Raw genomic sequence first — 57,041 nt, 5'->3', positions numbered from 1 at the left:
TAATCCGTCCCCAGACCCGGAGTCGCGACCACGACGGCGGCAGCCGCGGCGGCCGCCAGGACGAGAGCCCCAAGGGTTCGTGCGAGCACTGTTGAAAATCCTTCTCTCGTGATGAACCTGCTGTCCGGCCACCCGATCGGGGTGACACCGGAGCCGATCATTGCACGGTTGCCACCGCGATTACACGCGGGGCGGAATACCCCAGGTAGTCGGGCCACGTGCGACCAAGTCGAGGAATACACACTTTTGGCGGCTCGACAGCGTGCCACCCGTCACCTGGACAACTCCGTCCCCAGCGGACCGCACTCGGGTACGACCTCCGAATGCCGGAGCGTTCACCCGAGTGGCCGAAGTGATACAGCGGGTGGCATGCACGCCAACGACCCTGTCACACGTCTGAGTGAATCTCCGAATCGCGACCCACCCACCGTCCGTCCGCAATTCGGCGGAAACGGTGCCGCGAAATACGAATTGCCTACGCGTTCGTCACTCGAAGTCCGCACCGGGAGGAATTCGACGTTGGTCGAAGTCGGCCTGGTCCGCGCCCCTGGCGGTGGACGTCCGCCTCCGGTGCCCCGCCTGCCACGCCGCCGAGCGCGCGGTCGGCACGGTGCGGTCGGTGTCGAACGGGTCCAGGCGGGCGGCCAGGTTCGCAGCCCGGGGGTCGCCGGCGTCGGCGAAGATCTTCCACGCCTGCTCCCAGCCCTCCTGGGCCGCCGCGTGCGCCTTCGCCCGCCACCGCAGGTCGCCCAGCAGCGCCAGCGCCTCCGCCTTGCCCAACGAGTCGCCGACCCGGTCGTAGAGCCGGACGGCCTGCCGCGCGCTGTGCGTCGCGACCTCCACGTCCCCCCGGTCCCGCTTGATCAGCGCCAGCACGACGCACGCCCGCGCCCGCACGGCCTGGTCACCGCTGCGCCGGTGCAGCTCGACCGCCTGCCGCACGTACCGCTCGGCGGTGCGCAGCTCACCCTGGTCGCGGTACAGCTCGCCCAGCTCCCCCAGGGTGTCGGCCTGGCCCGGGACGTTGTTCAGCCGCACCCGCAACGCCAACGCCCGCTCGAAGTACTTCGCCGAGTCGACCCGGTTGCGCTGCGCCATCGCCACCACGCCGAGGCGGTGCCAGGTGGCCGCCTCCAGCTCGGCCAAGCCGGGCGCGCCCGCGATCCGCAGGACCTGCCGGTAGAGCTGCACGCCCCGGTCGACCCGGCCCTCCGCGACCTCGACCTGGGCCAGGTTGTGCAGCGACGCCGCCAGCCCCTGCCTGCTGTCGAGCTGCTGGGCGATGGCGTGCGCCAGGTGGAAGTACTTGCGCGCCTCGAAGAACTCCGACTGCTTGAGGAACATCAGGCCGAGGTCGTTGTAGGCCGCGCCCTCGCTGTCGAGGTCGCCCTCGACCTGGGCCGACCCGATCGCCAGCGCCAGCGCCGACCGCGCCTCGTCGTACGCGCCGCACAGCCGGAACAGGTCGCCGACGACGTGCGCCAGCCTGCTCACGTGGCCGTGCAGGCCGCGCCGGGCGGCGAGGTCCACGACCGCGCCGAGGTTCGCGCGCTCGGCGGAGATCCACTCCCGCGCCTCGCGGTCGTGGTCGAACTGGAGCGGGGTCACGCCGTCGACCGGCGTCGGCACCGGGACGCCCGGCCGGAACGGGAAGGCGACCGAGTCCGCCTCCTTCGCGGTGTGCAGGAAGAAGTCGACCAGGCGCAGTTCCGCGGCGTGGCGCTGCGCCGCGGGCTCGTCGGCGGCGGCGCACTCCTCGGCGTAGTTGCGCAGCAGGTCGTGGAACCGGTAGCGGCGCAGCGACCCCGGCTGTTCCAGCAGGTGCGCGGCGACCAGCAGCTCCAGGCAGTCCAGCGCCTCGGACCGGGACACGTGCAGGATCGCGGTGGCCGCGTCGATGCTGATGTCGGGTCCGGGGTGCAGGCCGAGCAGCCGGAACGTGCGGCGGTCGTCGTGCCGCAGGGCGCGGTAGGACCAGGAGAAGACCGTCTTGAGGCTGCTGTCGCCGCTGTCGCCGTGGTTGCCGAGGTCGAGCAGCCGCCCTTCCTCGCGCAACTGCTCGGTGAACTCCGCGAGCGGCGCGCCGGGGCTGGCCGCGATCCGGTGGGCCACGATGTCGATCGCGAGCGGCAGGCCGTGGCACAGCGCCACCAGGTCCCGCACGGCCGGCGCCTGGGCGGTGCCCCGGTCGCCGATCCGCGCGTGCAGCATGCGGGCCGCGTCCGCGGCGTCCATCGAGGACACCGGGAAGGCCCGGTGCCCCAGGCCGGGCAGGCGGTGGCGGCTGGTGAGCACCACGGTGCAGGACCTGAGCAACGGGAGCAGCGGCTCCACTTGGGACAGTCCGCGAACGTTGTCCAGCAGCACGAGCACCCGCCGGTCGGCGAGGCTGGACAGCAGCCGCCGGGCCCGCCGCTCGACCGTGGTCAGGTGGTCCACGTCGACGCCCAGCGCCTCCAGGAAGTTGTCCACGGCGGTGCCGGGGTCCAGGGCCGCGCCGGCCGAGAAGCCCTTGAGGTCGCAGTAGAGCACGCCGTCCGGGAACTGCTCGGCGACGCGGTGCGCCCAGTGCACGGCCAGCGCGGTCTTGCCGACCCCGGCCGCGCCGTCGAGCAGCACCGTGCCGGGCCTCGGGTCGCGCTTCGCGCAGCCGGTCACGACGTCGATCTTGGTCAGCAGCGCCTCGCGCCCGATGAAGTCCTCCACGTCGTGCGGCAACTGCCTGGGGGGCGTCCCGCCGCCGGCCCACCGGCGGGTCTCCGGGGTCGCCGGCCGCGCGAGGCCGTCGAAGAACTCCTTGAGCGTGGCCGCCGCCGCGTCCTCGAACTCGTCCTGGAGCCGACGGCGCATCGCGAAGTAGTAGGCGGTCATCTCGGTGCGCAGGTGCAGGCCGTGCATGGCTTCCAGCCGGCGCAGCACCAGCGGCAGGTGGGCGGCGTCCTCCGGCGGCAGGCCGTCCACCAGGGCCAGCACGGCGCGGAAGTCCCGCACCGCCAGCAGGCTCTCGCACAGCGCGTTCTGCAACGGGATCCACAGGTTCTCGTGGGCGTTGCGCCGCCACGCCTCGGCGGGCTCGCCGGGCAGGTCCGCGAGCGGCAGGTCCGACCAGTGCTCGACGGCCTCGCGCAGGAGCGCGACCGCCTGCTCGGGGTCGCGGGCGAGCCGGGCGCGGTCGAGCAGGTCGGTGGCCGCGAAGTAGTCGATCACGGCGCGGTCCGCGACGATCCGGTAGGCGCCCCGGCGCTGTTCGAGGGTCGCCTCCACCCGCATCGCCTTGAGTCCGTCCCGGATCCTCTTGGCGTAGTTGTAGAAGGTCTGCGCGAGGTTCTTGGGCAGCTTGTCGTCGGCGGTCCACATCCAGTCCACCAGGTTGGTCGTGGTGAACCAGTCGCCCGGTCTGGTGAGCAGCGCGCCGAGCATCGCCCGTGTTTTGGGCGCGGCCCAGTCCCGGCGCAGCCGCCGGTCTATTCGTATGCGGGTTTGTCCCAAGATCGCGAAAAGACAGGTCACCGCGCCACCCCTCGCCGAGGTACCACCAGTGTTGTGCTGCGGCCCGCACTCCGGGAGCGGCGCACGAATAACGTTATAGCCTCCGGCAGATCGCTGACAGGCGTTTGGCAGATCTCCCTCGGAATAAACTCCGCAAACTTGCGGAATCCATCGCCCGCACCGGCCCCGAACTGCCCTTACCGGCTATTGGCAGACCATTGACAGCATCCCGGCAGCCGCCCGCCCCAGGCTTTCCCCATCAACTCGAATCACGAATGGGGAGGTTCGTGTGACAGCTGTTGGCTGGACAAATGGGCCGATCGGACTACGGGCCGCGGCCCGGGTCACCAGAACCGATTGTCGAATGGTCCTCGCAGTCGTGCCGCACGTCGTGGCGGGCACCCGGCTCGCCGATCTGCTGCCGCTGGTGGAGGCCGACCACCGCATCCAGGTGCTGTTCACCGTGCAGGGCGCGGAGCACGGGACCGCCGAGTACGTGCACGGGCTCGGCGGGCACGTGATCCCGTGGGAGCAGGCGATCAGGCACCGGTTCGACCTGGTGCTGGCGGCCAGTTTCCGGGGCCTGGACCAGCTCGACGGCCCGGTGGCGGTGGTGCCGCACGGCGTGGGCGCGCTGAAGTCGAGGGCGCGCTCGCGCAAGGCGGGCGGGATTGTCGGGCACGGGCTGGGCCGGGAGCACCTGGTGCGCGACGGCCGGGTGGTGCCCTCGGCCGTCGTGCTGTCCCACCGCGACGAACTCGACGTGCTCGCCGAGTCCTGCCCGGAGGCGCTGCCGGCGGCCGTGGTGGGCGGGGACGTCTGCCTCGACCGGATGCTGGCGAGCGTGCCGTACCGGGAGCACTACCGGCGGGCGCTGGGCGTGCGGCCGGACCAGCGGCTGGTCGTGGTGAGTTCGACGTGGTCGCCGCACTCGGTGTTCGGCGCGCACCCCGACCTCTACCGGCGGCTGCTCGACACCGGCCACCCGGTGGTCGCCGTGCTGCACCCCAACATCTGGAGCGTGCACGGCGCGCGCCAGGTCCGGGCCTGGCTGCCGGACGGCGTGGTGGTGCTGCCGCCCGAGGACGGCTGGCGGGCCGCGATGGTGGCCGCCGACGTCGTGGTGGGCGATTTCGGCTCCACCACGCAGTACGCCGCCGCGCTCGGGCGGCGGCTGCTGCTGGTGCCGATCCCGGACGGCCTGCTGCGCGCGGGCAGTCCCGCCGACCTGGTGTACCGGGGCGCGCCGGTGCTCGACCCCGCTCGGCCGCGACTGGACGACGCGGTCGCGGTGCCCGGCCTGGTCGACGTGATCAGCTCGTGCCCCGGCACGTCCGGCGCGGCCACCCGGCGCGCGCTGTACCGGCTGCTGGACCTGCCCGAGCCCGCGCGGGCGACGCCCGTGTCACCGGTGGCGGTGCCCCGTGCGCGGGGGTGAGTGGCGTCGGGCGGCACCGGGCGTGTGGCGGGTGGTCGGCGGGCCGTGGGACGGGTTCCTGCTGGCGGACGGCCGGGTGGCGGCACGGCGGTGGGCGGCGGTGGCCGACGTGCTGGTCTACCCGGGCAGCCGGGCCCGGACCCGGTCGGGCACCGGCGCGCCGAGGCGGGTGTAGGCGTCGGCCGCCGCGCGGACCCGGTCCCGCGCGCCGGCCCGGTCGCCGCGCCGCTCGGCGAGGTCGGCCAGGTCCAGCAGGACGTCAGCGAGGTAGCCGGGCGACCCGCTCGCGGTCATGACGGGCAGCGCGGCTTCGAGCAGCCGCGCTGCCTCGTCCAGGCGTCCCAACGCGATCAACGGGCGGGCCAGCACGCCGCGCGCCCTGGCCAGTTCGACGGTCTGGCCGAGTTCGGCGAGCAGCGCCACCGCGGCGGCGAGTTCGGTCACGGCCTCGCCGTGCCGGCCCAGGTCGGTCAGCGCCCCGCCGATCCGCTTGTGCGCCATCGCGATGCCCCGACGCCGGTCCAGGGCGATCTCCACCTCCAGCGAGCTCCGGAAGTACGGCAGCGCCGCCGCCGGGTCGCCCTGCTCGCGCGCGATCCGGCCGAGTTGGCGCAACGCGGTGGAGACCGAGCCGGCGTCGTCCGCCGCCTCGCCCAGCCGCAGGGCGTGCACGGCCTGCCGGTGCGCGTCGGCCGGGCGCTCCCGGTCGAGGTACCGGATCGCCAGTTGCAGGCACAGCCGCGCCTGCGCCACCGGGTGGCCGACCAGCCGCGCGGACTCCGCGCCGACCTCGAAGGCGAGCACGCCGTCCGCGCTGTGCCGGCGGAAGGTGAAGTAGCCGGTGAGCGATTCCGCGAGCTGCCACGCCAGGTCGTGCAGGCCCTGGTCGGCCGCCTCGCGCAGCGCGGTCACCAGGTTGCCCCGCTCGGCCTCCAGCCAGTCCAGCGCGTCCGCGACGCGGTCGAACGCGGGCCGGGCCGCCGCGAAGCGCGGACCGACCCGGGGCCGGTCGGGCACCACCGCCAGGTCCGCGCCGACCGCCCGGTCCAGGTACCACTCCACGACCCGGCGCAACGCGGCGTCGCGCTCGTCGGCCGAGTGCCAGTCCGCCTGCCGGCGGGCGTGCAGGCGCAGCAGGTCGTGGAACCGGAACCGCTCGTCGCCGACCTCGGTCAGCAGGTTCTTCTCCACCAGCTCGTCCAGCACCGGCTCCACCTCGGGCGGGTCCTCGCCGGCCGCCGCGGCGGCGGCCCCGACCCCGAAGGACGCGCCGGGGTGCACCGAGCACAGCCGGTACACCCTGGCGTGCCGGGGCGGGAGGTCCACGTAGGACAGGTCGAACACCGCCTCGACCGAGACGCCGTCGTCCAAGGTCAGCGTGCCGAGCGTCTCCGCGCGCAACGAGCCGACCTCCTTCGACAGCGTCCGCCGGGGGTGGGTGGACAGCCGCGCCCCGACCACGGACAGCGCGATGGGCAGGCCGCCGCACAGCCGGGCGAGTTCGCGGGCGGCGTCCGGTTCCGAGGCGACCCGGTGGCCGACCGCGAGTTCCAGCAGTTCCAGGGACGACTCGACGTCCAGGGACTCGACCTCCACGAACCGCGCGCCGTCGACGGCCAGGCCGCCGAGCCGCCACCGGCTGGTGACCACGACCGCGCTGCGCGGCGAGGTCGGCAGCAGCGGGCGCACCTGGGCCGCCGAGACCGCGTTGTCCAGCAGCAGCGACACCTCGCGGTCGGCGGTGAGCGTGCGGAACAGCGCCTGCCGCCGGTGCAGGTCGGGCGGGACCTCCCCGGCCGGCACGGCGAGCGCGAGCAGGAACCACTCCAGCACCTCGTCCGGGGTCACCGGGCCGTCCGGCGCGTGCGCGCCGAGGTCGACGTAGAGCTGGCCGTCCGGGAAGCGCGACCGGGCACCGTGCAGCCAGCGCAGCGCCAGCGACGTCTTGCCCACCCCGCCGGGGCCGCTGACGACGGCCACCAGCGGGTCGTCGGCGTCCAGCCAGCCGTCGAGAGCGGCGAGTTCGCGGTCCCGGCTGGTGAACAGCCTCGGCGGCGGCGGGAGCTGGTAGGGGACGACGGGTTCGGTGCGGCCCGCGTGGAAGTGCACCTCCCCCACGTTGCCCGCCTGCACCACCGGTCCCCGGGCCGTGCCGGACACGACGTTGTCCCCGCCTCGCTTCACGCGCCCCTCCCCGTCCCACTCGGCGTGATTCGAGTGTCACAGAAGGAGACCCGAATCCAACCGCCGCGCGGGTACCGACCCGAACGAAGTCAGGGGGTGCGGCATGGTCACGAAAAGGTAACGGGCAGGTCGCGGACCGGGATCGGTACGTATGCCACGGTGTCCGCCGCCCACGGCGGTCGGGGTTCGAAGCTCACGCGCGTACCTACGACGAGGTGACACATCCATGACGCGAAACCAGGGGCGCCACCGGTTCTCCCGGCGCACCAAGCTCACGGCCGGGCTCGCCGGACTGGCGCTGGCAACCGGCCTGGCGGTCGCGATCTCCACCACCGGCGACCAGGGCACGGCCCAGGCGGACGGGGCCGACAAGGCGCTGTTCGTCGACATCACCAAGCAGGGCCGCAACGTCAAGGCGCCCAGGCCGGAGCGGGACGCGACGACCGGCACGTTCAGCGTGGACTGCGGTCGCAACGAGAACGGTCACTTCAACCCGGACAACTTCATCGCGCAGCCCGGCGTCCGCAACGGCGCGCAACACCTGCACGACTACGTCGGCAACGTGACCACCGACGCCGACTCGACCAACGAGAGCCTCCTCGACGGTGACACCACCTGCAAGAACGGCGACAAGTCCACCTACTTCTGGCCGGTGATCCGGATCGACACCGAGGACGAGGGCGGGCAGCCCGGACAGCCCGCGAACGCCCAGGTGGAGTGCCCGGACGTGAAGCGCAAGCTGCGCGAGGTCCCGCGCCAGGCCAGGGCCGAGGTCGACCGCAACCTCAAGGCGCTCAAGGACCAGGTCGCCGAGGCGAACGCCAAGCTCAAGTCGATCAACGTCGACGACCCGGACGCGGTCAACAACCAGGTGCTCAAACCGCTGCGGGACAAGCGTTCCGCCACCATCAACCGGATCGCCGACGCCATCGACCGGGTCGCGCAGCGGCCACGCGGGCTGCAACGGCTCGCCCCCTGCACGGTCAAGGACGGCGACGCCAAGGACGTGCGGGTGGCCGACGAGCAGAAGGAGGCCGAGCCGGACGCGCCGGAGAAGGGCGACGGCAAGAGTTCCAGCGACGAGAACGAGCTGCCCGGCAACGAGGGCGACATCCAGCGGCCCGAGACCGTGGACATCTCCTTCCGGGGCAGCCCGGTCGGCAAGGTCACCGCGATGCCGCAGTTCCTGCGCGTGCTCTACGGCGACGCCAAGGTCTCCACCAACGGCACCAAGAACGCCCGGAACTCCTGGACCTGCACCGGTTTCGAGGACAAGGTGCTGATGAACAAGTACCCGATCTGCCCGCAGGGCAGCAAGGTCAAGCGCGTCCACGACTTCGCCAGCTGCTGGGACGGCAAGAACACCGACAGCGCCAACCACCGCGACCACGTCGTCTACCCCGACCAGAACGGCCGCTGCCCCAAGGGTTTCCGGGCCGTGCCGCAGCTGCGGATCAGCCTGACCTACAACGTCGCGCGCGAGGTCCAGGTGAACGGGCAGTACGCGGTCGACGCGTTCCCGGAGGAGAAGCACAACCCGTTCTCCGACCACGACGACTTCGCGAACGTGATGTCCGACGAGATCATGCAGCGCGTGGTGGACTGCATCAACAGCGGCAGGAAGTGCCGGGAGTGACGGTGCTGCGGGCCCACCACCGGACCGGTGTCGACGAGATCCGGGCGACCGAGGACGTGCACCGGCTGCTCGACCTGCTCGCGGTGATCGGGGACGCGACCCTCGTGCACGCCGACCACCCGGACGGCCGGCTGTGGGTCGGGGTGCGCGGCGACCGGGGCGCGATGCTGTTCACCGACGTGCTCACCGGCTCGTGGGCCAGCCTCGGCGAAGGCCCGCGCCGGTGCCCCCGGTACGCCGGCGTGCGGCTGCCCACCCACTGCGAGGTCCCGCCCGCCGACCTGGCGGTGGCCATCGGCGAGTTCCGGCGGACCGGGCAGCGCCCGACGCTCGTGCCGTGGCAGCGCCGGCCCGCCGCCGGGCCCGTGCCCGACGGGCGCGTCCCCGTCGGGCACGGCGTGCGCGCGGTCCGCGTCCGCGCGGCGGTGCCGGGCGGTCTCGCGCGGGCGCGGTGACCCCGGTGGTCCCCCGGCCCCTCGGCGGGGTCAGGGGATCACCACACCGGCTTCCCGCAACGACTCCTCGACCCGCAGCCGCTCGATCTCGCGGTCGACGCCCTCCGGGACGACGTCCAGGCGGTGCGCCACCCCGACCGCCGCGCACGCCTGCGCCAGCAGGACGTCGTACGCCTGCCGCACCCCTGCGCGGCGGGCGTGCGGCGTGCCCGGCGCGAGGTGCGCCGGCGCGGCCCGCACCCGTCTCAGGTCGGCGGCCAGCCGTTCGATCGGAGGTCCTTGCGGCACAACCGGTTCGCGGCGCAGCAGGCCGACCACCCGGGGGATGCGCAGCGCAGCCCAGCAGAGCGCGGACGGCGCGAGCGCGACGGCCGCGAACAGCGCGAGGTCGACCAGCGGCACGGAGGCCACGGTCCCGGTATCACCCCGCCTGCAAGGCCAGGTACAGGTCGACGCGGGCGGTGAAGTCCGCCAGGTCGACGCCCAGCAGGTCCTCCACCCGGCCCATCCGGTAGCGCAGCGTGTTGACGTGCACGTGCAGCCGGGCGGCACCGGCGGTCCAGGAGCCGGAGCAGTCCAGGAACACCCGCAGCGTGCCGACCAGGTCGGTGCCGTGCTCGGCGTCGTAGTCCAGCACCGCCCCGAGCACGCGCCGCCGCAACGACCCGCGCAGCTCCTCCGGCACCCCGGCGAGCAGCAGCTGGTGCAGCGCGATCTCCTCCCCCGCCACCACGCGGGTGCGCCCGACCCGCCGCTCGCCCAGCCGGCGCGCGTGCGCGGCCTCCTCGGCCGCGCCGCGCAGGCCCGCCGCGACGACCGGGGACGAGATGCCCACCAGCACCCGCGTGCTGCCCAGGCCCGGTTCGACGGTCCGCAGCGCGGTCCGCACCGGTTCGGCCCAGCTCTCCGTCGAGGGCGCGACCGCGTACACCTCGCCGTCGACCACGCCGACCAGCGCGTGCGGCGCGACCGGGGCCAGCACCTCGGCGACCAGCGCGGCCAGCGCGTCGACCCGGCCGTCCGACGCGGACGCGACGAGCACCCGCAGCGCGGCGCCGGCGTCCCAGCCGACGGCGGCGGTCCGGGCGGTCAGGTCGCCGGACCCGCTGAGCACCTCGCGCAGCAGCGGTCCGGCCGCGCGGTTCTCGATCCGCCTGCCCTGCACCACCCGCGCCCGTTCGACGCCGACCAGGCTGGCCAGCTCGGCGGCGACCTCGTCGTGCGCCCGGTCGCCGTCGACGGCCAGGATCCACGTCGCCGGCCGGGACCCGCCGCGCTCGGCCACCGGCAGCAGGGTCGTGCGGCGGGCCACCTTGGGCAGCCGATCGGCCTGGAGGAACTCGCGGACCAGCGCGGCGGCGTCGGGCGGCTCGGGCCCGGCGACGACGTGGCCGGTGGTGGCCAGCACCCGGCAGGCCGCGCCCAGCTCGGCCGCGCCGGCGGCGAGGAGTTCGTCCAGCCCGCCGCCGTCGGCGATCACGGTCAGCAGCCGGCGGTGCCGGCCGAGCTGCGCGCCCGCGTCGCCGACTCGCTCGGCGGCCAGCTCCAGCACGACCCGCTCGGTGATGAGCGCGAACGACAGGTCGACCGGCACCTCCAGCAACGGGATCCGGTGCTCGCGGCACGCCCGCACCAGCGCGTCCGGCAGCTTGCCGACGACCGGCGCGCTGGCCGCCAGCCCGGCCGCGCCGCCCTCCGCGAGCGCCGCCGCGAACGTCTCGCAGTCGGCCGCGGTGCGGTACCAGAGCAGCCCCGACACGACCAGCTCACCGCCCGACAGGTACCGCGCCGGGTTGGGCAGCTCGGTGCCGTAGAGCCTGGTCACGGGCCGGTCCAGCCACTGCTCGCCGACGGCGAGGCGCAGCCGCAACTCGGGCATCCGCAACAGGCTGCGGACCAGCAGCACGCGTGCCTCCCCACGTCGTCCGGGCGATCAACCTTCGTCCGATCGTGTTTGTAGGAAAGCACAAATCCACTCGCCGTAGGAGCCTGGGATTCATGCGCCGCCGCCGTAGCCGAGCGGCCGACCCGATCTGTGTACTGGCTCACACACCGAGGGAGGACGAGTGACCATCAGCACCCACGTGCTCGACGCGGCCCGCGGCCGGCCCGCCACCGGGCTGCGGGTCCGCCTGGAACACGACGGCGCGACCGTCGCGGAGGGCGTCACCGGGCCGGACGGCCGGATCGCCGGTTGGCCGTCGGCCGCCGCCGGGGTCTACCGGCTGGTGTTCGACACCGGGGAGGTGGCCCCGTTCTTCCCGGAGGTGGTGCTGACCTTCCGGGTCGCCGAGCCCGGCGAGCACCACCACGTGCCGCTGCTGCTGTCCCCGTTCGCGTACTCCACCTACCGAGGTAGCTGATGGACTTCCTTCGACCCGACACCCTCGCCGAGGCGCTGGCGCTCAAGGCCGAGCGGCCGGCGGCCGTGCCGATCGCGGGCGGCACGGACGTGATGGTGGAGCTGAACTTCGACCACCGCCGCCCCGACGCGCTGCTGGACCTCACCCGGATCGGCGAGCTGCGCGAGTGGTCGGTGTCCGACGGCGTGGTGCGCGTCGGCTCCGGGGTGCCCTACGCCCGGCTCATCGCCGAACTCGGCGACCGCCTGCCGGGGCTGGCGATGGCCTCGCGCACGGTCGGCTCGCCGCAGATCCGCAACCGGGGCACGGTCGGCGGCAACCTCGGCGCGGCCTCCCCCGCCGGCGACACCCACCCGGTGCTGCTGACCTCCGACGCCGTGGTCGAGGCGGTGTCCGCGCGCGGCACGCGGATGATCCCGGCCACCGACTTCTACCTGGGCGTGAAGCGCAACGCGCTGGCCCCCGACGAGCTGATCGCGGCCGTCCACCTGCCCGAGACCGGTGCCCCGCAGCAGTTCTCCAAGGTGGGCACGCGCAACGCGATGGTGATCGCGGTGTGCTCCTTCGCGGTCGCCCTGCACCCCGGCGAGGGCCGGGTCCGGGCGGCCGTGGGCAGTGCCGCGCCGACCCCGCGCCGGGCCGCCGAGGCCGAGGAGTTCCTCTCCGGCGAGCTGACCTCGACCAACCAGTGGGAATCGCCGAAACCGCTGCTCGATTCGGTCAAGCAGCGGTTCGGGGAGCTGGCGGCGCGGGCCGCGAGCCCGATCGACGACGTGCGCGGGTCGGCCGCGTACCGCAAGCACGCCCTGGCCGTGCTGGCCCGCCGCACGCTGGGCTGGGCGTGGCAGGACTACACCGGGAAGGTCGCCTGAAGCCATGCGCGTGAACGTGACGGTCAACGGGGAGCAGCGCCGGGCGGACGACGTCTGGGAGGGCGAGAGCCTGCTGTTCGTGCTGCGCGAGCGGCTCGGCCTGCCCGGCTCCAAGAACGCCTGCGAGCAGGGCGAGTGCGGCTCCTGCACGGTCTACCTCGACGGCGTGCCGGTGTGCTCCTGCCTGGTCGCGGCCGGTCAGGCGCAGGACCGCGAGGTGCGCACGGTCGAGGGTCTCGCGCAGGGCGCGGAGCTGGACCCGGTGCAGGAGGCGTTCGTCGAGGCGGGCGCGGTGCAGTGCGGGTTCTGCACGCCCGGCCTGGTGGTCGCGGCGCACGACCTCGTCGAGCGGGTGCCGAGGCCCTCCGACCCGGAGATCCGGGAGGCGCTGGCCGGGAACCTGTGCCGCTGCACCGGTTACGAGAAGATCCTGGACGCGGTGCGGCTCGCCGCGCGGAAGGCGCAGCGGTGACCCCCACCGTGCTGGACGGCGTCGCGGTGTCCGCGATGGACTCCGCCGGCACCGAGTTCGCCTTCGGGCACGTGGTGTTCGAGCACGGCCGGATCACCGCCGTCGGCCCCGGCCAGGCCCCGCGCCCGACCGGTCCGCACACCTGGGTCGACGGCACCGGCTGCCTGGTCACCCCCGGCCTGGTGAACACCCACCACCACCTCTACCAGTGGGCCACCCGGGGCCTCGCCCAGGACGCGGGCCTGTTCGAGTGGCTGACCACGCTGTACCCGGTGTGGCGCGGCCTGGACGCGGAGACCACGCACGCCGCCGCGTCGGCGGGCCTGGCGCGCCTGGCCACCACCGGCTGCACGACCGCCGCCGACCACCACTACGTGTTCCCGCGCGTCGGCGGCGACCAGTTCGAGGCGCTGGTGGGCGCGGGCCGCCGGATCGGCCTGCGGCTGCACGCCGTGCGCGGCTCGATGGACCGGGGCCGCGCGCACGGCGGGCTGCCGCCGGACAACCTGGTCGAGGACACCGAAACCGCGCTGGTCTCCACCGAGAAGGCGATCGAGGAGCACCACGACCCCGCGCCGGACTCGGTGCTGCGGGTCGCCGTCGGGCCGTGCTCGCCGTTCTCGGTCAGCCCCGAACTCATGGCGGGCGCCGCGGAACTGGCCCGCCGCAAGGGAGTCCGGCTGCACACCCACCTCGCCGAGACGCTGGACGAGCAGGAGCGGTGCCAGGCCGAGTACGGCTGCTCGCCGACCGACTACGCCGAGCGCACCGGCTGGCTCGGCCCGGACGTCTGGCTCGCGCACACCGTGCACCTGGACCGGGACGCGGTGCGCAAGCTCGGCGCGACCGGCACCGGGTCGGCGCACTGCCCCACGTCCAACGGCCGGCTGGGTACCGGCACGGCCCCGGTCCGCGACCTGCTGGACGCGGGCGCGCCGGTCGGGCTGGGTGTGGACGGCGCGGCGTCCAACGAGTCCGGCGGCCTGGTCGAGGAGCTGCGCCAGGCGCTGCTGCAGGCCCGGCAGCGCGGCGGGCCGGGTGCGATGGACGTCCGGCGCGCGCTGTGGCTGGGCACCATGGGCGGCGCGCGCTGCCTGGGCCGGGAGGCCGAGATCGGCTCGGTCGAGCCGGGCAAGCTCGCCGACCTGGCCGTGTGGCGGCTCGACGGCGTGGCGCACGCCGGGATCGACGACCCGGTGGCCGCGCTCGTGCTCGGGCCGACGCCGGAGCTGAGGCTGCTGCTGGTCGGCGGCCGGACCGTGGTGGAGGACGGCGAGCTGCGCACCGCGGCGGACGCCGAGCTGGCCCGTGACCTGCGTGCCGCGAGCACCCGATTGAAGGAGGCGGCCCGATGAGCCTGACCCCGGCCGAACTCACGTCCTCGGTGTCCGGCGGCGTCGGCACCAGCCCGCAGCGCCCGGACGGCAACCTCAAGGTGCGCGGCGAGTACGCCTACGCCTCGGACCTGTGGCACGAGGACATGATCTGGGGCGCGACCCTGCGCAGCCCGCACCCGCACGCGCGGATCCTCTCCGTCGACCTGACCGAGGCGTTGCGGGTGCCCGGCGTGTACGCGGTGCTGACCCACCAGGACGTGCCGGGGCGCAACCTGTACGGGCTGGAGCACAAGGACCAGCCGGTGCTGGCCGTGGACGTCGTGCGCTACCAGGGGGAACCGGTCGCGCTGGTCGGCGCGGACCACCCGGAGACGGCGCTGCGCGCGATGAAGCGGATCAAGGTCGAGTACGAGGTGCTGGCACCGGTCGTGGACATGGAGACCGCGCTGGAGGACACCCCGCTGCACCCCGGCGGGAACCTGGTGCGGCACGTGCCGATCCGGCGCGGCGACACCTCCGCGCCGGCCGAGGTCGTGATCACCGGCCGGTACGAGGTCGGGATGCAGGACCAGGCGTTCCTCGGGCCCGAGTCGGGGTTGGCGGTGCCCGCCGAGGACGGCGGCGTCGACCTCTACATCGCCACCCAGTGGCTGCACGTGGACCAGGGGCAGGTGGCCTCCGCGCTGGGCATGCCGGTCGAGAAGGTGCGGCTGACGCTCTCCGGCGTCGGCGGCGCGTTCGGCGGGCGCGAAGACCTGTCGATGCAGGTGCACGCGTGCCTGCTGGCGCTGCACACCGGCAAGCCGACGAAGATGGTCTACAACCGGGAAGAGTCGTTCTACGGGCACGTGCACCGGCACCCGGCGGTGCTGTACTACGAGCACGGCGCGGACCGCACCGGGAAACTGGTGTACGTCAAGGCGAAGATCTACCTCGACGGCGGCGCGTACGCCTCCAGCACGCCCGCCGTCGTCGCGAACGCGGCCACGCTCGGCGTCGGCCCGTACGAGGTGCCCAACGTCTCGGTCGACGCCTGGGGCGTGTACACGAACAACCCGCCGTGCGGTGCGATGCGCGGTTTCGGGGCGGTACAAGCGGGTTTCGCCTACGAGTCCCAAATGGACAGACTGGCCGAGGAGCTGGGCATGGACCCGGTGGACGTGCGGGTCGTGAACGCGATGGCCGAGGGTTCGGTGCTGCCCACCGGGCAGGTGGTCGACTCCGCCGCGCCGGTCGCGCAGTTGCTGAAGCTGGTGCGGGACAAGCCCCTGCCGCCCCGGTCGACCGTGCTGGACCTGCGGGACATGCCCGGTGGCGTCTCCAACACCACGCACGGCGAAGGGGTGGTGCGCGGGGTCGGCTACGCCGTGGGGATCAAGAACATCTGCTTCTCCGAGGGCTACGACGACTACTCGACGGCCCGCGTGCGGCTCCAGGTCATCAACGGCGAGCCCGCCGCGCTCGCGCACACCGCGGCGTGCGAGGTGGGCCAGGGCCTGGTGACGATCATGCAGCAGATCGTGCGCACCGAGCTGGGCGTGGAGCGGGTGACGATCCTGCCCATGGACACCAGCATCGGCAACGGCGGCTCCACGTCGGCCTCCCGCCAGACCTACGTGACCGGTGGCGCGGTGCAGGCCGCGTGCGCGGCGGTGCGGGACAAGCTCGTGGCGCTGGCGGGCGGGCGCGACCTCGCGGACCTGGCGGCGGTGCTCGGCGACGCGGTGATCGACGAGACCGTGGAGTGGCGGCACCGGGCCACCGAACCGATCGACCCGGAGACCGGGCAGGGCAACGCGCACGTCCAGTACGGGTTCGCCGCGCACCGCGCGGTGGTCGACGTGGACGTCGAGCTGGGCCTGGTCAAGGTGGTCGGGCTGGACTGCGCGCAGGACGTCGGCAAGGCGCTCAACCCGCAGGCCGTGCTGGGCCAGATCCAGGGCGGCTCGGCGCAGGGCCTCGGCCTGGCCGTGATGGAGGAGATCCAGACCGCCGGCGGCAAGGTGCGCAACCCGTCGTTCACCGACTACCTGATCCCGACCGTGCTGGACATGCCGCCGATGAGCATCGACGTGCTCGAACTGGCCGACCCGCACGCCCCGTACGGTGTGCGCGGCGTCGGCGAGCCGCCCACCATCTCGTCCACCCCGGCGATCGTGGCGGCCATCCGCGCCGCCACCGGCCTCGCCCTGACCCGCGTGCCGGTCCGGCCCGAGCACATCACCGGCACCTGACCGGCTCCGCCGGAGGAGCAGACCCTGAGGAGCAGACCCCCATGACCACGTCCGTGACCCCCGACCACGCCTGGCTGCGCGAGTCGATCGAGCTGGCCACCCGCAACGTCGCCGCCGGCGGCGGCCCGTTCGGCGCGGTGGTCGTGCGGGCCGGCCAGGTGATCGCCACCGGCACCAACCAGGTCACCTCGACGCTGGACCCGACCGCGCACGCCGAGGTGGTCGCGATCCGCGCGGCCTGCCGGGCGCTCGGCGACTTCAAGCTGACCGGGTGCGTGCTGGTGTCGTCCTGCGAGCCGTGCCCGCTGTGCCTGTCCGCCGCGCTGTGGGCGCGGGTGGACCGGGTCGTCTACGCCGCCGACCGGCACGACGCCGCGGCGGCCGGGTTCGACGACCGCGAGTTCTACGAGCTGTTCGGCAAGCCGCGCGACCAGTGGAACCTGGCCGTGCACCGGATCTCCACCGGTGAGGACAACGCGCCGTTCACGGCGTGGCTGTCCCGGACCGACCGCGTCGACTACTAGCCGCGCGGACGGTCGGCGGCCCACCGGCCGCCGGGTGCCGACCCGGGCACGACGACGACCCGCGTTCGGCGGGCCGGGCCCGCCCGCCCCGCCGAACGCGCCCACCGGCCTGGGAAAGGACGTCATGACCCGCACCAGGGACGACCTCCCCACCCGCGGCGCGCCTCTCGACCGGTTCTTCCGCATCAGCCGACGCGGCAGCACCGTGGGCCGGGAAGTGCGCGGCGGCATCACCACCTTCGTCGCGATGTCCTACATCGTGCTGCTCAACCCGCTGATCCTGGGCGCGTCGGCGGACATCACCGGCGCGCGGCTGACCACCGAGCAGGTCACCACGGCCACCGCGCTCGCGGCGGGCGTGATGACCGTCCTGATGGGCCTGGTCGGCAACGCGCCGCTGGCGCTGGCCGCCGGGCTGGGCGTGAACGGCGTGGTGGCGTTCCAACTGGCCCCGGCGATGACGTGGGCGCAGGCGTTCGGCCTGGTGGTGCTGGAGGGCCTGTGCATCGTGGTGATGGCCGTCTCCGGGGTGCGGGAGCGGATCATCAACTCGATCCCCGCGCCGCTCAAGACCGCCATCACGGTCGGCATCGGCCTCTACATCGCGCTGGTCGGGCTGGTCAGCGCCGGGTTCGTGACCCGCACGCCGGACGCGGCGCACTCGACCGTGCCGGTGCGGATGGGCGTGGACGGGCACCTGTCGGGCTGGCCGATCGTGGTGTTCTGCGTGGGCCTGCTGCTGATGATCGTGCTGGTGTCGCGCGGGGTCCCGGGCGCGGTGCTGGTCAGCATCGCGGTCGCGGCGGTGCTCGCGGTGTCGGTGAACGCGGCGTTCCACGTCGAGGGCTGGGGCCTGGTCACGCCCGACGTGCCGGACCGGATCGTGGCCGCGCCGGATTTCGGCCTGTTCGGCTCGGTGGACCTGCTCGGCGGGTTCGCCTCGGCCGGGGTGATCACCGCGACGGTGTTCCTGTTCACCCTGGTGCTGTCCGGTTTCTTCGACGCCATGGGCACCATCACGTCGGTGGCCGACGAGGCCGGGCTGACCCGGGACGGCAAGGTCGAGGGCATGGGCCGGATCCTGCTGGTGGACGGCGCGGGCGCGATCGCGGGCGGGATCACCGGCTCCTCGCCCAACACCGTGTTCCTGGAGTCCGCGGCCGGTGTCGGCGAGGGCGCGCGGACCGGTCTGGCCAGCGTCGTCACGGGTCTGCTGCTGTCGGCGACGCTGTTGTTCACGCCGCTGGCGGCGGTCGTGCCGGCGCAGGCCGCCGCGCCCGCGCTGGTCGTGATCGGCGGGCTGATGATGGCGCAGTGCCGCCGGATCCCCTGGCAGGACGCGGACTACACGATCCCGGTCTTCCTCACGGTGGCGGTGATCCCGTTCACCTACTCGATCACCAACGGGATCGGCGCGGGGCTGGTGTCCTACGTGCTGATCAGGATCTGCAAGGGCCAGTGGCGGTCGGTGGGTTGGCTGATGACGGTGATCGCGGGGCTGTTCGTCCTCTACTTCGGGGTCGAGGGCATCACCGCGGTCCTGCGCTAGGGAGGTTCGGTGCGCGAACTGGTGTCCGCCGTGGCGGACTGGAGCGGGCCGTACGCGGTGGCGTCGGTCGTGGCGGTGCGGGGCAGCGCGCCCCGCGAGGTCGGTGCGGCGCTGGCCGTGCACCCGGACGGCCGGGTGGTCGGCAGCGTGTCCGGCGGGTGCGTCGAGGGCGCGGTGTACGAGTCGGCGCTGGCCGTGCTGGCGGACGGGCGGCCGAGGCTGGAGCGCTACGGGTACTCGGCGGAGGACGCGTTCGCGGTCGGGTTGACGTGCGGCGGCGAGCTGGAGGTGTTCGTCCAGGTCGTGACGCCGGAGATCCGGGAGGCGCTGCGGGCCGCCGGGCAGGGCCGTCCGGTGGTGCTGCGCCGGGACCTGGTCAGCGGGGCGTGCTCGGTCTCCCTGCCGGAGCGGGCGGTTTCCCATACGTCCGTTGAGGACGGTGTGTTCGTGGAGTCGTGGGGCTGCGCGCCGCGCCTGCTGGTGTTCGGCGCGATCGACTTCGCGGCGGCGTTGGCGCAGCAGGGGAAGTTCCTCGGCTACCACGTGACGGTGTGCGACGCACGCCCGGTTTTCGCCACGCCGGAACGGTTCCCGGCCGCCGACGAGGTGGTGGTGGACTGGCCGCACCGGTACCTGGCGGCGACCCGCACCGACCCCGCCACGGCGGTGTGCGTGCTGACCCACGACCCGAAGTTCGACATCCCGCTGCTGACCGAGGCGCTGCGCCGGCCGTTGGGCTTCGTCGGCGCGCTGGGTTCGCGGCGCACCCACGTGGAGCGGTTGGCGCGGCTGCGCGAGGAAGGCTTGTCGGAACGGGAGATCGCCCGCCTGCGGTCGCCGATCGGCCTCGACCTCGGCGCGCGCACGCCCGAGGAGACCGCCGTGTCCATCGTCGCCGAGCTGATCGCGTCCCGGCGCGGCGGCGCCGGCCTGCCGCTGTCGGCCACCGACACCCCGATCCACAAGGAGGAACCCCGTGGCGCTGATCTTCCTCAACGGCGGCGGGATGCGTGGCGGCCCGTTGCACCACCAGCTCCAGGGCACGCCCCTGCTGTGTGTGGCGCGTAGCGCACCGAAGTACCGCTACTTCTCGGTGGGCGACCGGTTCCCGGCGATGCACCCGTCCGGTGCCGGGAGCGTCGTGGGCGAGCTGTACGACCTGCCGCTGACCGTGCTGCGCGACCACCTGCTGCCCGCCGAGCCGCCGGAACTGGAGATCGGGGTGGTGGAGCTGGCCGACGGGAGCGCGGCGCTGGCCACCGTGCTGCGCGACGCGTGCCTGGGCAGCCCGGAACTGGCCGACATCACCTCGTTCGGCGACTGGCGGGCGTACCTGCGCGGACGTGCGTGACCGCGCTCAGGTGACCGCGCCGAGCCCTTCCTCGATCAGGGTCTGCGCGGCTTTGCGGCCCACGCGCAGGAAGGGCGCGGCGCGGGACACGTCGCGGTCGTTGAACTCGTAGATGTGCCGGGCCGCGCGGGCGCGGGCGGCGCGCAGGTCGGCGACCACGGTGGTGCGCACCAGGTCGGACACGGCCAGGGCGGTCTCGGCGGTGGCGACCCCGGTGGGCAGGTCGGCGATCGCGCCGGTCAGCGCCGCCACGGCGTCCCGCACGTGCCGGGCCGCGCGCACCAGGTCGGTGGCGTCGTCCTCGTCGTGCTCCGCGCCCGCCCCGTAGACGTGGCGCACGGCTTCGGCGGCGGTCAGCTCCGTCCACACCGGCTCGGTGCCGGCGCGCTCGGCGACGTAGGCGTCCTCGGCGGTCAACCAGAGCGATTCCACCACCTCACCGCGCCGCGCCTCGCGCACGACCCGCCGCGCCGTGCCCGGGTCGAACCACCACGCCCGGGTCCACGGCTGCCCGCCCGTCACGAACACGGCGTCGCCGTCCGGGCCGGGGAAGGTCTCGCCCAGGTCGTCCGGGATGCCGTAGTGCGACCGACCCGGTTCCTCCGGGACGCACAACGCCCGCGCCACCTCGCGGTCCACCTCGTCGGGCAGGTCCGCACCGGTCAGCGCGACGGGGTACGCGGACTCGCCGGACCACTCCCCGACCGCCCAGCCGCGCGCGGTCAGCCGGATGCCGGTCCGCTCGGTCGGCGCGCCCTGCCGCACGGCCTCGTGCAGCGACAGCACCAGATCAGGGTCGATGATGGACTCGATCACGGCGCACAGGGTACGTCACACACCGCCCAGCAGACCGCGTTCGTACGCCACCGCCACCGCCGACGCCCGGTCCTTGACGCCGAGCTTCGCGTAGACGTGCACCAGGTGGGTCTTCACCGTCGCCTCGCTGATGAACAGCCGCACCGCCGCCTCGCGGTTCGTGCAGCCGCGCGCGATCAGGCCGAGCACCTCGACCTCCCGCTCGCTCAACGGTTCCGCGGCCGGGGTGCGCACCTGCCCGACCAGTTTCGTGGCCACCGACGGCGACAGCACCGCCTCGCCGCGCGCCGCCGAGCGCACGGCCCGGAACAGCTCGTCGCGCGGCGTGTCCTTGAGCAGGTAGCCGGTCGCGCCGGCCTTGATCGCGGGCAGCACGTCGCTGTCGGTGTCGTAGGTGGTCAGCACCAGCACCCGCGCCGGGAAGTCGCGCAGCCGGCCGATCGCGGTCACCCCGTCCACGCCCGGCATCCGCAGGTCCATCAGCACGACGTCCGGGTTCTTGGCGCGCACCACGGCTTCGGCCTCCGCGCCGTCGGCCGCCTCGCCCACCACGTCCACGTCGCCCGCCGCCGCGAGCATGCCGCGCAGCCCGTCGCGGACCACCGGGTGGTCGTCCACGATCACCACGCGGATCACCGGGCCACCTCCGCCGGGATCGCGGGCACGGACGCCGAGACCGCCGTGCCCGCGCCGGGCTCGGACTCGACCTCCAGCGCCCCGGCCAGCCGGGCCACCCGCTGCCGCATGCCGACCAGGCCGTAGCCCTCGGTCTCCGCACCGGGGTCGAACCCCGCGCCGTCGTCGCGCACGTCCAGCGTCACCACGTCCTCCATGTAGGACAACGTGAGCCCCACCCGCGAGGCGGACGCGTGTTTGGCCACATTGGACAGTGCTTCCTGCGCGGTGCGCAACAGCGCCACCTCCACCTCGGGGTGCAGCGGGCGGGCCGCACCGGTCGTCGCCACCGACGCGGGCACGCCGGTCTGGTCCGTCCAGCCCGTCGCGACCTCGGTCAGCGCGTCCGGCAGGTTGGCGTCCTCCAGCGCGGGCGGGCGCAGCGCGTGCACCGAGCGGCGGGCCTCGGCCAGGTTCTCCCGGGCCAGCCGCAGCGCGGTGTCGACCCGCCGCGACGGCTCGTCCACCGCCTGGAGCTGGGTGATGATGCCGGTGAGGCCCTGGGCGAGCGTGTCGTGGATCTCCCCCGCCAGCCGCTGCCGCTCGTCCAGCACGCCCGCTTCCCGCGCCTGGATCAGCAGTTGGGCGTGCAGGCCGGCGTTCTCCTCCATCATCGCGGCCATCTCGGTGACCATCTCCTTGCGCCGCCGGGACTGCTCCGAGGTGATGAAGCCGAGCAGGGTGAACGTCATCGCGACGGTGACGACGAAGAACGTGATCACGACGTAGGTCAGGATCGCCAGCGGCTCGGCCGACGGGAAGCCGCCGTAGAGCGAGGCGGACGCGATCAGCGCGTTGAACAGCACCCCGACGAACTTCAGCCGGCCGTGCAGGCAGTCGATCGCGTACACGTACCCGGCGAAGGAGTAGAACCCGAAGATCGGGTCGTCCAGGCCCAGCACCGCGTAGAAGACCAAGATGCCCGCGAAGAACACGATCATCAGCCCGGACCGGGTCCGCCAGCCGGGGTGCAGCGTGTGCCACCACAGCATCCAGGCGAACGCCCCCGCCACGATCGACAGCGTGACCACGCGCTGCCCGGGCGGGTCGGGCACCAGGATCAGGTACATCAGGGTGGGCAGCACCAGCGCGAAGAACGGGATGAGGTTGGCGAGCACGCCCAGGCGCCGCTCCCACACGTCGAGCCGGTCTGCCACCTTGCCCACCTACTCCCAGCGGAACGATTTCGCCGCGACGGTACCCGCCACGAGCGTGATCAGGGCGAGGATGCCCAGGTGCACGGCGCTGGGCGCGGTGCCCAGCCAGGCGTCCTGCAACGCGCCCACGCCCGGCGGCAGGTGCTCGCCGATGCGGACCAGGAAGTCCGGCATCAGGAAGCGCGGCAGGTAGGCCCCGCCGAAGAACATGACCAGCATGAACACCACGGTCGCCCAGCCGCCGGCGGCGCCCGCGGTGGGCGCCCAGGCGGCGACCAGCAGGCCGAGCGCGGACAGCGACAGCATCCCGAGCAGGCACGCGGCCAGGAAGCCGAGCGGGCTGTGCGGCAGGTCGATGTCGAACACCGCCTTGCACACCACCAGCAGCAGCCCGATCGACAGCACGCCCGCGATGACGTTCACCGCGACCTGCGCGACCAGCAGGCGTCCGGGGTGGACCGGGGTGGTGGAGAACCGGCGCAGCACGCCCTTCTCCCGGTAGGCGGCGACGGCGGTGGGCAGCCGGTTCAGGCCCAGGAACGCGAGCGCGATCACGACGAGCGTGGACACGTAGGCGTCGATGAACCGGAGGTCGTCGAACTTCGGGTCGGGGGTGCGCAGCGCCGGGATCGCGCCCAGCACGAGCAGCAGCACGGTCGGGAAGAAGACCGCGAACACCACCATGGCCGGCTCGCGCAGGAACAGCTTCCACTCGGTCGAGATGATCTTCTGCACGGTCACTCCGAAAGGGCTTTGCCGGTGAGTCGGATGAAGGCGTCGTCCAGGCCGGCCTGCTCGATCCGCAGGTCGGCGGCGACGATCTGGTTGCGCGCCAGGACGGAGGTGACCGCGTGCACCAGGTTCCCGGTGCCGGTCACCACGATCTGCGGGCCGTGCCGCTCGACCGAGGAGACCTCCGGCAGCACGTCGAGCAGCGCCGTGTCCAGCGGCGTGGCCGGCCGGAACCGCACGGTCTGCTCCCCGCCCAGCCGGGCCACCAGCCCGGCCGGGCTGTCCACCGCGACCAGCCGGCCCGCGTCGATCAGGGCGAGCCGGTCGCACAGCCGCTCGGCTTCTTCCATGAAGTGGGTGACCAGGACGACGGTCACCCCGGACTCGCGCACCCGCTCGACCAGGCTCCAGGTGTCCCGCCGGGCCTGCGGGTCGAGCCCGGTGGTCAACTCGTCGAGCACCGCGATCCGGGGCCGCCCCACTAGGGCGAGCGCGATGGACACCCGCTGCTTCTGCCCGCCCGACAGCTTCCGGTACTGGGTGTCCGCCCGGTCGGCGATGCCGAGCAGCGCGAGCAGTTCGCGCCAGTCGGCGGGATCGCGGTAGAACGAGGCGTACAGGTCCAGCGCCTCGCCCACCCGGATCCGGTCCGGCAGCTCGCTCTGCTGCAACTGCGCCCCCAGCACCTGCTTGACCTCCGCCCGGTCCCGCCGGGGGTCGAACCCGCCGACCCGGATCGTCCCGGAATCCGCCGCGCGCAACCCCTCGACGCACTCGACGGTCGTCGTCTTGCCCGCCCCGTTCGGGCCGAGGATGCCGAAGATCTCCCCCTCGTCGACGGTGAACGACACACCGTCCACCGCGACCTTCTCGTCGTAGGTCTTGACGAGGTCGACCACCTCGATGATTGCCATGCACCGAGGTTCGCCGGAACTCCCGGCCGGCGGATCACGCGGCGGGCCAGATCTCGGATCAACCGATCGGTTGACCGCCGCTCAACCACCGGTCCCCGCCCCGATAAGTCGGTGGCCCGCTCGCGGGCGCGTCGTTAGCCTGCGTCGGGTGATCTACGAGGACCCCCGGGCATATCTGCTCGGACTTGAGGGCATCGCGTTGATGCGCGCGTTCACCGGGGAGTTCGACCGCGACTTCGTGGAGGCCCGGATCGCGGAGGTCCGCCGGGTGCTGGCCGACGAGGCGTTGGCGGACGCGGCCGTGGAGGTGGACCGGGTCGGCACGGTCGCGGGCTACCGGCTGTGGTCGGCGACCTACGACGGGCCGAACTCGGCGTTCGACGTCGACGGGCCCCTGGTCCGGGAGATCGTGGACGCGCTGCCCGCCGGGGTCGCCCTGGACGCCGCGTGCGGGACCGGCCGCCACGCCGAGCACCTGGCCGGGCGCGGCCACCGGGTCATCGGCGTGGACTCCTCGCCCGAGATGCTCGCGCGGGCGCGCGTCCGGGTGCCGCAGGGCGAGTTCCTGGTGGGCGACCTGCACCGGCTCCCGGTGGCCGACGCCGAGGTCGACCTGGTGGTGTGCGCCCTGGCGCTGACCCACGTCCCGGCGCTCACGCCGGTGCTGGCGGAGTTCGCCAGGGTCCTGCGGCCGGGCGGACACCTGGTGATCGCCGACATGCACCCCGAGCGGGTGGCGCAGGGCGCGAACCCGCCGGTGCGCGACGCCGCCGGCCGACCCGGGCGGCTGATCGCCCACCGTCACCTGATCGGGGACTACCTGCGGGCCGCCCTGCCGGTGGGCCTGCACGTGCGCCGCTGCGAGGAACCCCCGGTGCCGACCGGCGCACGCCCCGAGGACGGGACCGACCCGTTCGGGGACCCGGGGCCGTGGGAGCTGTGGCCGTGGAGCCTGGCGGCGATGGTGCCCGAGGCGACCCGGGCCGCCGCCGCGGGGCCGGCTCTGGTCGTCTGGCACTTCCAGCTGGGCGAAACCGGATGACGCGGCCGGTCCGGTGAGGGGCTGGACGAGTAGTGCGTATGTGGGTCGGTGGTCGTAGGCGGTCAGGGATCGGGTGACGGGTTGGCCGGTGGCGCGGTTGTGCCGGACGGCGGCCCAGGTTCAACCGGCCTGTCAGCCGACTCGGTCGACGGACGGACTTGGGCAGTGGTTCGCCGGGATGCGGGGTCCGGTTGCGGCAGGCCGTGCCGGTCGGCGAGCGTCGGTGTCGGCGGCCGACCAGCGCACGACCTGCTCGACCAAGGGGGCAACGCCGCGCGGAGGCGGCGGTGGTGGCCGGACCGGCCGGGCGGGCACCGGAACGCGCCGGGCATCCGGACCGACAGGAACCCCGACCACCGGGCCTCGGAGGCGACCCCGAGCAGAGCCCGGGCCACCGCGAGGATGACCAGCACCCTCGTCCGTCTCCGGCTACCGCCGCGACTTGCGCATTACTCGTCTAGGCCGGGCCGCGCAGGCCGTACAGGGTCTGTTCCAGCAGCGCCCGCAGCACGTTCTCGCTCTGCTCCACGTCACCCGGCCGCACGGTGCGCGCCGCAGCCTCCACGGAGCCGTGCACGAGCAGCGCCCGCAGGCCCGGCTGGGCCACCCGGGCCTCCACCAGCACGCCCACCAGGGGTGCGAGCAGCTTCTCGTGCTCGGCCCGGATCTGCCGCCGGCTGGCTTCCGGCAGGGCGTGCGCGGACAGGGCCACGACCGCGCCGTGGCTGCCGTCGACGATGATCTCCAGCACGGTCCGCAGGTACGCCTCCAGCTTGGCGGGCACCCCGTCCACCGAGTGCACCGCCTCCGCCAGCCGACGGGCCTGATCAGGCAGTTCGTCGGTGACGATGGCCGCGACGAGTTCCTCGCGCGACCGGAAGTACTCGTAGAGCGACGGTCTGGACAGGCCGACCCGGCGGGCCAGCGCGGCCAGCGTCAGGCCGTCCGGACCCTCCTCCGCCACGATCGCGCGACCTGCGGCGAGCAGATCGCGCAGCCGGTTCGCGCGGTGCTGCGCGACGGTCTCGGCGCTGATCCTCGGCACCCGTCAGATAGTAGCCCCTTGCTTTCCCGACGCCGCGTTGGAATAGTTCCCTACGTAGCGTCGGGAACTTGGAGGTACCGCATGTTCGTCGCGACCAACCGCTTGTTCGTGCCCGAGGACCGGGCCGAGGAGTTCGAGGCGCACTTCCGCAACAACATGCGCACGTACCTGCCGGGCGTGCCCGGCCTGCGCCGCAGCACGCTGCTGCGCCCCACCCGCCCGGACCAGCCCTACGTCTCGGTGAACGAGTTCGACACCGAAGAGGACTTCACGGCGTGGGTCCGCTCCGACTCCTTCAAGGAAGCGCACAAGCGCAACGCGGGCATCGCCCGGCACGTCACCGGCAACGCCGTGGAGACGTTCCAGCCGACCGAGGACCTCGTGCTCATCGCTTCCTGACGGCTCGACGGCCTGACGGCTCGACGGCCCGGCGGCCTACGGGATCGAGATCGCCTTCATCCGGGCGATCTCGTCCGACTGGGACGCCACCACGTCGTTGGCCATCTCCTCGACCCGCACGTCCGAACCCGTGGACAACAGGTCGACCGCCATCTTCAACGCGCCTTCGTGGTGCGCGATCATCAATTGCAGGAACAGGCGGTCGAAGTCGTCGCCCGTCGCGGCTTTCAACGCCGCCATCTGCCCGTCGGTCGCCATGCCGGGCATGGACCCGTGGTCCACGTCCGGCAGCTTCCCGCTGTGGCCGTGCGCCGGCGCTTTCTCGGCGAACTGGCGCTGCCACTGCTCCATCGCGCCGATCTCCGGCCCCTGGGTGTCGTGAATGCGCGACGCGAGACCTTTCACCGTCTCATTTCGCGCCCGCTCCGGCGCGAGCGCCGACATGTCCAAAGCTTGTTTGTGGTGCACGATCATCCCGGCCACGTACTTCAGGTCGGCTTCGCCCGGAGCCACCCAGCGGTCCGTGCCGACGTCGCCCGGCGCCATCGTCGCAGCCTGCTCACCAGGGCCTTTGGGCACGATGACCGGCGGTGCCTCCTCCGCTTGCGGCGTGCACGCGGCCAGAAAGGCGATCACCACAGCGACGGACAAGATCCGCATACGAACCCCCTCGGCTCCGTGCGTCACCGTACCCGGATGTCCCACCTGCCGGAATAAGTACCTTACCGACGAATGGGGCTGGTGGTTAGCGTTGCGAACGGGCAATACTGCGATCCCTGCTACAGGTTTGGAAGGGGAGACCTGAAGTGACTGCACGCGATTCGGCACGACGGCGGAGAACCGCCGCGGCCCTGGGGGCGTTCGCACTGGCGCTCTCGACCCTGACGTGGGGACCGCAGGCGGTGGCGGAACCCGGGACGGACGCCGACCTGGCCGGGCTGTCGGAAGCCCAACTCGTCGCACAGGAACAGCCGGGCACGGGCATTCCCGGTGTCGACGAAATCCGCAACAGCCGCAACGTCAAGCACCTCGCGAACCTGCCGAAGCCGGCCCCGTTCACCGAGGCGTCGACGTGGTCGGACCTGGCTTTCCAGGACGGCTACGCGTTCGACGGGAACTACGACGGGTTCGTCGTCTACGACATCCGCAACCCGCACAAGCCCAAGATCGCGAGCACGGTGCTCTGCCCCGGCTCGCAGAACGACATCTCCGTCCGCGGCAACCTGCTGTTCCTGTCCACGGACTCGTCCCGCAGCGACAACTCCTGCTCCAGCACGCCGCTGCCGGCCACGAACAAGAACGCCTGGGAAGGCATCAAGATCTTCGACATCAGCGACAAGCGCAACCCGCGCTACGTCGCGGCCGTCGAGACCAAGTGCGGCTCCCACACCCACACGCTGGTGCCGGACAAGAAGGGCAAGGACGTCTACCTGTACGTGTCGTCCTACGCCCCGAACGCCACGTTCCCGGACTGCCAGCCGCCGCACGACCTGATCTCGATCGTCAAGGTGCCGCTGAAGAACCCGGCGGCGGCGTCGGTGCTCTCCGAGACCGTGTTGTTCCCGGACGGCGGCAACCCCGGCATCCCGGGCACCGTACCGACCGGCTACGTGACCGCGACCTCGGGCTGCCACGACATCACCGTGTACCCGTCCAAGGACCTCGCGGCGGGCGCGTGCATGGGTGACGGCGTCCTGTGGGACATCTCCGACCGGGAGAAGCCCCGCGAGATCAACCGCGTGCAGGACGACAAGAACTTCGCGTTCTGGCACTCGGCCACGTTCAACAACGCTGGCACCAAGGTCGTGTTCACCGACGAACTCGGTGGCGGCGGCGCGGCGACGTGCAACGAGACCATCGGCAAGACCCGCGGCGCGGACGGCATCTACGACATCACCGGTCGTGGCGACCAGCGCAAGCTGGAGTTCCGCTCGTACTACAAGATCTCCCGGGTGCAGGCCGACACCGAGAACTGCGTGGCGCACAACGGTTCGCTGATCCCCGTGCAGGGGCGCGACATCATGGTGCAGGCGTGGTACCAGGGCGGCATCTCGATCTGGGACTTCACCGACTCCCGCAACCCCAAGGAGATCGGCTGGTTCGAGCGCGGCCCGCTGCCCAACGGCAAGGGCGGCGGCGCGTGGTCGACGTACTACTACAACGGCTACATCTACTCGTCGGACATGGCGAAGGGCTTCGACGTGCTGGACCTGCGGGACCCGCGCGTCCTCACCGCCAAGTTCATCCGCGTGGACGAGTTGAACGTGCAGACCCAGGGCCACTACCGGGAACTGTTCCCGAGGTAGCCCGAAGGCGCATCGCGCGGTGAGCCGAGGGGCCCGCCCGGTGACGGGCGGGCCCCTTCGCACGTCACCGGGCGGATCAGCCCAATTCGGTGAACAAGGTCAGCTGCAACCCCGCCGGGGCCTCCAGGCGGGCGTTGAGCGAGTTCCACGGTGTGCGGGTCGGCTCGGCGACCACGCTCGCGCCCGCCGCCTCCAGCTCACGGGTCGTCGCCGCCGAGTCCGCCACCTCGAACGCCACCCGGATGTGGCCCGCGACCCGGCGGCCCACCTCGACCTCGTCGATGTACTCGGCGTGCGGCGGGTCGGTGATCTCCAGCGTGGCGCGGCCCGCCTCCAGGATCGTCACCCGGCCGCCGGGCGAGGTGAACGCCGCCCGCTCCGGCAGGCCCAGCACGTCCCGGTAGAAGCGCAGCGCCTCGTCGTAGTCCGCCGCGGTGACGACCAGGCGCAGTTCGTGGACCATCAGGAATCTCCTCGGTGTGCGGTGTCGCGCCCCGCCGCGACCGTCACCGCCACCAGCGCCGCCAGCACCAGCGCGACCACGTGGACCGGCGCCGGCGCGAACGACGCGAGCAGCACCAGCACGGCCGCCGCCGGGAACGCCCAGGTGACCAATCCTCGCCGACGCGGGTACACCTGGAGGAACCAGACCACCAGCAGGAACACCGCGACCGGGACCGTCGTCGCCATCCCGGCGGCGGACGCGGGCAGGTGCGCGACGTTCAGGTCGTGGTCGACCGCCACGGCCAGCCCCGCGCCGACCGCCGCGACCGAGGCGAACACCAGGTAGTGCCCGTAGCCCCAGGTCAGCGAGACCCGCATGGACCTGAGCAGGTCGGGCGCCGGGTGCTCGAAGTACAGCCACCACAGCGAGAACACGATCACCAGCCCGGCCAGGGCCAGCGAGATCAGCGCGCCCGACGAGTGCCCGCTGTCCAGCGCGGAGGAGATCGCGCCGGTCGCCGCCAGGATCGACTCGCCCAGCACGATCAGCGTGAACAGCCCGTACCGCTCGGCGATGTGGTGCGGGTGCCACGTCGTGCGCGCGACCCGCTCCGCCCACGCCGGCACCGCCAGCTCGGCCACCACCATCACCAGGAACCCGACCCAGAACAGCTCGTCCGGCAACCACAGCCGGGCCACCCAGCCGACCTGCACGACGGCGATGCCCAGCGCGTACCGCCGGGCGGCGGCGCGGCGCTCCACGTCGGAGCGCGCCGCCCGCAGCCACTGCACGACCATGGCCAGCCGCATGATCACGTACCCGACCGTGATCACCGTGAAATCGGCTCGGTCGAAGGCTCGCGGCACCCCGGCGGCGACCACCAGCACGCCCGCGACCTGCACCAACGTCGTCAGCCGGTAGGGCACGTCGTCGGTGTCGTAGGCGGATGCGAACCAGGTGAAGTTCAGCCACGCCCACCAGATCGCGAAGAACACGGTCAGGTAGCCGGTGATGCCGTGGCCGATGTGGTCCTCGGTCAGCGCGTGGTGCAGGTTCGCCGCGGCCGACGCGACCGCGACCACGAAGCTCAGGTCGAACAACAGCTCCAGCGGGGTGGCGACCCGGTGCTCCTCGTCGGACCGCCGGGCCGTCATCGGCCGGTACCACGCCCTCGTCATGGGTGGATCATGCCCAGCCCCGCCACCGCCCGCACGCGCAACCCCCACGCCGCGCCCGACCCCTCTCAGCCGGCCGTCGCGCGCCACCCGACGTTCCGCGCCACCCAGCGCCCGTCCCGGCGGCCCACGCCAGTCCTGGCGGCCCGCATCGGCCCGCAAGTGATCTCGGACCTGCTCCTCATCAGCCGCCGGCACAGGGCCGCTCTCCGGTCAGGGCGAGGTTGGCGAAGGTGTGCTCGACTCGGGCGCGGACTTCGCGGTGGGAGGTGTTGCGGGCTTCCTTCCAGGCCGGCAGCCCGGTCTGGCCGGGTTCTCGGCGGTGCGGGATGAAGATCGTCTCAGTCGTGGGCGGCCCGGCCTCCCGCACGGGTCCGGACTCGCGGGCGCCGGATCTGCCGGCCGAGTTCAGTAGAGCCAGCGGTCCAGGAGCGCCGGCCAGAGAAACCCCTCGTAGCCGTCGAAGGCTGCCGGGTCGATCTCCTTCAGCTCCTCGGCCAGTTGGTTCAGCTCGGCGAAAGCCCGCTCCTCCTGCTCTTCGGAGAGGTACTCCTCAAGGTCGTCCGGCTCGCTGAGAAGCTCTGACGCGGTGATACAGCTGCCGTAGCGGTGAAGGACGTCGAGCCACACGCCGACACCCGAGTCGGCGAACCACGCCTCCCCGTCCGGCATGACGAAGTAGACCGCTCCGGTCCCCGGCTCGACGCCGAACGACGACCGCTCGGCCTGGTCATCAGGGTCCGCCTGCTCGGTGAGGCGGTAGAGCGGACCCCGGGACGTGAGCAGGACCGGATCAGCCTCGCTCTGCATCACGACTCGTTCGACGAGGCGCGGAGCCACCGGGACGCCCACCTCGACGAGCTGCGCCTTCATGAAGCCCGGGATCTGCCAGCCGGCCACGACGTCCCGCCGGGCGCGAGTGACATGCCCCGGACCGGCCCACCCGGTCAGCTGGTCGTACGTCGCCATCGAACGATCCTCTTCCGGCGGCTGTGGTCCCGACCCTGTCGAGCCGGTCTCAGGTCACGAAACAGCCACGCTCGCGGGACAGCCCTGGGGCCGGCTGCGGGGCGGGAGGGCGGTGGTGGTGTGCGGGCCGCCGGAGGGCTACTCCTCGACGACCATCAGCCTGCCCGCCGCGAGGTCCAGCGCCACCGACGTGCCGGGCGGGAAGTCCCCGGCCCGGCTGGAGGGCTGGTCGACCCGGAGGACCTGCTCGCCGCCGGCCAGTCGGACCGACAGGCGGGTCACCGGGCCGAGGAAGCTCTGCGTGAGCACGCTGCCCACCAGCGCGCCGTTGTCCTGGCCGCTGTGCTGGGCGATGCCGATGTCCTCCGGCCGCACGATGACCTTCACCTCGGCACCCGCCGTGATGCCCTCCGCCGCGTCGGTCGCCAGCCGGAACCCGCCCAGCCGCACGCCGCCCGCCTCGGCGGTGCCGAACACCGCGTTGGTGACGCCCACGAACTGCGCCACGAACGCCGACGCGGGCTGCCGGTAGACCACGGCGGGCGTGTCCAGCTGTTCCAGCCGGCCCTGCGACATCACCCCGACCCGGTCGGAGACGGCCAGCGCCTCCTCCTGGTCGTGCGTGACGAACAGCGTGGTCATGCCCAGCTCGGTCTGGATGCGCCGGATCTCCTCCCGCAGCGCGACCCGGACCTTGGCGTCCAGCGCGGACAGCGGCTCGTCCAGCAGCAGCACGCGCGGCTGGATCGCCAGCGCGCGGGCCAGCGCCACCCGCTGCTGCTGGCCGCCGGAGAGCTGGTGCGGGTACCGCTTGCCCAGGTGCCCCAGGCCGACCAGCTCCAGCAGCTCGTCGGTGCGCGCGGCGCGGCCGGGGGCCTTGCGCAGCCGCAGCCCGAACGCGATGTTCTGCGCGGCGGTCATGTTCGGGAACAGGCTGTACGCCTGGAAGACCATGCCCATGTCGCGCTTGTTCGCGGGCACGGCGGTCACGTCGCGGCCGTCGACCCGGACCACGCCCTCGTCGGCGGTCTCGAACCCGGCCACGATGCGCAGCGCGGTGGTCTTGCCGCAGCCGCTCGGGCCGAGCAGGCTGACCAGTTCGCCCTGCGCCAGGTCGAGGTCCAGACCAGCCAGCGCGGGCTGCCCGCCGAACGACTTGCGCAGCCCGTGCAACTCCAGGTAACCCATCTCAGCCTTCCTCCGCGACGGTGTCCCGCCGCCGCCCGCCGACGAACGAGAGCAGGAACAGCAACACGAACGCGAACAGCAGGCTCAGCAGCGACACCGCGATGGACACGCCCGCGTTCCGCTTGCCCAGCAGGTTCACCCGCACCTGCAACGTGTCGAAGTTCAGCAGGGACGCGATGGTGAACTCGCCCAGCACCAGCGCGACCGACAGCAGCGCCGCGCCGATCAGCGCGGTGCGGATGTTGGGCACCACGATCCGCAGCAGCACCGTGCCCCAGGACGCGCCGAGGCCGCGCGCCGCCTCCGCCAGCGTCTTGAGGTCGATCGCGGACAGGCCCGCGTCGATCGACCGGTAGGCGAAGGGCAGCACCAGCACGGCGTAGGCGAAGGTGAGCGTCAGCGGCGAGTCGCCCACGAAGTAGTCCACCCACGCGTAGACCGGGGCCAGGCCGACCACCAGCACGATCGCCGGGATCGTGATCGGCAGCAGGCACAGGAACTCCACCAGCCGGCGCAGCTTCGGCAGCCGCAGCCGGATCCACGTCATGGTCGGCACCAGCAGCGCCAGCACGACCAGCGAGCTGGTCACCGCGAGCTGCACGGACACCAGGATCGCGTCCACCAGGTCCGGGTCGGAGACGATGCCCGACCACGAGTCCAGGCTGCGCGAGCCGTTCACGCCGCGCGTGGAGAACTCCGCCATCGCCAGCAGCGGCAGCAGGAAGAACACGCCCAGCACGCCGAGCACCAGCCACCGCACGACTTTCACTGCCATCGGGCGAACCTCCGTTGCAGCAGCGCGTAGAGGCCCATCGCCACCGCGACCACCACGACCATGCCCAGGCCCAGCGCCTTGCCCAGGTTCTCGTTGCCCAGCAGGACTTCACCGGTCAGCGCGCCGCGGATCTGCAGCGGCACGATCGGGCTGCCCTGCGAGACCAGCGCGGCGGCCGTGGCGTAGGCGGAGAAGGCGTTGGCGAACAGCAGCAGCAGCGCGCCGAGGAAGGCGGGCAGCAGGATCGGGCCGCCGACGTGCCGCCAGTAGGTCCACGTGCCGCCGCCCAGGCTGTCCACCGCTTCCCTCCACTGTGGACGGAGGCCGTCCAGCGCGGGCAGGAACACGATGAGCATCAACGGGATCTGGAAGAACGTGTAGACCAGCGTCAGACCTGGCAGCTCGAACAGCCACGCACCCTGGGCGAACAGGTCGATCCCGAACCGGTTCTTGAGGAACTGGGTGACGAACCCCTGGAACCCCACCGTGGCCAGGAAGGCGAAGGCCAGCGGCACGCCGCCGAACTGCGCCAGCACACCGGAACCCGCCACGACGACCCGGCGCAGCACCCCCTCCGGCCTGCCCACCGCGACCGCCCACGACAGCAGCGCCCCGAGCACCGCGCCCAGCAGGGCCGTCAACGCGGACAGCTCGACGCTGCGCAGGAACGCCTGGAGGTACACGCCCTGGCCGAGCGCGGCCAGGTTCTCCGTGGTGAACGCGCCGTTCGCGTCCTGGAACGCGCCGGCCAGCACCAGGACCGTCGGGTACACCAGGAAGATCCCGACGTAGGCCAGGAACGGCACGACGACGAGCCAGGCGAGCCTCGGCTTCGCGGCGGGCCCCCGACCGGGGGCGGCGGACGGGCCGCCCCCGGTCGGGGTGGTGACGGGTGCGACCACCGGTCAGCCCACCGCCTGGGCCCACGTCTCGGACAGGGTCTTCTTGGCCTTGTCCGCCTGGTCCTGGGTGAGGAACACCTGCTTGCCGTCGGTCTTGGGCAGCTTGGCGTTCGCGTCCGCGTCGACCTTGCCGGACTTGGTCAGCGCGTCCAGCCGCACCGGCCGGGACAGGCCCTTGAGGTAGAGGTTCTGGCCCTTGTCGGAGAACAGGAACTCCTGCCACAGCCGCGCGGCGGCCGGGTGCGGGGCGTCCTTGTTGACCGCCTGGTTGTAGTACGCGCCGACCTGCGCGCCCTGCGGCACCACGACCTTCCAGTCCGCCTTGCCGGCGAGCTTCGCGGTCTGCGCGGCGTTGGTGTAGTCCCAGTCGATCACGACCGGCGTCTGGCCGGACTCGATGGTCGCGGGCGACGGGTCGACCGGCAGGAAGTTGCCGGCGGCCTTGAGCTGCTTGAAGAACTCCACGCCGGGCTTGACGTCGTCGGCGGAGCCGCCGTTGCCCAGCGCGGCCATCACGACGCCGGAGAACGCGGCGCCGGCCTGCGTCGGGTCGCCGTTGAGCGCGACCTTGCCCTGGTACTCGGGCTTGAGCAGGTCCTTGACCGAGGTCGGCGCGGGCACCTTGGCGGCGTCGTAGCCGATGGACATGAAGCCGCCGTAGTCGCCGTAGTAGAGCCCGGTGGACTCCTTCAGCTCGGCCGGGATCTCGTTCCAGGTCTGCACCTGGTAGGGCGCGAAGACGTCCTTGTTCGCCAAGGCCACGTTCAGGCCGAGGTCGAACACGTCCGGCGCGCGGTCGCCGCCCTTGAGCTGCTTGGCGGCGTTGATCTCGTCCTGGCTGGACGCGTCGGGCTGCGCGGAGTCGACCTTGATGCCGTACTCGGTCTCGAACGCCTTGATGATCTCGCCGTAGTTGGCCCAGTCCGGGGGCAGCGCGATGACGTTGAGCTTGCCCTCCTTCTTGGCGGCCTCGACGAGCTTGTCCAGGCCGCCGAGGTCGGCGGCGGACTTCGCGGTGGCGGCGGACGAGCTGTTCGCGGCGCCCTCCTTGGCGGGCGGCGCGCCGCACGCGGCGACCAGCGCCAGCGCGACGGCGCCGAGACCGACCGTGCGGAGGACTCGGGTGTGGGTCACGGGTCGAACCTTCCTCGTGGGCAAGGGGTTTCCGAGCGACCAAAACGTTTTAGACGTGCGGAGGATTCGTGACGGCGCGCGTGCTTGTCAAGCTGACCGGGCCCAGTGAGACCCGTTCGACCAGCTGGACGAATTCCCGGTGGTCGCCCAGTGTCCGAGGGGTTAACAGGCGGGCCATGAGAGCGCGTCCGAGCGCCCGCCGGTCCACCCGGATGGTGGCCAGCGGCGGGTCCAGCATCTCGGAGGTGGGCAGGTCGTCGTGACCCACCACGGACAATTCGCGCCCGATCGTGATCCCGAGGTCGCGCGCGGCCCGGTAGACCGCCAGCGCGGTGTGGTCGGAGTTGGTGATCACGGCGGTCGGCGGGTGGTCCGCGCGGAGCACGGCGAGCACCGCCGAGTGCACGGCGGTGAGGTTGAGCGGCGCGGCCACCACCCGGCCGACGACGCCGAGTTCCGCCGTCACGGCCTGGAAGTGGTGCAACCGGTCCGGGTCGGCCATCAGCCCCGGCGGCGCGGTGACCAGCGCGATCTCCCGGTGCCCGAGTTCGACCAGCCGGCGCACCGGCAGCTCCACGGCGGCCTGGTTGTCCGGGCCCACCCTCGGCACGCCCTCGGTGGTCGCGTTGACCACGACCACCGGCAGGTCCGGGCACAGCTCCCGCCAGCGGCGCACCGACTCCCCCGCGCCGACCGGCGCGACGGCCAGCCCGCCGACCCGGTGGTCCACCAGGCGTTCGACGTGCTGGAGTTCGCGGTCCGCGGAGTACTCGGAGTCGAGCACCAGCACGGTCGCCCCGGCCTCCCGCGCGGCCTCCTGCGCACCGCCGATCACGTCCAGGAAGAACGGGTTGGCGAGGTTGCGCACCACCAGCCCGAAGGTGGTGGGCTGGCCGCTGCGCAGGGCGCGGGCGTGCGGGTTGGCGCGGTAGCCGAGCTGTTCGGCGGCCTCCAGCACGCGACGCCGGGTCTGCTCGGCGACGCCGGTGCGCCCGTTGAGGGCGAAGCTCGCCTGGGTGATCGACACCCCGGCCGCGCGGGCGACGTCGCGGATGCTCACGGCCACGCCGGGATCCTAACGGGGCCGCCCGCCCGCCGTCCTATATGTAGGACGCCTACATGTAGGGGACGGCATGTCGAGGAAACTGCTGGTCTGGTCGCACGTGGTCACGTTCAGCCGGCTCTACGTCGGCATCTCCCTGCTCAGCCCGAACCTGCACCCGGACGGCTCGCCACTGCCGATGGCGGGCGCGCCGGCGGGCCAGGTGCGGCCCTCCGTGGCGAAACCCCTCAAGCGGACACCGTGGGCCTCGCCGGGCAGGCCGCCCACCGCGCCGGGGTGGGCGTTCGCCGCGTGCGCCGCCGTGCCGGCCGCGGCCTACCTGCTGGGCGAGTGCGTTGTGGGACAGGCGATTCCGGCGCTGTCGACCGTCGTCGTGCTCGGCTACCCGGTGGCGCGGGCGGCGCGCCGTCAGCCGACGTTGATCCGGTTGCCGTAGAGCCTGGTCACCGCCACCCGGATGATCACCCGGCGCTCGCGCACCTGGAGTTCGAGGAACTCCTCGTCGCTCAGCCCCAGACCGGACCGGTACTCCTCGGGCACGATGGCCAGCAGCTCGCGCCCGATGGCGTCCCCCGGCGTGGTGGTCGCCTCGGAGACCGTGGCGTCGCCCTCCGCGACGGCGAAGTTCCAGTCGTCCGCAGAGACGTGCAGCGCGGCCTTGCCGGAGCGCCGGACGTGACCCACCTTGGCCCGGTCGAGGGTCGTGGTGAACCGCAGCACCCGCTGCCCGGGGTCCCAGTCGTACAACATCGTGGTCAGGTGCGGGTGCCCGCTCTTCTTGGTGGTCGCCAGCACGCCGATCCGCCGAGCGGCCAGCAATTCGGACGCGCCTTCGTCGTCCAGGACCACCGCGGCGGGCCCGTTGCCTTCTTCAGCCATGCCACGGCCAACCCCGGCCGACCGGTGATCTATTCCGGACCCGGCGCGGGCGAACCGCCCGGCGGCGGGTGGAACTGGTCGCGCAGCAGGAGTTCCCCGGCGAGTTCGACGGCCTCGCGCCTGGTGCGCCCGGGGTGGTCGGCGGCGATGAAGTGGCGGCCGATGGCCAGCGCGAAGGCCAGCGTGCACCGGGCCTCGACCTCGTCGGGGTCGGTGAGGTAGCTGCCGAACATCGCGCGCAGGAAGTCCATCCGGGCGTTGTCGATCCGCCGCAGCCGCTGCGCGACCGCCGGGTCCTGGCGGGCCCACTCGCGGATCGCGAGGTCGATCCGGTGCAGGTCGTCGGAGAACGTGAGCTGCCCGGCCAGCCGGATCCGCTGCGCCGGGTCCGGGCTCTCCGCCTCGACCCGGGCGATGATGTCGTCGGTGCAGCGCCGCTCCCACTCGTCGAGCAGTTCGGCGAGCAGTTCCGGGCGGCCGTCGAAGTACCCGTAGAAGCCGCCCTTGGTCACGCCGATCGACGCGGCCAGCACCTCCACCCGGACCGCGTCCGGACCGCCCCGGGCGAGGGCTTCCAGGCCGGCCTCGATCCAGCGGCTGCGCGGCGTGCGGGCGTTGGGGGGCACCGGTCCACCTCGTTCCAGGAGTGTGCGGTCGGACTTGTACGGTACCGTACAACCGAGATATACGGTGCCGTACGGAAGGCTGGCCCGACCGGCGGGGTCCGCGCACACCGGACACCCGGAGGAAAGGGAACGGTCCACCACTCCGAGCAGAGCGGACGAGGAACGATGGCGAGCAGGCGAATGCTGCGCTGGGCGGGCGGCATCATGATCGTGCTGGGCGCGGGTCACCTGGCGCTGCTGACCGTGATCCGCTGGGACGGCGTCGCCGGCTGGTGGAGCCGGGGGCTCTGGGCGGCGGTCCCGCTGACCGACGCCGGGCGGACCGTGCCCGGTCTGGAGAACGGCCTCACGTTCTGGGCGGGTCCGGGGAGCTTCGCCGTCCCGCTGGTCCTGCTGGGGTTCCTGGTCGGGCACCTCGCCGGGCGCGGTGTCGCGGTGCCGGCCGCCCTGGGCTGGGCGCTGCTGGTGTGGTGCGTCGTCGGCGGTGTGCTGCTGGTTCCGTCCCCCTACTTCGTGGGCGCGGCGGCCGGCGTCCTGATCGTGCTGGCGGCGCGGAAGAACGCCGTGACCGGGTGACCTGCCCGGTGCGGTGCCCCGCCGGGAATCCGGCCGGGCACCGCACCGGGGGGCGGCCGACCCGTACCGGCCGGTCGCCGCACGCCCGCCCCGTCCTCAGCCGGCGGCGATGCGCCAACCCCGGGCGTGCTCGTACTGGTCGTGCAGCCGGGTGTACGGGCCGCCGGCGGCGAGCAGGTCCGCCGGCGCGCCCTGCTCGACGACCCGGCCGCCGTCCAGCGCCACCACGTGGTCCGCCGCCGCGAGGGTCGCCGGCCGGTGCGCGATCACGACCACCGTGCGGTCCGGGTCGCGGCCCAGCTCCGCGATCGCCGCGCCGACCGCGCCCTCGTTCTCCGGGTCGAGCGCGGAACCGGCCTCGTCCAGCAGCACGATCCGGGCCCGCTTCAGGAACGCCCGCGCGATCGACACCCGCTGCCGCTCGCCGCCGGACAGCTGCGCGCCGCCCTCGCCGACCCGCGTCCGCCAGCCCTGCGGCAGGCGCCGCACCACCTCGTCCAGCCGGGCGGACCGCGCGGCCCGCGCCAGTTCGCCGGCGGTGGCGTCCGGGCGGGCGATGCGGACGTTCTCCTCGATCGTGGCGTCGAACAGGTACACGTCCTGGAACACGATCGCGATCCGGTCCATCAGCGCCGCGTGGTCGAGGTCGCGCACGTCGACGCCGCCGACCCGCACGCTGCCCGCGTCCACGTCGAAGAACCTGGCCACCAGACGGGTCACCGTGGTCTTGCCCGAGCCGGACGGCCCGACCAGCGCCGTCGTCGTGCCACGGCGGCAGACGAACGACACGCCGGTGAGGGCGGGCGTGCCGCCATAGGAGTACGAGACGTCCGCGAACTCCACGGTCGGGTCCTCGACCTTCCGCACCGGGTGCGCGCTGGGCGGCAACGCGGGCGAGCGCAGGACGTCCTCCACCCTGGTCACCGAGTTGTCCATGGCGTGCAACGTCCCCAGCAACTCGGTCAACGTGCCCAACGGCTCCAGGAACCGCACGGCGAGCACCAGCAGCGCGACCGCGTCGGCCACCGTGAGGCTGCCGTCGAGCAGGAACCCCGCGCCCAGCAGCAGGACCGCGGTGAACCCGGCCATCACCACGGCCGCGTAGGTCAGGTCGGGGAACAACGCTTTGCGCAGACCCCGCCGGTAGCGGAGGCGGTGCTCGGTGAGCGCCTCCCGCATCCGGGCGCTGCCGGTGGAGCCGTGGCCGGCGGCCCTCAGCACGGGCTGCGCCTGGCCGAGTTCGATCGCCCGGCCGGCGATCTCGACGGCAGCCTCCTCCAGGTCCCGGTCGGCCTCGGCGGCGACCCGGCCCGCGCGGCGCAGCGCCACCAGCGCGACCGGCAGGACGGCCAGGAACAGCAGGGCGAGCCGCCAGTCCACGAAGGACGTGACCACGATGATCGTGCTCGGCACCAGCAGCCCGGTGATGGCGGGCGGGCCGAACGTGGCGGCCAGGTGGGCGATCGCGCCGGCCGACGTGGTGACCGTGCGGGCCAGCCGGGCCTTGCGGTCGCCGGTGAACCACCCGAGCGGCAACGTGGCCACGTGCCGCATCAGGTGGTGGCGCAACTGCTCGGCCAGTTCGGTGCTCGCGGCGAACCCGACGGGCGTCGCCACCACCTTGAGCACCCCGTAGACGACGGCGCCGACCGCACCCGTGATCAGCCACGGCCGCGCGGCGGCGAAATCGGGCTCGGCCTGGAGCAGCGCGCGCAGGATCGGCACCAGCAGACCGAGCAGCAACCCCTGGAGGACGGCCAGGACGACGTGCAGCGCGGTGAGCCGGACCAGCACGCCGGGGTGCGGCCAGAGCCGGTGGAAGTGGCGGATCACGTGGCAGGGCCTCCGTTCAGCTGGGCGCGCCACATCCGGGCGAACACCCCGTCGCGGGCCAGGAGTTCGGCGTGGGTGCCGGATTCGGCGACCCGTCCGCCGTCGAGCACCACGATCCGGTCGGCGGCGACGACGGTGTGCAGCCGGTGCGCGATCACGATCACCGTCTTGCCGGCGACGAGTTCGGACAACGCCTCCTGCACGGCCGACTCGCCGTCCGGGTCGAGCGCGGCGGTCGCCTCGTCCAGCACCACGACCGGCGCGCCGGACAGGATCGCGCGGGCGATGGTGAGCCGCTGGCGCTCGCCGCCGGACAGGCCGCCGGTCCCGCCGCCCAGCACCGTGTCGTAGCCCAGCGGGAGCCGTTCGACGACGTGGTGGACCTGGGCGGCCTTCGCCGCGCGGCGGACCTCCTCGTCGTCGGCGTCCGGGCGGCCGATCCGGATGTTCTCGGTGACCGTGTCGCGCAGCAGCACGACGTCCTGGAACACCAACGACATCGTGGCCAGCAGCCGGTCCTGGGCGATGTCGCGCACGTCGACCCCGCCGATGCGGACCGCGCCGCCGGTCACGTCGTAGAACCTCGGCAGCAGCGCGGCCAGCGTGGACTTGCCCGCGCCGGACGGTCCCACCACGGCGGTCACCGTGCCGGGCGCGCACGTGACGCTCACGTCCTCCAGCGCGTTGGTCACGCCGTCGTAGGAGAACGTCACGCGGTCCAGCTCGACGCCGTGCCCCTTGGGCGCCAACGGTTCGACGGGTTCGGGCAGCGGGGCTCGGGCCAGCAGGACCTCGATGCGGCCGGCCGCCAGGCGCGCTTTGCGCAGGCCCTGCGCGCCTTGGACGACGGGCAGGAACGCGGTGGGCAGGCCGATCCCGACCACCAGGAACGGCAGCAGGTCCGCCGTGGTGAGCGAACCGGAGCCGATGAGCACCAGGCCGACCGCGAGCACCGCGGCGAGCACGGTGGTCTCCGCGCCCAGCAGGTTCGACAGCGCCGAGCTGACCCTGGTCTCGGTCACCCAGACCTTGAACGCCCTGGAGTGCTCGCTCACCGCGTCGGCGAAGCGGTCCATGATCCGGCCGCCGACGCCGAAGGTCTTGACCACGGTGATGCCGTCCGCGTACTCGACGCCGGCCGCGCTGATCCGGCCCTCGGCGGCGATCAGCGCGGCCATGTGCTCGGGCATGGACCGCATGGCGAACCGGTAGGCGACCACGGCCGCCAGCGGCACGGCGATCGTCACCAGCGCCATCCGCCAGTCCACCAGGGCCAGGTAGCCGACGCCGACGACCAGCGCGGTCGCGCCCGCCGCCAGCTCGCCCAGGGCGTGCGCGATCAGGTGGTGCAGGTCCTCCAGGTCGTCGGTCATCGCCTTCTTGACCTCGCCGGACCCGGACGAGCGGAACCAGCCGAGCGGGACCGCGCCGAGCCGCCGCACGATCCGAAGCCGGAGGTCGAGCAGGACGTCGGCGTCGGCCTGGTGCCCGAGGTGCGAGGACCACCCGAGCAGCGCCAGGCGCAGCAGCGCGCCGGCCGCGCCGACCGCGACCCACGTCCACACCGTGCCGCCCACCGCCCCGGCGGAGGGCGCGCCCAGCGCCGCGCGGGCGATCTCGGCGATGGCGAGGTACGGGGCGAGGCCCGCCGCGGCGGCGATCGAGGAGAGCACGCCGCAGGCGATCATCTTGCGGCGCACCGGGCGCAGCAGGCGGGCCGCCGATCCGGCCCCGACCAGCCGGGGCGGCCCGTCCTGCCCGGCCGCCCCGGGAGGGGGCTCCGGCTCGGGGGGCGCGTCCGCCCGGATGGTGTTCGTCGACATCGGCATCCCTCGTCACGGTCCGGCCGGGCACGGTCGACTGACCGACGGTCAGTCACTGACTGAGCGAAGGCTACCCTAACGACTGACCGTCAGTCAGCCCCGTGACGGCGTGGGATCCGAGGAGAAGCGTCGGAGACGGCGCGGTCTTACGGCGCGGTCTTACACCGAGAGGTGCTCAGGCACTGCGACGAGGGCCCGGCAGAGCCTGCTCCCCTCGGCGAGCAGGCGGTCCCGCTCGTCCGGGAAGTGCACGACGTGGTCGGCGAGCCCGTGCATGGCGTGGTAGAGCACGACGGCCGTCGCGCGCGGGTCGGGCAGCTCGGCCCGGACCTCCCCCAGCAGGTCGGCGAGGGCGTCCACGGCGAGGTTGGGCACCGCGGGCGCGGGCCGCGCGGTGTGGTGGAACAGCAGGTCGTGCAGCCGGACGTCGGCCAGGTACTCGGTGATGCCGGCGAGGAACCACCGCTCGACCCGCTCGACCGGGTCCGCGACGCCGCGCGCGGCCGTCCGCTGGGCCTGCACGAACCGCTGCACGTAGCGGTCCCGCAGGCCGCCCACCAGCTCGTTCTTGTTGGCGAAGTGCAGGTAGAAGGTGCCCTTGGCGACGCCCGCGCCGGTCGTCACGTCGTCCACGGTCAACGAGTCGACGCCCGACCGGAGCACCAGCGCCTCGGCCGCGTCGAGCAGGTCGCCGCGCCGCTGCGCGCCAGGCTTCGTCCGCGCCACCCGACCCCCTCCGCTCCCCTCCAGCCTACCGCCGCCACCGGGGAGGAGCCGCACGTCGGCCGGGTCGCGGCGGCCGTCCCGGGACGGCCGCCGCGACCCGGACCGGTCAGTCGTTGCCGGCTTCCAGCGCGGCGTGGTCGAGCAGCGCGTCGTCGGCCACCTCGCCGCGCGAGGCGATGACTTCCGCTCCGCCCTCGGGCAGCGCGCCGATCAGCTCGGTGCGCGGCACCTCCGCCACGCTGATCAGCGTGGACTGCCGGCTGCCGACCATGCCGAGCCCGGCGTACTGCTCCAGCTTGGCGCGCGAGTCGGCGATGTCGAGGTTGCGCATGGTGAGCTGGCCGATGCGGTCGACCGGGCCGAACGCCGAGTCCTCGGTCCGCTCCATCGACAGCTTGTCCGGGTGGTAGCTGAACGCCGGGCCGGTGGTGTCCAGGATCGAGTAGTCGTCGCCGCGACGCAGGCGCAGCGTCACCTCGCCGGTGATCGCCATGCCCACCCAGCGCTGCAACGACTCGCGCAGCATCAGCGACTGCGGGTCCAGCCAGCGGCCCTCGTACAGCAGCCGGCCCAGCTTGCGGCCCTCGTTGTGGTAGGACGCCAGGGTGTCCTCGTTGTGGATCGCGTTGACCAGCCGCTCGTAGGCGATGTGCAGCAGCGCCAGGCCCGGGGCCTCGTAGATGCCGCGGCTCTTGGCCTCGATCACCCGGTTCTCGATCTGGTCGGACATGCCCAGCCCGTGCCGGCCGCCGATCGCGTTGGCCTCCAGCACCAGGTCGACGGGCGAGTCGAACGCGCGGCCGTCGATGCTGACCGGGCGGCCCTGCTCGAAGCCGATGGTGACGTCCTCGGTGGCGATCTCCACCTCGGGGTCCCAGAACCGCACGCCCATGATCGGGTCGACGATCTCGATGCCCGCGCCGAGGTGCTCCAGCGCCTTGGCCTCGTGCGTCGCGCCCCAGATGTTGGCGTCGGTGGAATAGGCCTTCTCGGTGCTGGACCGGTACGGGAGGTCGCGGGCGAGCAGCCACTGCGACATCTCCGTGCGCCCGCCGAGTTCACCGACGAAGTCGGCGTCCAGCCACGGCTTGTAGATCCGCAGCGACGGGTTGGCCAGCAGGCCGTAGCGGTAGAACCGCTCGATGTCGTTGCCCTTGTAGGTGGAGCCGTCGCCCCAGATCTGGACGTCGTCGTCGAGCATGGCGCGCACCAGCATGGTGCCCGTCACGGCCCGGCCGAGCGGCGTGGTGTTGAAGTAGGCCCGGCCACCGGAGCGGATGTGGAACGCGCCGCAGGCCAGCGCCGCGAGCCCCTCTTCCACCAGGGCCGCGCGGCAGTCGACCAGCCGGGCGAGTTCCGCGCCGTAGGTCGTGGCCCGGGACGGGACGGAGGCGATGTCGGGCTCGTCGTACTGCCCGATGTCCGCGGTGTACGTGCAGGGCACCGCGCCCTTCTCACGCATCCACGCGACCGCGACCGAGGTGTCGAGACCACCGGAGAAGGCGATGCCGACGCGTTCGCCGGCGGGGAGGGAAGTAAGCACCTTGGACACGGGAAGAAGTATGCACGACGGTGCATGACGATTCACCACGGGGGTCGGTGACATCACACCGGCCACCGGAGCCGGGCCGCCGCCAGGCGCGCGGCGAGGTCGCGGCCCGCGGGCCTCCACCGGGTCGGCGGAGGCCCGCAGCCGGTCACTCGGGGCTGACGGCCTTGCCCTTGCCGATGGCGAACGCCCCGGCCACGGGCAGCAGCGACAGGATCGCGGCCAGCAGGAACGCCAGGTGCATCCCGCCCATCTCCGCGCCGACCCCGGGCTCGGTCTCCGCCGCCAGGGTGGCCGCGCGGGCGCTCATCACGCTCACCAGCAGCGCGACCCCGGCCGCCGCGGCCAACTGCTGGGTGGTGCTGAAGATCGCGCTGCCGTGCGAGTAGAGCCGGGCGGGCAGCGCGCCCAGGCCGGAGGAGAACAGCGGGGTGAACGCGAACGCCAGCCCCAGGCTCAGCGCCAGGTGGAACGCCAGCACCTGCGGGGTCGGCGTGGCCGCGTCGAACGTGCTCGCGAACCACAGCGACCCGCTGGTCGCCACCGTGCCGACGAGCAGCAGCGGGCGCGGGCCCACCCGGTCGTAGAAGCGGCCGACGAACGGCGCGAGCAGGCCCATCAGCAGACCGCCGGGCAGCAGCAGCAGGCCGGTGGACAGCGGGTCGAGCTTGAGCACGTTCTGGAGGTAGATCGGCAGGATCGTGGCCACGCCCAGCAGCAGCGCCATCATCACCATCATCAGGGCGCTGCTCAGCGTGAACGTCCGGAAGGCGAACGTCCGCAGGTCCAGCAGCGCCCGCTCGTCGCGCTGCAACGAGATCTGGCGGAACACGAACAGGCCGATGCCCAGCACGCCCACCGCCAGCGACACCCACAGCGTCGCCGAGGACGACCCGCCGGCGTGGCCGATGCTGGACAGCCCGTAGACCAGGCCGCCGAACCCGAACACCGACAGCACCACGGACACGACGTCGATCGGGGTGCTGCTGGTCTCGCCGACCCGCGTCACCATGCGCAGGCCCAGGACCAGCGTCGCCAGCGAGATCGGCAGCACCACCCAGAACATCGCCCGCCAGCCGAACAGGTCGAGCACCACGCCGGACACCGTCGGGCCGATCGCGGGCGCCACGGAGATCACGATCGAGATGTTGCCCATCAGCGCGCCGCGCCGGGCCGCCGGCACGAGCGTCATCACCGTCGTCATCAGCAGCGGGACCATGATCGCGGTGCCGCACGCCTGCACGACGCGCGCGCCCAGCAGCACGACGAAGCCCGGGGCCAGCGCGGCGATCAGCGTGCCGGCGCTGAACAGGCTCATCGCCACGCCGTAGAGCACCCGCGTGGGCACCCGCTGGATGAGGTAGCCGGTGATCGGGATGACCACCGACATCGTCAGCAGGAACCCGGCGGTGAGCCACTGGCCGACCGAGGCCGTCACGTTCAGCTCGTTCAACAGCACCGGTAGTGCGACGCCCATGATCGTCTCGTTCAAGATGACGACGAACGTCGCGACGAGCAGCACACCGATCACGGTGCGGTCGCCGCGACTGAGCGCGGGCGGCGACGACACGGCGTCGGACACACCTGCGGTAGTCATGCGAAATCCCCCAGAGGAAAAACGGGCGCGAGGCAAGGGCTACAGCGCCCTGAACGTCGTCCAGCCTACCTCCGGGAGGTCCCTGGACGGTCCCTGTTTTCGGTCAACCTGCCCACATTCGCCGACCGCGCGGGGCCGCGCAACCGGAATCATCCACAGCGGACCCTGGACGGGACGTGAACACGGGCCGTCGTCGCGGACAACAAGGATCTGCGACCGGCCGATCACGCAGCGGAGCCGTTGCGCGACACGGCACCAACGCCCGACCCGCCATGATCAGTCCACAGAGGACGTTCACCGGATTGTTCAGGCAGCGAACAGTTGCTGCTGGAAAACACTTCGGGGCGCTCCCCCGCGACTGCCCCAAGGCACGAAGCCGATTCACCAGGGGGACGAACGGGGACCGCATGCGCACCCGCAACGCGTCGGCGGTCCGCCCGGACGCGGCCGTTCCCCCCGCGGGTCGAGTTTCTTGCCCTGGTCGTGTTTGCGCTGGTAGTGGGTCCTGCCGGCGGGGTCGGAGAGGGCTGCGGACGCGGCGGGGAGGTACGCGCGCGTGGGCTTGCGGTTGCAGGTGCGGGCGGGCCGGTGCTCGCCGTTGGTCGAGGTTCTTCCGGGGTGGCGGGGGTGGTTGTCAGGAGTCTGTCGCCCGTCCCGGGTGTGTGCGTGGTGGTGATCGTGGTGGGCCGGTGGCGGCCGGCCGTGGCGATTCCGGCGGGTCCGGCGTGACGGGACGGGATCTGCGGCGCTGCCTGGTGGCCGGTCGTCGGGCCGGTCGGGTGTTGTGGTGCCGGGCGGGGGTCGGCGATGCGGCGCACGGCCGGGCCGGGCGGGTGGGCGACCCGGTGCCCGGCGGCGCGGGCGACCGTGACCGGCAGCGCTGCCCGTCCACCATGCCGACCGTTCGTCCCGGGTGGTCGCCGGTCGGGCGTCGAGCGCCGGCACCTATGTGACGACCAGACCCGCCCACCGACGGCCGTGTCCCTGCCGGCGAACCCTCGATATCACCGGACCCGGCGACCACAGCTCCATGATCAGGAACTACGAAAAGGTAACGGGGGATGCGGAAGGTGGCCGGGCCGCTTCAGGCCGAGGTGCCGGAGGGCGCGTCCGGCGGTCAGACCAGGCGGCGGTCGGCCGCCCAGCGGGTCAGTTCGCGGCGGTTCGAGAGCTGGAGCTTGCGCAGGACGGCGGCGGTGTGGGTTTCGACCGTGCGGGCCGAGATGGACAGCCGCGCGCCGATCTCCTTGTACGTGTACCCGGCCCCGACCAGGCGCAGCACGTCCCGCTCCCGGCGGGTCAGGCGGTCCAGGTCCGTGCCGGTCGGCCCCTCGCCCCGGAAGGCGTCCAGCACGAACCCGGCCAGGCGCGGCGAGAAGCACGCGTCGCCGGCCGCCACGCGCAGCACGGCGTCCAGCAGCTCGGCGCTGGACACGGCCTTGGTCAGGTAGCCGCGCGCGCCGCCCCGGATCACCGCGATGACGTCCTCGGCGACGTCGGACACCGACAGCGCGAGGAACCGCACGCCGGGGTGGGTGGGCACCACCTCGTCCAGCACGGCCCGCCCGCCACCGCCGGGCAGGTGCACGTCGAGCAGCACCACGTCGGGTTCGAGCGCCCGGATCCCCTCGACGGCCGACGCCACGTCGGCGGCCTCGCCGACCACGTCGACCGCGCCGCCCACCTCGGCCCGCACCCCGGACCGGACCAGCGCGTGGTCGTCCACCACGAACACCCGGACCGTCATCGCCCCCACCCCTGTCCCGACAGCCGCAGCTCCACCTCGGTCCCCTCGCCGGGCGCGGAGCGGATCGCGGCGACCCCGCCGTGCCGGCGCACCCGGCGTTCGATCGAGTCCGCGATCCCGCGCCGGTGCGCCCCCGCGCCCGAGGTCGGGTCGAAACCCCTCCCCCGGTCCCGGACCAGCACGAACACGTCGGCGTCGGCCACCTCGGCGAACACCGAGACCTTCGGCACGCCCGCGTGCCGGGCCGCGTTGGTCAACGCCTCGCGCACCGCGCCGACCACGGCGGCGGTGCGCTCGTCGAGCCGGCACGTGCCGACCGTGACGACCTCGACGGCCACCGTGAACCGGTCCTCGACGGCCTCCGCCGCCGCGACCACGGCCGCCGCGAAGTCGTCGGGGTCGGGCGCGGGTCCACCGTAGAGCCACGCCCGCAGGTCGCGTTCGGTGCCGCGGGCGAGCCGCCGCACGTCGGGCTGGTCGGACCGCTTCTGGATCAGCGTCAACGCCTGGAGCACCGAGTCGTGCAGGTGCGCGGCCAGTTCGGTGCGCTGCTCGGCGCGGACCCGGGCGGCGCGCTCCCGGGTCACCGCGCGGGCCATCAGGTACAGCCACGGCAGCGCGACCGCGCCGACCAGCAGCAACGCTCCCGCCGCGAGCACGGACACGGTCACCGCGGCGGCGGAGAGCGCCGGCCGCCACCGGACCAGGACCAGCGCGACCCACAGCCCGGCCACGACCGTGCAGGCGGCGATCAGCACGCCCCGGCTGTGCAGCGACCGGGCCTCGGCGTCGGCCAGGCGGGTCGACACCAGCACCACCCACGGCACCACGGCGAGCCCGACCACCACCAGCATCACCACGACCTGCACCGGCAGGCCCGGGGTGGGCGTGGTGCGCACCGCCCACCCGAGCCACACCAGGCCGGCCGCACCGAGGCACCCCAGCAGGACCATCCAGTACGACCGGCTGCGCACGTCCCCGATCCTAGGAGGTGAAGAAGACGTTGGCGGGCAACTGCCGGCGCGGGACGTCGGTGTCGAGCGCGATCAGGTCGCCGAGCGAACGGCGGTAGTCGATGCCGAACCGCTGGCGCAGCACCGGGAGCACCGGGTCGTGCAGGTGGAAGAACCGGTCGCCGGCGCGCAACGCCTCGAACTGCCGCTTCCAGATCGCCGCCTGCAGCTCGCCGAACTCCGCGCCGGGCAGCGGCGGTTCGGCCATCATCCCCACGAAAGCGTCCACTGTGGACACATTGCCGTAGACCGCTTTGAGCCGCGCGGCGGTGGCGGTGCGACGGATCCCGCGCACCGCCGAGGTCCGGGCGGCCTCGCTGCCCGGCCGCAGTTCCGCGCCGCGCCGGTCGTAGAGGCGCACGAAGTCCAGCGAGTCCGGGTCGTCGACCTCCGCGCCCGGCGTCAGCTCCGGGTCGGCGGGGAAGGATTCGGTGTCCTCGCCGGTGATCGCGCGGAACGACGGCTTCGCCGGCAGGCCGTACGCGCGGCGCAGGTCGTTGTAGGACGGCATCCCGTGGTCCCGGCCGCGTTCCACGTCGATGGCCGCGATGTCGAAGACGATGGTGCCGCACGCCGGGACGCAGTCGGGCGAACTCAGCTCGACGCTGCGCACCACGTCGCCCACCTGCTCGTCGTTGCGCGCCTGCGGCCGGGCGGAAAGCCCTTGCAGCAGCGGGCCGAGCTGGAGGCGTTCGGCGAGGTCCGGGTTGAACAGCACGATCGAGGACGGCACGGTCAGCTCGACCCGCCGCCCGTCGTCCAGCGGCACCACCCGGACCCCGGCCGCGCGCAGCGCGTCGAGCACCTCGGCGGAGTAGCGCGCGGCGTCGGCGGTGACGGTGATCTCGTCGCCGACCATGCTGTGCGCGCGGTAGCCGACCGTCGCGAACTCGTTGCCCAGCCCCGCGTCCACGGTCGGGTCGTAGCCCCGGTAGGGCGCGAGCCGGACGCCGAGGCTGGGCAGGAACTCCTGGTAGGTGATGTGCTGCTGGGTCGCGATCACCACCCGGCGGGCGAGCTGGAACCGCTGCTCCTCGCCGAGCCACTCGGGCAGCAGCGCGACGATCCGGTTGTGCTCGCGGGCGAACAGCGTCTGCACGGCCAGCAGCGAGATGTTCTCGTTGGCCCGGACGTCACCGGCCACGGCCAGTCGCGGCCCGGCGCCCAGCGCGCTGTCCATCGGCGGCGCGGAGGCCGCGTCACCGCGCGCGTCCTGGCGGGGCAGCAGGTTGCCGGGCAGGAGCAGGCGTGCGCCGTTGTTGGTCGGGTCGCCGTCGACCGGCCCCTCCCGCAGCCACTCCAGGCGCTGCGGCGTGCCGCCGTACACCGCGTAGGCGTCGAGGTAGGACCCGATGGTGTTGGGCTGCTCGCGCGGGGTGGTGATCCCGGTGCCGGTGGCGGCGCGGCTGCGGGAGAACGGCACGATCCCGAAGTCGTCGCGGAAGCGCTCCATCGGATCGGCGTTGTCGAACGGGATCGGCGGGCCCTCCGGCGAGGAGGCCCGCAGGCCGAAGGTGTGGTCGACGAACTGCCCCCACGCCGTGCTCCACTGGCTGACCCCGCGCGGCGAGAACAGGTTCTGGTCGCGGTCGTCGAACACCCGGTTGCTGATCCGCCGGGCGTTCGGCCCGGCCACCGGCACGCCGATCCCGTCGGCGTAGCGGGCGGGCGCGACCCTCGGGTACGGTCCGCCCGCCCGTCCCCAGTCGGGGTGCGCCACGTTGTTGCCGCTGCCGTCGAGGCTCTGCACCTCGAACCCGCGCAGCCCCCGGTCCCCCTGCGCGACCGCCGCGCCCCCTGCCGCGAACTGGCCGACCACCACGGCCAGCACCGCCAATGGCCACTTCCTGCGAAGAGTCGTCCTCATGCGGCCAGCGTCGCGCTCCCCCGCGCGCGCCCACATCCGTGATCGGCCCGCAGGAATCCCGTAGGCATCCCGGATACCGCTGCGGGCCGGCGCGGGCGCGGCGCACCGGGCGCGGCACCGCGCGGCGGGGCCGACGCCGTCGCCCGGCCGGACGCCGCACCCGGCGCGCCGCACCGGCCGTGCGGCGCGCCGGGTGCGGCGTCGGAGGACTTCTTGCGCCGAACGATGGTCCAAACAAGACGCTGCGCGGTCCGGTGCGCGCCGGGCAGTGAACGCCCGACTCCACAAGGGACATTCGTAGGGAATCGGGCAACCACCCCGCAAACCGGCCGGAAAATCCCGGTCGACACGAATATTCCGGGCGACCGGTCATCACCGGTCAGCTTCTAACCTCAACGGCGCATTGCCCGGAGAACGCACGCCGGTATGGTGGACGGAGTGGCGGACCGCCTTTCTCGGACAACCCTCGTCGTCGTGCTCTCCGCACTGCTCCTCGGTGCCGTCGGATGTGATCGGCCGACCCCGGAGAACCGCAATTCACCGGACCCGCCGGCACGGGCGGACGGCGGACTCGTGTACCAGCTCCAGAATTACTCCGACGGACGGCTGGACACATTGGCCGACACCTCCTCGCGGTTCGTCGTGGTGGACTTGGCGCGGGACGCCGGGCACTCCTACTTCGCGGCCGACGAGGTCGCCCGGCTGCGCGCCGCCGGAAAAACCGTGCTGGCCTACTTCGAAATCGGGTCGATCGAGTCGTTCCGGCCGGACTTCGAGGCGGTGGCCGCCGACCGGGCCGGGCTGCTGCTCAACGAGTGGACCAGCTGGCCCGGCGAGCACTTCGTCCGCTACTGGGAACCGAGCTGGTGGAACCTGGCCGTGCGGCCCCGGCTGGACCGCGCGCTCAGCGCCGGGTTCGACGGCGTCTACCTGGACACCCCGCTCGCGTACGAGGAGATCGACCTCGACCTGGTGGGCGGTCTGGAACGGCCCGAACTCGGCCGCCGGATGGTCGACCTGATCGCCCGGATCAGCCAGTACGCCAAACGCGCGACCCCCTCTTTCCGGGTGTTCCCGCAGAACTCACCGGAGTTGTCCGAGTACCCCGGCTACCTCGCCGCGGTCGACGGCATCGGGGTGGAGGAGTTGTTCTTCCAGGCCACCGACAAACCGTGTTCGGCGGACTACTGCGGAACGAACCTCGCCGCCACCCGAGCCCTCCGCGATGCCGGCAAGACGGTGTTGGCGGTGGACTACGCGACAGATCCGCAGAACGTCGCGACAGCCTGCCGAAGATACCGCGAAGAAGGGTTCGAGGGATACGTCACGGTGCGCGCGCTGGACCGGATCAGCACGCCGTGCCAGTGACCGTGGAAGACACCGACCAGGCAAGGAGCGGAATGTGACGAACGGGTCGCGCGAGCTGCGGCGGATCGGAATAGTCGGAATGGGCTACGTGGGCCTCACCCTGGCCGCCGCGCTGGCCCGCAAGGGGTACGAGGTGCACGGCGTCGACAGCCAGCCCGCGGTGCTGGACTCGCTGGCGCAGGGCCGCCCGCACATCTTCGAACCCGGCGTCGAGGAAGTCTTCGGCGAGTGGGTCGGCAAGCGCATCTTCCTCGCGCCGGAACTGCCCGACAACGGCGTGGACGCGGCCGTCATCTGCGTCTCGACGCCGGTGGAGCAGGCCGGGCACAAGCCGTACCTGGACAACCTGGCCGCCGCCGCCGAGCACATCGCCAAGCGGTGCTCGCCGGACACCCTGGTGGTCGTCCGCAGCACGGTCCCGGTCGGCGCGACCCGGTCGGTCGTGCTGCCGCGCCTGGTCGACGCGTGGGGCTCGGGCCGCCTGGTGATGGCGCCCGAGCGCACGATCCAGGGCCAGGCGCTGCGCGAACTGGTCGAGCTGCCGCAGGTCGTGGGCGGGCTCGACGAGGAGAGCCTGGCGCTGGGCGTGGAGCTGTTCGGCGGCCTGGCGAGCCAGGTCGTGCCGGTGTCCGACCTGGAGACCGCGGAACTGGTCAAGCTCACCAACAACTGCCACACCGACGTCATCTACTCGTTCGGCAACGAGGTGGCCAGGCTGACCGAGCAGTTCGGGCTGGACCCGCTGGAGGTCATCCGGGCGACCAACCTGGACTACCCGAGGCCCAACATCGCCAAGCCCGGCTACGTCGGCGGCGGCTGCCTGTCCAAGGACCCCTACATCCTGCTGTCCGCCGCGGCGGAGGCGGGCTACGCGCCGCCGCTGATCCTGGCGGCCCGGCAGGTCAACGAGGACACCCCGGTGCACGTCGCCGGCCGGGTGGTCGACCTGCTGGACGAACCGCGCGGCAAGACCCTGTTCGTGCTCGGCTGGGCCTACAAGGGCTGGCCGCCCACCGACGACATGCGCGGCACGCCGATCGCCTCGATGCGGCCGGTGTTCGAGGCCGCGGGCGTCCGGGTGATCGGCCACGACCCGCTGGTGGGCCCGGACGTGATCCGGGCGTACGGCGGTGAGCCGGTCGACCTGCTCGACGGGTTCGCCGCGGCCGACGCGGTGCTGGTGATCACCGACCACCCGCAGTACCGGGAGCTGGACGTGGACGCGGTGCTGCCGGGCTCCAACGTCCAGCTCGTCTACGACTCGTGGCGGGTGCTCGACGGCGACCGGGTGACCGGGCACGGCGTGCGCTACGCGGGCCTGGGCTACGAGCGGAACGCGCGGTGAAGGCGCTGATCCTGGGCGGTGCGGGCTTCATCGGCCTGCACCTGGCCCGCCGGCTGCTCGCCGACGGCCACGAGGTCGGCATCGTCGACGACTTCTCGCGCGGGCGCGACGACCCGGACCTGGCCGCGCTGGACGTGCCGGTGTTCTCGGCCGACCTGACCGACCCGGCCGCGTTCGACGACCTGCCGCACGACGCCGACCACGTCTACCTGCTGGCCGCGGTCGTCGGCGTGCGCAACGTCGAGCGCGACCCGGAGCGGGTGGTCCGGGTCAACACCCTGGCCGCGCTGAACACGTTGGCGTGGCTGGAACCGCACCAGAAGCTGTTCTTCGCCTCGACCAGCGAGGCGTACGCGGGCGGCGTGACCCGGGGCGTCGTGCCGGTGCCCACGCCGGAGGACGTGCCGCTGCTGGTGGAGGACGTCACCGCGCCCCGGTTCGCCTACGGCATCAGCAAGATGCTCGGCGAGGCGGCGGTGGTGCACACCGCGCGGGCCAAGGGGTTCCCGGCGGTGGTGGGCCGGTTCCACAACGTGTACGGCCCGCGGATGGGCACCGACCACGTGATCCCGGAGCTGTGCGTGCGGGCGATCCGGCGCGAGGACCCGTTCCGGGTCTACGGCTCCGACCAGTTCCGGGCGTTCTGCCACGTGGACGACGCGGTCGAGGCCATGGTGCGGCTGATGGGCTCCGAGCGGGCCGTGGGCCGGATCGTGCACATCGGCAACGACTCGGTGGAGACCAACATCGGCGAGCTGACCGAGCTGGTGCTCAAGATCGCCGGGCACGACCCGGCGCTGGACCGGGTGCCCGCGCCGCCGGGTTCGGTGCGGCGCCGGTGCCCGGACCTGGCGCTGCTGCGGGAGCTGACCGGCTTCGAGCCGGTGGTGTCCCTGGAGGAAGGGGTCCGCCGGACCTTCTCGTGGTACCAGGACCACTCGGCGTGAACCGCGGGCGGTTGGAACGGGGGCTCGCGCAACCGTTCCAACCGCCCGCGCGCCTCAGCCGGCCGAGGCCCAGAGGTCGCGGACCGAGGTCCGCAGGTCCCGGCGCGGCGACCAGTCCAGGCTCAGCCGGGCGCGGGTGAGGTCGGCCGCGATCCAGTTCACCGCACCGGAACGGGCGGGCACCGGATCCGATTCGACGATCCGGCCGGTGAACCCGGCGGCCTCGGCGAGCAGGCCGACCGCCTCCCGGACCGGGACGGCCACCCCGCTGCCGACGTTGAGCACCGGATCGGGCCGGGACGCCGACAACGCGGCCTTGGCGACCGCGTCCGCCACGTCCCGCACGTCCACGAAGTCCCGGAAGGCCCCGAGCGGACCGAGCCGGATCTCCCGGCCGGGCACCTCCAGCGCCGACCGGACGGCGGTGGCCGCCCGGCCCAGGACGGTCCCGTCCGGCAGTCCCGCGCCGATCGGGTTGAACACCCGGAGCACCACGGCGTCGACCTTGCCCGCGGTGACCGCGGCGCGCACGAGGCTCGTGCCCGCCAGTTTGGTGATGCCGTAAGCCGCGACCGGGTTCGCGGGCGTGTCCTCGGTGACCGCCACGCCCTCGGGCACGACGCCGTACTCCGCCGCCGACCCGAGCACGACCAGGCGCGCGGACGGTGCCGCGGCCGGGATCGCGTCGAGCAGGCGGGCGGTGGCGGTCACGTTCGCCGCCACCAGGTCCGCGAGGGTCCCGTCGAGCAGACCGACGCAGTTGACCACCACGTCCGGCGCGGTGGTGGTCAGCAGGTCGGCGAGTTCGCCGGGACCGCCGGTCACCAGGTCGTGCCGCGCCCAGCCGACCGCGTCCGGGGCCGACCGCCCGACCCTGACGACCGCCGCGCCGTCAGGATGCGAGGACAGGGCACCGGCCACTTCCCGGCCGAGGTAACCGGACGCGCCGAACAGCAGCACCTTGCGCAGGGTCACGACACGGCTCCGAGCGGGGTCTTGTCCCGCACCCCGGGCAGCAGCACCGAGCGCACCTCCCCGAAGCATCTGTTGGCCTCGTCGTAGTCGTCCGGACGGCCGATGTCGAGCCAGTAGCCGTCGAACTCGAACGCGGCCGGGGCCGCTTCGCGCTCCAGCAGGTCGAGCACGAGGTCGTCGAGCCCGAACGGGACGTCCGCCGGGTACGGTTCGAGCGTCGCCCGCGACATCGCGTAGACGCCCATGCTGACCCCGTAGGACAGCTCCGGCTTCTCCACGAAGTGGACGATCCGGCCGCGCTCGGTCTCCAGCGTGCCGAAGTCGATCTTGACCTTGCGCCGGTAGGTGGCCACGGTCAGCGGGGCCCCGCTGGACATGTGGTGGGCGAGCAGGGCCAGGTAGTCCAGATCGGTGAGCACGTCGCCGTTCATCACCAGGAACTGCTCGGGCAGCCGGTCCAGGAAGTTGAGCAGCGGTCCGATCGTGGACAGCGGTTTGTCCTCCTCCGCGTAGTCGACCTCGATCTCCCAGCGCGAGCCGTCGCCCACGAACGCCCGGATCAGCGACCCGAGGTGGCCGATGGCGAGCGTGACGCGGTCGAACGAGTGGGCTCGCAACTGTTGCAGGATGATGTCCAGGATCGCGTACTCCTCGCCGATCGGGACCAAGGGCTTCGGCAACGCCGTGGTGTAGGGCCGTAGTCGCACTCCCTGACCACCGGCGAGTATCACCGCGTGCATTCGAGGTTCCCTTCTTCTCATCGGTAGTGCCGTACTTGCCCGACGCTCCGGCGGAGCGCCGTCAGCAGGAGGATCGACAGGGCCGCGCAGCACCCGAGGAACACCGGCACGTCGCCGTACCGGTCGGGTTCGCCGGCGGTGGCCTCCACCAGCACGACGTCCACCGGCAGCACCAGGGCCAGGCAAGCGGTGGCCCAGCCGGTGCCGCCGGTGCGGATCAGGACGAAGCCGAGGAAGAACGCCCCACCGAGCACGACGTGCGCGTCGATCAGCAACGCGCCGTGCACGGTCAGCGCGCCGCTCCACCGCAGGGCGGCGAGCAGCACCAGGGCCAGTGTCCCGAGCACGAGCAGGCAGGTGGCGAGTTCGCGCAGCAGCAGCCGCCACATCGCCCGGTCGAACAGCGCGGGCGACGCGCAGCGCCGCAGCAGCACGCCGGCCTGGTCGAACAGCCGGTGCACGCGCCACTCGACCGCCCCCATGCCGACCACGAGCGGCGTCACGCCCACCGCGAGGTCGACCGGTCCCATCACGTACCGGACGTCGGTGTGCAGCAGGAAAGCCGCGCACAGCGCCGCGTACGCCGTGCTGGGCAGCGCCCCCAGGGCCAGCACGCGGGCCGGCGGCACCTTGCCGGGGTCCTTGCCGCGCACCATGCTCGTCCGGTACGCGGCGGTCAGCGCGAGCGACACCGAGACCACGCCCGCCACCAGCACCGGCGGGACCATCTCGTCGGCGTAGCCGGCGATCAGGTGCAGCACGCCGAGCAGGCACGCGGGCAGCATCGCG

At 72.9% G+C, this 57,041-nt stretch carries 53 protein-coding genes and 2 pseudogenes (1 of these 55 cut by a window edge); 21 read left to right on the top strand and 34 right to left on the bottom strand.

From position 1 onward, the window contains the following. Window positions 1-486 precede the first annotated feature (486 nt). A complete protein-coding gene (locus tag AC0HI0_RS03795; protein ID WP_480930837.1) occupies window positions 487-3,510 on the bottom strand; it encodes an ATP-binding protein in 3,024 nt (1,007 codons plus the stop codon). A gap of 343 nt (window positions 3,511-3,853) precedes the next feature. Between AC0HI0_RS03795 and AC0HI0_RS03790 the strand changes: the two genes are divergently transcribed. Together AC0HI0_RS03790 and AC0HI0_RS03785 are read left to right on the top strand one after the other, a co-directional pair. Next, window positions 3,854-4,927, top strand: a complete 1,074-nt coding sequence (locus AC0HI0_RS03790; RefSeq protein ID WP_480930836.1) for a hypothetical protein — start codon at window positions 3,854-3,856, stop codon at window positions 4,925-4,927. After that, window positions 4,914-5,102 (top strand): hypothetical protein, encoded by a 189-nt coding sequence (locus tag AC0HI0_RS03785; RefSeq protein WP_480930835.1) that lies wholly within the window; start codon window positions 4,914-4,916, stop codon window positions 5,100-5,102. Before AC0HI0_RS03790 ends, AC0HI0_RS03785 begins: the two co-directional genes overlap by 14 nt. Here AC0HI0_RS03785 and AC0HI0_RS03780 read toward each other — a convergent pair. Then, complete coding sequence (locus AC0HI0_RS03780; RefSeq protein ID WP_480930834.1) at window positions 5,045-7,111, bottom strand: ATP-binding protein; 2,067 nt, start codon at window positions 7,109-7,111, stop codon at window positions 5,045-5,047. The genes AC0HI0_RS03785 and AC0HI0_RS03780 overlap by 58 nt on opposite strands. A 226-nt stretch (window positions 7,112-7,337) precedes the next feature. Between AC0HI0_RS03780 and AC0HI0_RS03775 the strand changes: the two genes are divergently transcribed. After that, entirely contained in the window at window positions 7,338-8,747 is a 1,410-nt protein-coding gene (locus tag AC0HI0_RS03775) for a DUF1996 domain-containing protein (RefSeq protein WP_480930833.1), read from the top strand. Beyond that, window positions 8,744-9,202 (top strand): Imm1 family immunity protein, encoded by a 459-nt coding sequence (locus AC0HI0_RS03770; RefSeq protein ID WP_480930832.1) that lies wholly within the window; start codon window positions 8,744-8,746, stop codon window positions 9,200-9,202. The genes AC0HI0_RS03775 and AC0HI0_RS03770 overlap by 4 nt, the downstream gene beginning before the upstream one ends. A gap of 30 nt (window positions 9,203-9,232) precedes the next feature. On the opposite strand, the gene AC0HI0_RS03765 is transcribed toward AC0HI0_RS03770, so the two are convergent. Then, window positions 9,233-9,604, bottom strand: coding sequence for a hypothetical protein (locus AC0HI0_RS03765; protein WP_480930831.1), 372 nt, complete (start codon window positions 9,602-9,604; stop codon window positions 9,233-9,235). 19 nt (window positions 9,605-9,623) lie between these two features. Continuing rightward, entirely contained in the window at window positions 9,624-11,108 is a 1,485-nt protein-coding gene (locus AC0HI0_RS03760; RefSeq protein WP_480930830.1) for a helix-turn-helix domain-containing protein, read from the bottom strand. A gap of 160 nt (window positions 11,109-11,268) precedes the next feature. On the opposite strand from AC0HI0_RS03760, the gene uraH reads away from it, so the two are divergent. The 9 genes from uraH to AC0HI0_RS03715 all read left to right on the top strand — a co-directional run bounded on the left by uraH (window position 11,269) and on the right by AC0HI0_RS03715 (window position 19,904). Next, window positions 11,269-11,565 (top strand): hydroxyisourate hydrolase, encoded by a 297-nt coding sequence (gene uraH / locus AC0HI0_RS03755; protein ID WP_480930829.1) that lies wholly within the window; start codon window positions 11,269-11,271, stop codon window positions 11,563-11,565. Further along, window positions 11,565-12,437 (top strand): FAD binding domain-containing protein, encoded by an 873-nt coding sequence (locus tag AC0HI0_RS03750; RefSeq protein WP_480930828.1) that lies wholly within the window; start codon window positions 11,565-11,567, stop codon window positions 12,435-12,437. Before uraH ends, AC0HI0_RS03750 begins: the two co-directional genes overlap by 1 nt. Window positions 12,438-12,441: 4 nt before the next feature. Continuing rightward, window positions 12,442-12,909, top strand: coding sequence for a (2Fe-2S)-binding protein (locus AC0HI0_RS03745; RefSeq protein ID WP_480930827.1), 468 nt, complete (start codon window positions 12,442-12,444; stop codon window positions 12,907-12,909). After that, window positions 12,906-14,264: an 8-oxoguanine deaminase gene (locus tag AC0HI0_RS03740; RefSeq protein ID WP_480930826.1), complete on the top strand. Its 1,359-nt coding sequence runs from the start codon at window positions 12,906-12,908 to the stop codon at window positions 14,262-14,264. Before AC0HI0_RS03745 ends, AC0HI0_RS03740 begins: the two co-directional genes overlap by 4 nt. Beyond that, a complete protein-coding gene (locus AC0HI0_RS03735; RefSeq protein ID WP_480930825.1) occupies window positions 14,261-16,480 on the top strand; it encodes a xanthine dehydrogenase family protein molybdopterin-binding subunit in 2,220 nt (739 codons plus the stop codon). Before AC0HI0_RS03740 ends, AC0HI0_RS03735 begins: the two co-directional genes overlap by 4 nt. 41 nt (window positions 16,481-16,521) lie before the next feature. Further along, window positions 16,522-17,004, top strand: a complete 483-nt coding sequence (locus tag AC0HI0_RS03730) for a nucleoside deaminase (protein ID WP_480930824.1) — start codon at window positions 16,522-16,524, stop codon at window positions 17,002-17,004. Window positions 17,005-17,128: 124 nt separating this feature from the next. Beyond that, window positions 17,129-18,553: an NCS2 family permease gene (locus AC0HI0_RS03725; protein ID WP_480930823.1), complete on the top strand. Its 1,425-nt coding sequence runs from the start codon at window positions 17,129-17,131 to the stop codon at window positions 18,551-18,553. Window positions 18,554-18,562: 9 nt separating this feature from the next. Then, entirely contained in the window at window positions 18,563-19,621 is a 1,059-nt protein-coding gene (locus AC0HI0_RS03720; RefSeq protein ID WP_480930822.1) for an XdhC family protein, read from the top strand. Next, window positions 19,530-19,904 carry an allophanate hydrolase-related protein gene (locus AC0HI0_RS03715; RefSeq protein WP_480930821.1) on the top strand — a complete coding sequence of 125 codons (375 nt, stop codon included), beginning with the start codon at window positions 19,530-19,532 and terminating at the stop codon, window positions 19,902-19,904. Before AC0HI0_RS03720 ends, AC0HI0_RS03715 begins: the two co-directional genes overlap by 92 nt. 6 nt (window positions 19,905-19,910) lie before the next feature. Here AC0HI0_RS03715 and AC0HI0_RS03710 read toward each other — a convergent pair whose 3' ends face one another. From AC0HI0_RS03710 to AC0HI0_RS03690, 5 genes are read right to left on the bottom strand one after another with little or no spacing between them, the layout of a single operon-like run. Next, entirely contained in the window at window positions 19,911-20,720 is an 810-nt protein-coding gene (locus AC0HI0_RS03710; protein ID WP_480930820.1) for a hypothetical protein, read from the bottom strand. Between the two features lie 15 nt (window positions 20,721-20,735). After that, a complete protein-coding gene (locus AC0HI0_RS03705; protein ID WP_480930819.1) occupies window positions 20,736-21,356 on the bottom strand; it encodes a response regulator in 621 nt (206 codons plus the stop codon). After that, window positions 21,353-22,552 (bottom strand): sensor histidine kinase, encoded by a 1,200-nt coding sequence (locus AC0HI0_RS03700; protein WP_480930818.1) that lies wholly within the window; start codon window positions 22,550-22,552, stop codon window positions 21,353-21,355. The genes AC0HI0_RS03705 and AC0HI0_RS03700 overlap by 4 nt, the downstream gene beginning before the upstream one ends. 9 nt (window positions 22,553-22,561) lie before the next feature. Further along, a complete protein-coding gene (locus AC0HI0_RS03695; RefSeq protein WP_480930817.1) occupies window positions 22,562-23,287 on the bottom strand; it encodes an ABC transporter permease in 726 nt (241 codons plus the stop codon). A gap of 2 nt (window positions 23,288-23,289) precedes the next feature. Beyond that, window positions 23,290-24,198: an ABC transporter ATP-binding protein gene (locus AC0HI0_RS03690; protein ID WP_480930816.1), complete on the bottom strand. Its 909-nt coding sequence runs from the start codon at window positions 24,196-24,198 to the stop codon at window positions 23,290-23,292. Between the two features lie 148 nt (window positions 24,199-24,346). Between AC0HI0_RS03690 and AC0HI0_RS03685 the strand changes: the two genes are divergently transcribed. Then, the gene (locus AC0HI0_RS03685) at window positions 24,347-25,240 is read left to right on the top strand and encodes a class I SAM-dependent methyltransferase (protein WP_480930815.1); all 894 of its coding nucleotides are present in this window, start codon (window positions 24,347-24,349) and stop codon (window positions 25,238-25,240) included. A gap of 219 nt (window positions 25,241-25,459) precedes the next feature. Here the strand turns inward: AC0HI0_RS03685 and AC0HI0_RS03680 are convergent. Both AC0HI0_RS03680 and AC0HI0_RS03675 read right to left on the bottom strand, forming a co-directional pair. Then, window positions 25,460-25,650: pseudogene (locus AC0HI0_RS03680) on the bottom strand (IS982 family transposase); the annotation flags it as partial. Window positions 25,651-25,697: 47 nt separating this feature from the next. After that, a complete protein-coding gene (locus AC0HI0_RS03675) occupies window positions 25,698-26,285 on the bottom strand; it encodes a TetR/AcrR family transcriptional regulator (RefSeq protein ID WP_480930814.1) in 588 nt (195 codons plus the stop codon). Window positions 26,286-26,366: 81 nt separating this feature from the next. Here AC0HI0_RS03675 and AC0HI0_RS03670 point away from each other — a divergent pair, with 81 nt between their 5' ends. After that, window positions 26,367-26,684, top strand: a complete 318-nt coding sequence (locus tag AC0HI0_RS03670; RefSeq protein WP_480930813.1) for an antibiotic biosynthesis monooxygenase family protein — start codon at window positions 26,367-26,369, stop codon at window positions 26,682-26,684. 36 nt (window positions 26,685-26,720) lie between these two features. On the opposite strand, the gene AC0HI0_RS03665 is transcribed toward AC0HI0_RS03670, so the two are convergent. Then, window positions 26,721-27,371: a DUF305 domain-containing protein gene (locus tag AC0HI0_RS03665; RefSeq protein ID WP_480930812.1), complete on the bottom strand. Its 651-nt coding sequence runs from the start codon at window positions 27,369-27,371 to the stop codon at window positions 26,721-26,723. 215 nt (window positions 27,372-27,586) lie between these two features. Here AC0HI0_RS03665 and AC0HI0_RS03660 point away from each other — a divergent pair, with 215 nt between their 5' ends. Continuing rightward, window positions 27,587-28,990, top strand: coding sequence for an LVIVD repeat-containing protein (locus AC0HI0_RS03660; protein ID WP_480930811.1), 1,404 nt, complete (start codon window positions 27,587-27,589; stop codon window positions 28,988-28,990). Between the two features lie 76 nt (window positions 28,991-29,066). Here the strand turns inward: AC0HI0_RS03660 and AC0HI0_RS03655 are convergent, their stop codons facing one another. The 9 genes and pseudogenes from AC0HI0_RS03655 to AC0HI0_RS03615 form a co-directional block, all read right to left on the bottom strand. Continuing rightward, window positions 29,067-29,453 carry a VOC family protein gene (locus AC0HI0_RS03655; RefSeq protein ID WP_480930810.1) on the bottom strand — a complete coding sequence of 129 codons (387 nt, stop codon included), beginning with the start codon at window positions 29,451-29,453 and terminating at the stop codon, window positions 29,067-29,069. Beyond that, window positions 29,453-30,613, bottom strand: coding sequence for a low temperature requirement protein A (locus AC0HI0_RS03650; RefSeq protein ID WP_480930809.1), 1,161 nt, complete (start codon window positions 30,611-30,613; stop codon window positions 29,453-29,455). Before AC0HI0_RS03650 ends, AC0HI0_RS03655 begins: the two co-directional genes overlap by 1 nt. A 217-nt stretch (window positions 30,614-30,830) precedes the next feature. Next, window positions 30,831-30,941: pseudogene (locus AC0HI0_RS03645) on the bottom strand (IS5/IS1182 family transposase); the annotation flags it as partial. A gap of 77 nt (window positions 30,942-31,018) precedes the next feature. Further along, the gene (locus AC0HI0_RS03640) at window positions 31,019-31,579 is read right to left on the bottom strand and encodes an SUKH-4 family immunity protein (protein ID WP_480930808.1); all 561 of its coding nucleotides are present in this window, start codon (window positions 31,577-31,579) and stop codon (window positions 31,019-31,021) included. A gap of 138 nt (window positions 31,580-31,717) precedes the next feature. Further along, the gene (locus tag AC0HI0_RS03635) at window positions 31,718-32,767 is read right to left on the bottom strand and encodes an ABC transporter ATP-binding protein (RefSeq protein WP_480930807.1); all 1,050 of its coding nucleotides are present in this window, start codon (window positions 32,765-32,767) and stop codon (window positions 31,718-31,720) included. A 1-nt stretch (window position 32,768) separates the two neighbouring features. Continuing rightward, entirely contained in the window at window positions 32,769-33,542 is a 774-nt protein-coding gene (locus AC0HI0_RS03630) for an ABC transporter permease (protein ID WP_480930806.1), read from the bottom strand. After that, window positions 33,533-34,444: an ABC transporter permease gene (locus tag AC0HI0_RS03625; RefSeq protein WP_480930805.1), complete on the bottom strand. Its 912-nt coding sequence runs from the start codon at window positions 34,442-34,444 to the stop codon at window positions 33,533-33,535. The genes AC0HI0_RS03630 and AC0HI0_RS03625 overlap by 10 nt, the downstream gene beginning before the upstream one ends. A gap of 3 nt (window positions 34,445-34,447) precedes the next feature. Further along, the gene (locus AC0HI0_RS03620; protein WP_480930804.1) at window positions 34,448-35,578 is read right to left on the bottom strand and encodes an ABC transporter substrate-binding protein; all 1,131 of its coding nucleotides are present in this window, start codon (window positions 35,576-35,578) and stop codon (window positions 34,448-34,450) included. A 49-nt stretch (window positions 35,579-35,627) separates the two neighbouring features. Further along, a complete protein-coding gene (locus AC0HI0_RS03615; protein ID WP_480930803.1) occupies window positions 35,628-36,644 on the bottom strand; it encodes a LacI family DNA-binding transcriptional regulator in 1,017 nt (338 codons plus the stop codon). Between the two features lie 67 nt (window positions 36,645-36,711). Here AC0HI0_RS03615 and AC0HI0_RS03610 point away from each other — a divergent pair, with 67 nt between their 5' ends. Continuing rightward, window positions 36,712-37,077: a hypothetical protein gene (locus tag AC0HI0_RS03610; protein ID WP_480930802.1), complete on the top strand. Its 366-nt coding sequence runs from the start codon at window positions 36,712-36,714 to the stop codon at window positions 37,075-37,077. Here AC0HI0_RS03610 and AC0HI0_RS03605 read toward each other — a convergent pair. Both AC0HI0_RS03605 and AC0HI0_RS03600 read right to left on the bottom strand, forming a co-directional pair. Continuing rightward, window positions 37,050-37,520, bottom strand: a complete 471-nt coding sequence (locus AC0HI0_RS03605; RefSeq protein WP_480930801.1) for a TIGR03618 family F420-dependent PPOX class oxidoreductase — start codon at window positions 37,518-37,520, stop codon at window positions 37,050-37,052. The two genes, AC0HI0_RS03610 and AC0HI0_RS03605, sit on opposite strands and share 28 nt — an antisense overlap. A 29-nt stretch (window positions 37,521-37,549) precedes the next feature. Beyond that, on the bottom strand, window positions 37,550-38,146 hold the full coding sequence (locus AC0HI0_RS03600) for a TetR/AcrR family transcriptional regulator (protein ID WP_480930800.1): 597 nt from the start codon (window positions 38,144-38,146) through the stop codon (window positions 37,550-37,552). Between the two features lie 165 nt (window positions 38,147-38,311). On the opposite strand from AC0HI0_RS03600, the gene AC0HI0_RS03595 reads away from it, so the two are divergent. Next, the gene (locus tag AC0HI0_RS03595) at window positions 38,312-38,722 is read left to right on the top strand and encodes a DUF6463 family protein (RefSeq protein ID WP_480930799.1); all 411 of its coding nucleotides are present in this window, start codon (window positions 38,312-38,314) and stop codon (window positions 38,720-38,722) included. Between the two features lie 96 nt (window positions 38,723-38,818). Here the strand turns inward: AC0HI0_RS03595 and AC0HI0_RS03590 are convergent, their stop codons facing one another. The 8 genes from AC0HI0_RS03590 to AC0HI0_RS03555 form a co-directional block, all read right to left on the bottom strand. Further along, window positions 38,819-40,555: an ABC transporter ATP-binding protein gene (locus AC0HI0_RS03590; RefSeq protein WP_480930798.1), complete on the bottom strand. Its 1,737-nt coding sequence runs from the start codon at window positions 40,553-40,555 to the stop codon at window positions 38,819-38,821. Continuing rightward, the gene (locus AC0HI0_RS03585) at window positions 40,552-42,378 is read right to left on the bottom strand and encodes an ABC transporter ATP-binding protein (RefSeq protein WP_480930797.1); all 1,827 of its coding nucleotides are present in this window, start codon (window positions 42,376-42,378) and stop codon (window positions 40,552-40,554) included. The genes AC0HI0_RS03590 and AC0HI0_RS03585 overlap by 4 nt, the downstream gene beginning before the upstream one ends. Window positions 42,379-42,537: 159 nt before the next feature. Beyond that, entirely contained in the window at window positions 42,538-43,104 is a 567-nt protein-coding gene (locus AC0HI0_RS03580) for a TetR/AcrR family transcriptional regulator (protein ID WP_480930796.1), read from the bottom strand. Window positions 43,105-43,210: 106 nt separating this feature from the next. Next, window positions 43,211-44,656, bottom strand: a complete 1,446-nt coding sequence (gene argG / locus AC0HI0_RS03575) for an argininosuccinate synthase (protein WP_480930795.1) — start codon at window positions 44,654-44,656, stop codon at window positions 43,211-43,213. Window positions 44,657-44,801: 145 nt separating this feature from the next. Next, window positions 44,802-46,250 carry a DHA2 family efflux MFS transporter permease subunit gene (locus AC0HI0_RS03570; RefSeq protein WP_480930794.1) on the bottom strand — a complete coding sequence of 483 codons (1,449 nt, stop codon included), beginning with the start codon at window positions 46,248-46,250 and terminating at the stop codon, window positions 44,802-44,804. Window positions 46,251-47,367: 1,117 nt separating this feature from the next. Beyond that, a complete protein-coding gene (locus AC0HI0_RS03565; protein WP_480930793.1) occupies window positions 47,368-47,997 on the bottom strand; it encodes a response regulator in 630 nt (209 codons plus the stop codon). Further along, entirely contained in the window at window positions 47,994-48,971 is a 978-nt protein-coding gene (locus tag AC0HI0_RS03560; protein ID WP_480930792.1) for a sensor histidine kinase, read from the bottom strand. Before AC0HI0_RS03560 ends, AC0HI0_RS03565 begins: the two co-directional genes overlap by 4 nt. A gap of 10 nt (window positions 48,972-48,981) precedes the next feature. Then, window positions 48,982-50,877, bottom strand: coding sequence for a peroxidase family protein (locus AC0HI0_RS03555; protein ID WP_480930791.1), 1,896 nt, complete (start codon window positions 50,875-50,877; stop codon window positions 48,982-48,984). 474 nt (window positions 50,878-51,351) lie between these two features. Between AC0HI0_RS03555 and AC0HI0_RS03550 the strand changes: the two genes are divergently transcribed. The 3 genes from AC0HI0_RS03550 to AC0HI0_RS03540 are packed head-to-tail and all read left to right on the top strand — an operon-like array spanning window position 51,352 to window position 54,537. After that, a complete protein-coding gene (locus AC0HI0_RS03550; RefSeq protein ID WP_480930790.1) occupies window positions 51,352-52,245 on the top strand; it encodes a glycoside hydrolase family 191 protein in 894 nt (297 codons plus the stop codon). 34 nt (window positions 52,246-52,279) lie between these two features. Next, window positions 52,280-53,590, top strand: coding sequence for a nucleotide sugar dehydrogenase (locus tag AC0HI0_RS03545; protein WP_480930789.1), 1,311 nt, complete (start codon window positions 52,280-52,282; stop codon window positions 53,588-53,590). Further along, window positions 53,587-54,537: an NAD-dependent epimerase/dehydratase family protein gene (locus tag AC0HI0_RS03540; protein ID WP_480930788.1), complete on the top strand. Its 951-nt coding sequence runs from the start codon at window positions 53,587-53,589 to the stop codon at window positions 54,535-54,537. Before AC0HI0_RS03545 ends, AC0HI0_RS03540 begins: the two co-directional genes overlap by 4 nt. 54 nt (window positions 54,538-54,591) lie before the next feature. Here AC0HI0_RS03540 and AC0HI0_RS03535 read toward each other — a convergent pair whose 3' ends face one another. The 3 genes in view from AC0HI0_RS03535 to AC0HI0_RS03525 are tightly spaced (at most 17 nt apart) and all read right to left on the bottom strand, a layout consistent with a single transcriptional unit that may run on beyond the window. Beyond that, on the bottom strand, window positions 54,592-55,512 hold the full coding sequence (locus AC0HI0_RS03535) for an NAD-dependent epimerase/dehydratase family protein (protein WP_480930787.1): 921 nt from the start codon (window positions 55,510-55,512) through the stop codon (window positions 54,592-54,594). Beyond that, window positions 55,509-56,252: a nucleotidyltransferase family protein gene (locus AC0HI0_RS03530; protein WP_480930786.1), complete on the bottom strand. Its 744-nt coding sequence runs from the start codon at window positions 56,250-56,252 to the stop codon at window positions 55,509-55,511. Before AC0HI0_RS03530 ends, AC0HI0_RS03535 begins: the two co-directional genes overlap by 4 nt. 17 nt (window positions 56,253-56,269) lie before the next feature. After that, window positions 56,270-57,041, bottom strand: the 3' portion of a protein-coding gene (locus tag AC0HI0_RS03525; RefSeq protein WP_480930785.1) for a hypothetical protein. Its footprint extends 590 nt past the window's final position; only the last 772 of its 1,362 coding nucleotides appear in the window; its start codon lies off the right edge, out of view — the gene reads right to left on this strand; it ends in the stop codon at window positions 56,270-56,272.

Source organism: Saccharothrix sp. NBAS 001, assembly GCF_056640475.1.
Note: the sequence above shows the minus strand (reverse complement) of the source record. Positions and strands in the feature narration are given on the sequence as shown.

Coding starts and splice junctions, on each gene's coding strand:
- AC0HI0_RS03555 (WP_480930791.1), bottom strand. CDS start 50,877: ATGAGGACGACTCTTCGCAGGAAGTGGCCATTGGCGGTGCTGGCCGTG.
- AC0HI0_RS03585 (WP_480930797.1), bottom strand. CDS start 42,378: ATGTCGACGAACACCATCCGGGCGGACGCGCCCCCCGAGCCGGAGCCC.
- AC0HI0_RS03670 (WP_480930813.1), top strand. CDS start 26,367: ATGTTCGTCGCGACCAACCGCTTGTTCGTGCCCGAGGACCGGGCCGAG.
- AC0HI0_RS03655 (WP_480930810.1), bottom strand. CDS start 29,453: ATGGTCCACGAACTGCGCCTGGTCGTCACCGCGGCGGACTACGACGAG.
- AC0HI0_RS03640 (WP_480930808.1), bottom strand. CDS start 31,579: ATGGCGACGTACGACCAGCTGACCGGGTGGGCCGGTCCGGGGCATGTC.
- AC0HI0_RS03790 (WP_480930836.1), top strand. CDS start 3,854: ATGGTCCTCGCAGTCGTGCCGCACGTCGTGGCGGGCACCCGGCTCGCC.
- AC0HI0_RS03775 (WP_480930833.1), top strand. CDS start 7,338: ATGACGCGAAACCAGGGGCGCCACCGGTTCTCCCGGCGCACCAAGCTC.
- AC0HI0_RS03530 (WP_480930786.1), bottom strand. CDS start 56,252: ATGCACGCGGTGATACTCGCCGGTGGTCAGGGAGTGCGACTACGGCCC.
- AC0HI0_RS03725 (WP_480930823.1), top strand. CDS start 17,129: ATGACCCGCACCAGGGACGACCTCCCCACCCGCGGCGCGCCTCTCGAC.
- AC0HI0_RS03570 (WP_480930794.1), bottom strand. CDS start 46,250: ATGACTACCGCAGGTGTGTCCGACGCCGTGTCGTCGCCGCCCGCGCTC.
- AC0HI0_RS03730 (WP_480930824.1), top strand. CDS start 16,522: ATGACCACGTCCGTGACCCCCGACCACGCCTGGCTGCGCGAGTCGATC.
- AC0HI0_RS03565 (WP_480930793.1), bottom strand. CDS start 47,997: ATGACGGTCCGGGTGTTCGTGGTGGACGACCACGCGCTGGTCCGGTCC.
- AC0HI0_RS03745 (WP_480930827.1), top strand. CDS start 12,442: ATGCGCGTGAACGTGACGGTCAACGGGGAGCAGCGCCGGGCGGACGAC.
- AC0HI0_RS03735 (WP_480930825.1), top strand. CDS start 14,261: ATGAGCCTGACCCCGGCCGAACTCACGTCCTCGGTGTCCGGCGGCGTC.
- AC0HI0_RS03750 (WP_480930828.1), top strand. CDS start 11,565: ATGGACTTCCTTCGACCCGACACCCTCGCCGAGGCGCTGGCGCTCAAG.
- AC0HI0_RS03595 (WP_480930799.1), top strand. CDS start 38,312: ATGGCGAGCAGGCGAATGCTGCGCTGGGCGGGCGGCATCATGATCGTG.
- AC0HI0_RS03605 (WP_480930801.1), bottom strand. CDS start 37,520: ATGGCTGAAGAAGGCAACGGGCCCGCCGCGGTGGTCCTGGACGACGAA.
- AC0HI0_RS03630 (WP_480930806.1), bottom strand. CDS start 33,542: ATGGCAGTGAAAGTCGTGCGGTGGCTGGTGCTCGGCGTGCTGGGCGTG.
- AC0HI0_RS03635 (WP_480930807.1), bottom strand. CDS start 32,767: ATGGGTTACCTGGAGTTGCACGGGCTGCGCAAGTCGTTCGGCGGGCAG.
- AC0HI0_RS03650 (WP_480930809.1), bottom strand. CDS start 30,613: ATGACGAGGGCGTGGTACCGGCCGATGACGGCCCGGCGGTCCGACGAG.
- AC0HI0_RS03610 (WP_480930802.1), top strand. CDS start 36,712: ATGTCGAGGAAACTGCTGGTCTGGTCGCACGTGGTCACGTTCAGCCGG.
- AC0HI0_RS03690 (WP_480930816.1), bottom strand. CDS start 24,198: ATGGCAATCATCGAGGTGGTCGACCTCGTCAAGACCTACGACGAGAAG.